Origin of the sequence: Mesorhizobium sp. M0771, assembly GCF_040320155.1 — a bacterium.
Lineage (GTDB): Bacteria > Pseudomonadota > Alphaproteobacteria > Rhizobiales > Rhizobiaceae > Mesorhizobium.
The window spans coordinates 55,871-110,749 of the sequence record NZ_JAMYPC010000020.1; the positions used below are offsets into that span (position 1 = coordinate 55,871).

At 63.4% G+C, this 54,879-nt stretch carries 61 protein-coding genes and 1 tRNA gene (2 of these 62 only partly in view); 23 read left to right on the forward strand and 39 right to left on the reverse strand.

Features of this window, described 5'->3' with window-relative positions; all coding sequences use genetic code 11:
* The 7 genes from phoB to NKI05_RS25665 all read right to left on the reverse strand — a co-directional run.
* Positions 1-573: the 5' portion of a phosphate regulon transcriptional regulator PhoB gene (gene phoB, locus NKI05_RS25635; protein ID WP_023822590.1), read on the reverse strand. Its footprint begins 117 nt before the window's first position; only the first 573 of its 690 coding nucleotides appear in the window; the start codon lies at positions 571-573; its stop codon lies off the left edge, out of view.
* A 16-nt stretch (positions 574-589) separates the two neighbouring features.
* Positions 590-1,294 (reverse strand): phosphate signaling complex protein PhoU, encoded by a 705-nt coding sequence (gene phoU, locus NKI05_RS25640; RefSeq protein WP_023670109.1) that lies wholly within the window; start codon positions 1,292-1,294, stop codon positions 590-592.
* A 41-nt stretch (positions 1,295-1,335) separates the two neighbouring features.
* Positions 1,336-2,160, reverse strand: coding sequence for a phosphate ABC transporter ATP-binding protein PstB (gene pstB / locus NKI05_RS25645; RefSeq protein WP_023683970.1), 825 nt, complete (start codon positions 2,158-2,160; stop codon positions 1,336-1,338).
* Positions 2,161-2,177: 17 nt separating this feature from the next.
* Positions 2,178-3,494, reverse strand: coding sequence for a phosphate ABC transporter permease PstA (gene pstA / locus NKI05_RS25650; RefSeq protein WP_023683971.1), 1,317 nt, complete (start codon positions 3,492-3,494; stop codon positions 2,178-2,180).
* On the reverse strand, positions 3,491-4,951 hold the full coding sequence (gene pstC, locus NKI05_RS25655; protein WP_023706293.1) for a phosphate ABC transporter permease subunit PstC: 1,461 nt from the start codon (positions 4,949-4,951) through the stop codon (positions 3,491-3,493). The genes pstA and pstC overlap by 4 nt, the downstream gene beginning before the upstream one ends.
* 96 nt (positions 4,952-5,047) lie before the next feature.
* The gene (locus NKI05_RS25660) at positions 5,048-6,076 is read right to left on the reverse strand and encodes a substrate-binding domain-containing protein (RefSeq protein WP_023670113.1); all 1,029 of its coding nucleotides are present in this window, start codon (positions 6,074-6,076) and stop codon (positions 5,048-5,050) included.
* A gap of 496 nt (positions 6,077-6,572) precedes the next feature.
* Positions 6,573-11,081, reverse strand: coding sequence for a PAS domain-containing hybrid sensor histidine kinase/response regulator (locus tag NKI05_RS25665; RefSeq protein WP_352793439.1), 4,509 nt, complete (start codon positions 11,079-11,081; stop codon positions 6,573-6,575).
* 241 nt (positions 11,082-11,322) lie between these two features.
* On the opposite strand from NKI05_RS25665, the gene NKI05_RS25670 reads away from it, so the two are divergent.
* The gene (locus NKI05_RS25670; RefSeq protein ID WP_023693676.1) at positions 11,323-11,679 is read left to right on the forward strand and encodes a hypothetical protein; all 357 of its coding nucleotides are present in this window, start codon (positions 11,323-11,325) and stop codon (positions 11,677-11,679) included.
* Positions 11,680-11,797: 118 nt separating this feature from the next.
* On the opposite strand, the gene NKI05_RS25675 is transcribed toward NKI05_RS25670, so the two are convergent.
* A complete protein-coding gene (locus NKI05_RS25675) occupies positions 11,798-12,295 on the reverse strand; it encodes a DUF2865 domain-containing protein (RefSeq protein WP_245261965.1) in 498 nt (165 codons plus the stop codon).
* A gap of 14 nt (positions 12,296-12,309) precedes the next feature.
* Positions 12,310-12,696 carry a hypothetical protein gene (locus tag NKI05_RS25680; protein WP_245261963.1) on the reverse strand — a complete coding sequence of 129 codons (387 nt, stop codon included), beginning with the start codon at positions 12,694-12,696 and terminating at the stop codon, positions 12,310-12,312.
* A gap of 303 nt (positions 12,697-12,999) precedes the next feature.
* On the opposite strand from NKI05_RS25680, the gene NKI05_RS25685 reads away from it, so the two are divergent.
* A complete protein-coding gene (locus NKI05_RS25685) occupies positions 13,000-13,215 on the forward strand; it encodes a hypothetical protein (RefSeq protein WP_023690098.1) in 216 nt (71 codons plus the stop codon).
* Between the two features lie 134 nt (positions 13,216-13,349).
* On the opposite strand, the gene tolA is transcribed toward NKI05_RS25685, so the two are convergent.
* The 6 genes from tolA to NKI05_RS25715 form a co-directional block, all read right to left on the reverse strand.
* Positions 13,350-13,718 carry a cell envelope integrity protein TolA gene (tolA, locus tag NKI05_RS25690; RefSeq protein WP_023701341.1) on the reverse strand — a complete coding sequence of 123 codons (369 nt, stop codon included), beginning with the start codon at positions 13,716-13,718 and terminating at the stop codon, positions 13,350-13,352.
* A gap of 220 nt (positions 13,719-13,938) precedes the next feature.
* Positions 13,939-14,823 (reverse strand): glutathione S-transferase family protein, encoded by an 885-nt coding sequence (locus NKI05_RS25695; protein ID WP_023816417.1) that lies wholly within the window; start codon positions 14,821-14,823, stop codon positions 13,939-13,941.
* A 25-nt stretch (positions 14,824-14,848) separates the two neighbouring features.
* Entirely contained in the window at positions 14,849-15,430 is a 582-nt protein-coding gene (locus NKI05_RS25700) for a VOC family protein (protein WP_023816416.1), read from the reverse strand.
* A gap of 592 nt (positions 15,431-16,022) precedes the next feature.
* Positions 16,023-16,097 (reverse strand) — tRNA-Glu (locus NKI05_RS25705).
* Positions 16,098-16,188: 91 nt separating this feature from the next.
* Positions 16,189-16,596: a VOC family protein gene (locus NKI05_RS25710; protein WP_023735221.1), complete on the reverse strand. Its 408-nt coding sequence runs from the start codon at positions 16,594-16,596 to the stop codon at positions 16,189-16,191.
* 13 nt (positions 16,597-16,609) lie between these two features.
* Entirely contained in the window at positions 16,610-16,990 is a 381-nt protein-coding gene (locus tag NKI05_RS25715; protein ID WP_023735222.1) for a hypothetical protein, read from the reverse strand.
* A 26-nt stretch (positions 16,991-17,016) separates the two neighbouring features.
* Here NKI05_RS25715 and NKI05_RS25720 point away from each other — a divergent pair, with 26 nt between their 5' ends.
* Complete coding sequence (locus NKI05_RS25720) at positions 17,017-18,075, forward strand: RluA family pseudouridine synthase (RefSeq protein WP_023735223.1); 1,059 nt, start codon at positions 17,017-17,019, stop codon at positions 18,073-18,075.
* Between the two features lie 244 nt (positions 18,076-18,319).
* Entirely contained in the window at positions 18,320-19,231 is a 912-nt protein-coding gene (gene rpoH, locus NKI05_RS25725) for an RNA polymerase sigma factor RpoH (RefSeq protein WP_023670124.1), read from the forward strand.
* A gap of 308 nt (positions 19,232-19,539) precedes the next feature.
* On the opposite strand, the gene NKI05_RS25730 is transcribed toward rpoH, so the two are convergent.
* The 4 genes from NKI05_RS25730 to NKI05_RS25745 form a co-directional block, all read right to left on the reverse strand.
* A complete protein-coding gene (locus NKI05_RS25730) occupies positions 19,540-20,412 on the reverse strand; it encodes an MBL fold metallo-hydrolase (RefSeq protein ID WP_031199864.1) in 873 nt (290 codons plus the stop codon).
* A gap of 147 nt (positions 20,413-20,559) precedes the next feature.
* Entirely contained in the window at positions 20,560-21,219 is a 660-nt protein-coding gene (locus NKI05_RS25735) for a peroxiredoxin (protein WP_023727298.1), read from the reverse strand.
* A 190-nt stretch (positions 21,220-21,409) separates the two neighbouring features.
* A complete protein-coding gene (locus NKI05_RS25740; protein WP_352793444.1) occupies positions 21,410-21,775 on the reverse strand; it encodes a cell division protein ZapA in 366 nt (121 codons plus the stop codon).
* Between the two features lie 12 nt (positions 21,776-21,787).
* A complete protein-coding gene (locus NKI05_RS25745) occupies positions 21,788-22,060 on the reverse strand; it encodes a DUF4164 domain-containing protein (protein ID WP_023670128.1) in 273 nt (90 codons plus the stop codon).
* A 273-nt stretch (positions 22,061-22,333) separates the two neighbouring features.
* Between NKI05_RS25745 and tkt the strand changes: the two genes are divergently transcribed.
* The 8 genes from tkt to NKI05_RS25785 all read left to right on the forward strand — a co-directional run bounded on the left by tkt (position 22,334) and on the right by NKI05_RS25785 (position 32,113).
* Positions 22,334-24,325: a transketolase gene (gene tkt / locus NKI05_RS25750; RefSeq protein WP_352793446.1), complete on the forward strand. Its 1,992-nt coding sequence runs from the start codon at positions 22,334-22,336 to the stop codon at positions 24,323-24,325.
* 155 nt (positions 24,326-24,480) lie between these two features.
* Positions 24,481-25,491: a type I glyceraldehyde-3-phosphate dehydrogenase gene (gene gap, locus NKI05_RS25755; RefSeq protein WP_023683984.1), complete on the forward strand. Its 1,011-nt coding sequence runs from the start codon at positions 24,481-24,483 to the stop codon at positions 25,489-25,491.
* A gap of 206 nt (positions 25,492-25,697) precedes the next feature.
* Entirely contained in the window at positions 25,698-27,584 is a 1,887-nt protein-coding gene (locus NKI05_RS25760; RefSeq protein ID WP_023683985.1) for a potassium/proton antiporter, read from the forward strand.
* Positions 27,585-27,729: 145 nt separating this feature from the next.
* On the forward strand, positions 27,730-28,932 hold the full coding sequence (locus NKI05_RS25765) for a phosphoglycerate kinase (protein WP_023670132.1): 1,203 nt from the start codon (positions 27,730-27,732) through the stop codon (positions 28,930-28,932).
* Between the two features lie 120 nt (positions 28,933-29,052).
* Positions 29,053-30,078, forward strand: a complete 1,026-nt coding sequence (locus tag NKI05_RS25770) for a class I fructose-bisphosphate aldolase (protein WP_023816414.1) — start codon at positions 29,053-29,055, stop codon at positions 30,076-30,078.
* A gap of 171 nt (positions 30,079-30,249) precedes the next feature.
* Entirely contained in the window at positions 30,250-30,990 is a 741-nt protein-coding gene (locus NKI05_RS25775; protein WP_352793447.1) for a DUF899 domain-containing protein, read from the forward strand.
* Between the two features lie 63 nt (positions 30,991-31,053).
* Entirely contained in the window at positions 31,054-31,767 is a 714-nt protein-coding gene (locus NKI05_RS25780) for an SGNH/GDSL hydrolase family protein (protein WP_023706280.1), read from the forward strand.
* Between the two features lie 121 nt (positions 31,768-31,888).
* Entirely contained in the window at positions 31,889-32,113 is a 225-nt protein-coding gene (locus NKI05_RS25785) for a hypothetical protein (RefSeq protein ID WP_155929767.1), read from the forward strand.
* A 9-nt stretch (positions 32,114-32,122) separates the two neighbouring features.
* Here the strand turns inward: NKI05_RS25785 and NKI05_RS25790 are convergent, their stop codons facing one another.
* Positions 32,123-32,284, reverse strand: coding sequence for a hypothetical protein (locus NKI05_RS25790; protein ID WP_023683991.1), 162 nt, complete (start codon positions 32,282-32,284; stop codon positions 32,123-32,125).
* A 204-nt stretch (positions 32,285-32,488) separates the two neighbouring features.
* Between NKI05_RS25790 and NKI05_RS25795 the strand changes: the two genes are divergently transcribed.
* The 3 genes from NKI05_RS25795 (at position 32,489) to NKI05_RS25805 (ending at position 34,096) form a co-directional block, all read left to right on the forward strand.
* A complete protein-coding gene (locus NKI05_RS25795; protein ID WP_023670139.1) occupies positions 32,489-32,659 on the forward strand; it encodes a hypothetical protein in 171 nt (56 codons plus the stop codon).
* A 180-nt stretch (positions 32,660-32,839) separates the two neighbouring features.
* Positions 32,840-33,250 carry a hypothetical protein gene (locus tag NKI05_RS25800; RefSeq protein ID WP_031205930.1) on the forward strand — a complete coding sequence of 137 codons (411 nt, stop codon included), beginning with the start codon at positions 32,840-32,842 and terminating at the stop codon, positions 33,248-33,250.
* 126 nt (positions 33,251-33,376) lie between these two features.
* Entirely contained in the window at positions 33,377-34,096 is a 720-nt protein-coding gene (locus NKI05_RS25805; protein ID WP_023683994.1) for a helix-turn-helix transcriptional regulator, read from the forward strand.
* Positions 34,097-34,159: 63 nt separating this feature from the next.
* Here the strand turns inward: NKI05_RS25805 and NKI05_RS25810 are convergent, their stop codons facing one another.
* The 3 genes from NKI05_RS25810 to NKI05_RS25820 form a co-directional block, all read right to left on the reverse strand.
* Positions 34,160-34,852, reverse strand: a complete 693-nt coding sequence (locus tag NKI05_RS25810) for a DUF1013 domain-containing protein (RefSeq protein ID WP_023670142.1) — start codon at positions 34,850-34,852, stop codon at positions 34,160-34,162.
* Positions 34,853-35,177: 325 nt separating this feature from the next.
* Entirely contained in the window at positions 35,178-35,318 is a 141-nt protein-coding gene (locus NKI05_RS25815) for a DUF1127 domain-containing protein (protein WP_023670143.1), read from the reverse strand.
* A 324-nt stretch (positions 35,319-35,642) separates the two neighbouring features.
* The gene (locus tag NKI05_RS25820; protein ID WP_031205929.1) at positions 35,643-36,653 is read right to left on the reverse strand and encodes an NAD(P)H-quinone oxidoreductase; all 1,011 of its coding nucleotides are present in this window, start codon (positions 36,651-36,653) and stop codon (positions 35,643-35,645) included.
* 146 nt (positions 36,654-36,799) lie between these two features.
* On the opposite strand from NKI05_RS25820, the gene NKI05_RS25825 reads away from it, so the two are divergent.
* The 3 genes from NKI05_RS25825 (at position 36,800) to NKI05_RS25835 (ending at position 38,625) form a co-directional block, all read left to right on the forward strand.
* The gene (locus NKI05_RS25825; protein ID WP_023670145.1) at positions 36,800-36,994 is read left to right on the forward strand and encodes a DUF1192 domain-containing protein; all 195 of its coding nucleotides are present in this window, start codon (positions 36,800-36,802) and stop codon (positions 36,992-36,994) included.
* A gap of 96 nt (positions 36,995-37,090) precedes the next feature.
* Positions 37,091-38,329 carry an MFS transporter gene (locus tag NKI05_RS25830; RefSeq protein WP_023670146.1) on the forward strand — a complete coding sequence of 413 codons (1,239 nt, stop codon included), beginning with the start codon at positions 37,091-37,093 and terminating at the stop codon, positions 38,327-38,329.
* Between the two features lie 32 nt (positions 38,330-38,361).
* Positions 38,362-38,625 (forward strand): ArsR/SmtB family transcription factor, encoded by a 264-nt coding sequence (locus tag NKI05_RS25835; protein WP_023690079.1) that lies wholly within the window; start codon positions 38,362-38,364, stop codon positions 38,623-38,625.
* Positions 38,626-38,654: 29 nt separating this feature from the next.
* On the opposite strand, the gene NKI05_RS25840 is transcribed toward NKI05_RS25835, so the two are convergent.
* The 5 genes from NKI05_RS25840 to NKI05_RS25860 all read right to left on the reverse strand — a co-directional run bounded on the left by NKI05_RS25840 (position 38,655) and on the right by NKI05_RS25860 (position 41,472).
* Positions 38,655-39,119 (reverse strand): SRPBCC family protein, encoded by a 465-nt coding sequence (locus NKI05_RS25840; RefSeq protein ID WP_352511913.1) that lies wholly within the window; start codon positions 39,117-39,119, stop codon positions 38,655-38,657.
* A 16-nt stretch (positions 39,120-39,135) separates the two neighbouring features.
* Positions 39,136-39,510 carry a nuclear transport factor 2 family protein gene (locus NKI05_RS25845; RefSeq protein WP_032894652.1) on the reverse strand — a complete coding sequence of 125 codons (375 nt, stop codon included), beginning with the start codon at positions 39,508-39,510 and terminating at the stop codon, positions 39,136-39,138.
* A gap of 23 nt (positions 39,511-39,533) precedes the next feature.
* Complete coding sequence (locus NKI05_RS25850; protein ID WP_023699361.1) at positions 39,534-39,860, reverse strand: ArsR/SmtB family transcription factor; 327 nt, start codon at positions 39,858-39,860, stop codon at positions 39,534-39,536.
* A gap of 5 nt (positions 39,861-39,865) precedes the next feature.
* Positions 39,866-40,522 (reverse strand): glutathione S-transferase family protein, encoded by a 657-nt coding sequence (locus NKI05_RS25855; RefSeq protein WP_023816408.1) that lies wholly within the window; start codon positions 40,520-40,522, stop codon positions 39,866-39,868.
* 116 nt (positions 40,523-40,638) lie between these two features.
* Entirely contained in the window at positions 40,639-41,472 is an 834-nt protein-coding gene (locus NKI05_RS25860; RefSeq protein ID WP_023727309.1) for an alpha/beta fold hydrolase, read from the reverse strand.
* Between the two features lie 115 nt (positions 41,473-41,587).
* Here NKI05_RS25860 and NKI05_RS25865 point away from each other — a divergent pair, with 115 nt between their 5' ends.
* From NKI05_RS25865 to NKI05_RS25875, 3 genes are all read left to right on the forward strand, one after another.
* A complete protein-coding gene (locus NKI05_RS25865; RefSeq protein ID WP_023684001.1) occupies positions 41,588-42,115 on the forward strand; it encodes a winged helix-turn-helix transcriptional regulator in 528 nt (175 codons plus the stop codon).
* A 79-nt stretch (positions 42,116-42,194) separates the two neighbouring features.
* Entirely contained in the window at positions 42,195-42,428 is a 234-nt protein-coding gene (locus NKI05_RS25870; protein WP_023684002.1) for a hypothetical protein, read from the forward strand.
* 175 nt (positions 42,429-42,603) lie between these two features.
* Positions 42,604-43,035, forward strand: a complete 432-nt coding sequence (locus NKI05_RS25875; RefSeq protein WP_023690074.1) for a GlcG/HbpS family heme-binding protein — start codon at positions 42,604-42,606, stop codon at positions 43,033-43,035.
* A gap of 122 nt (positions 43,036-43,157) precedes the next feature.
* On the opposite strand, the gene NKI05_RS25880 is transcribed toward NKI05_RS25875, so the two are convergent.
* The 4 genes from NKI05_RS25880 to NKI05_RS25895 form a co-directional block, all read right to left on the reverse strand.
* The gene (locus NKI05_RS25880) at positions 43,158-43,559 is read right to left on the reverse strand and encodes a hypothetical protein (protein ID WP_023670154.1); all 402 of its coding nucleotides are present in this window, start codon (positions 43,557-43,559) and stop codon (positions 43,158-43,160) included.
* Between the two features lie 193 nt (positions 43,560-43,752).
* Positions 43,753-44,700, reverse strand: coding sequence for an agmatinase (locus NKI05_RS25885; RefSeq protein ID WP_352793452.1), 948 nt, complete (start codon positions 44,698-44,700; stop codon positions 43,753-43,755).
* Between the two features lie 196 nt (positions 44,701-44,896).
* The gene (gene rpmF, locus NKI05_RS25890) at positions 44,897-45,079 is read right to left on the reverse strand and encodes a 50S ribosomal protein L32 (protein ID WP_008834724.1); all 183 of its coding nucleotides are present in this window, start codon (positions 45,077-45,079) and stop codon (positions 44,897-44,899) included.
* Between the two features lie 153 nt (positions 45,080-45,232).
* Complete coding sequence (locus NKI05_RS25895) at positions 45,233-45,940, reverse strand: biosynthetic peptidoglycan transglycosylase (RefSeq protein ID WP_050593969.1); 708 nt, start codon at positions 45,938-45,940, stop codon at positions 45,233-45,235.
* Positions 45,941-46,072: 132 nt separating this feature from the next.
* Here NKI05_RS25895 and NKI05_RS25900 point away from each other — a divergent pair, with 132 nt between their 5' ends.
* Positions 46,073-46,990, forward strand: a complete 918-nt coding sequence (locus NKI05_RS25900; protein ID WP_023816406.1) for a polyprenyl synthetase family protein — start codon at positions 46,073-46,075, stop codon at positions 46,988-46,990.
* A gap of 97 nt (positions 46,991-47,087) precedes the next feature.
* On the opposite strand, the gene NKI05_RS25905 is transcribed toward NKI05_RS25900, so the two are convergent.
* Entirely contained in the window at positions 47,088-48,089 is a 1,002-nt protein-coding gene (locus NKI05_RS25905; RefSeq protein WP_023736995.1) for an NADP-dependent oxidoreductase, read from the reverse strand.
* Between the two features lie 67 nt (positions 48,090-48,156).
* The gene (locus NKI05_RS25910; protein ID WP_023816405.1) at positions 48,157-48,972 is read right to left on the reverse strand and encodes an oxidoreductase; all 816 of its coding nucleotides are present in this window, start codon (positions 48,970-48,972) and stop codon (positions 48,157-48,159) included.
* Between the two features lie 105 nt (positions 48,973-49,077).
* On the opposite strand from NKI05_RS25910, the gene NKI05_RS25915 reads away from it, so the two are divergent.
* On the forward strand, positions 49,078-49,662 hold the full coding sequence (locus tag NKI05_RS25915) for a TetR/AcrR family transcriptional regulator (protein WP_023736996.1): 585 nt from the start codon (positions 49,078-49,080) through the stop codon (positions 49,660-49,662).
* A 113-nt stretch (positions 49,663-49,775) separates the two neighbouring features.
* Here the strand turns inward: NKI05_RS25915 and NKI05_RS25920 are convergent, their stop codons facing one another.
* The 5 genes from NKI05_RS25920 to NKI05_RS25940 all read right to left on the reverse strand — a co-directional run.
* Positions 49,776-50,633, reverse strand: coding sequence for a sigma-70 family RNA polymerase sigma factor (locus NKI05_RS25920; protein ID WP_023736997.1), 858 nt, complete (start codon positions 50,631-50,633; stop codon positions 49,776-49,778).
* A complete protein-coding gene (locus tag NKI05_RS25925; RefSeq protein ID WP_023736998.1) occupies positions 50,633-51,106 on the reverse strand; it encodes a carboxymuconolactone decarboxylase family protein in 474 nt (157 codons plus the stop codon). The genes NKI05_RS25920 and NKI05_RS25925 overlap by 1 nt, the downstream gene beginning before the upstream one ends.
* A gap of 98 nt (positions 51,107-51,204) precedes the next feature.
* Positions 51,205-52,305 carry an ABC transporter ATP-binding protein gene (locus NKI05_RS25930; RefSeq protein ID WP_023698487.1) on the reverse strand — a complete coding sequence of 367 codons (1,101 nt, stop codon included), beginning with the start codon at positions 52,303-52,305 and terminating at the stop codon, positions 51,205-51,207.
* A gap of 14 nt (positions 52,306-52,319) precedes the next feature.
* Positions 52,320-54,524, reverse strand: a complete 2,205-nt coding sequence (locus tag NKI05_RS25935) for an ABC transporter permease (RefSeq protein ID WP_023698486.1) — start codon at positions 54,522-54,524, stop codon at positions 52,320-52,322.
* A 91-nt stretch (positions 54,525-54,615) separates the two neighbouring features.
* Positions 54,616-54,879, reverse strand: the end of a protein-coding gene (locus NKI05_RS25940; protein ID WP_023706271.1) for an ABC transporter substrate-binding protein. The gene runs 762 nt beyond the window's last position; only the last 264 of its 1,026 coding nucleotides appear in the window; its start codon lies beyond the right edge, outside the window; the stop codon is at positions 54,616-54,618.

A 54,879-nucleotide genomic window follows, 5' to 3' on the forward strand; every position in this document is an offset into this window, starting at 1 on the left:
TATATAGATCGTCTCGCCCCAGACATTGTCGAGCAGTTGGCTGCGCGAGAACACGCGGCCGGGATGGCGCATCATGAATTCGAGCAGCCGGAACTCGGTCGGTCCGAGCCTGATCTCGCTCTTCTTGCGGTAGACCCGGTGCGATTCTCGATCGAGCACGATGTCGCCGACCTTGAGCACGCTCGACAGCACTTCCGGCTTGGCGCGGCGCAGCAGCGCTTTCACGCGCGCCATGAACTCCGGCGTCGAGAATGGCTTGACCAGATAGTCGTCGGCACCGGTGGACAGGCCGCGCACGCGGTCGCTTTCCTCACCGCGCGCGGTCAGCATGATGATCGGCAGCCGCTCGGTTTCGGGCCGCACTCTAAGCCGCCGGCAGAGCTCGATGCCGGAAACAGCCGGCACCATCCAGTCGAGCACCAGGAGATCGGGCACGTTTTCCTGCAGGCGGATCTCGGCCTCGTCGCCGCGTGTCACCACCTCGACCTGATAGCCTTCGGATTCGAGGTTGTAGCGGAGGAGCACGCCTAGTGGCTCCTCGTCCTCCACGACCATGATGCGTGGCGCGATCATATGCAGTTCACCCTCATCAGGCCGGCGTGGCCATCGCCGTCTCGTCCTGCTTCGGACGATTGGCGGGCAATTGCTGGCCGGTCAGCACATAATACGCATTTTCGGCGATGTTGGTGACATGATCGCCGATGCGCTCAAGATTCTTGGCGCAGAACAAGAGATGCGTGCAGGCGGTGATGTTGCGAGGGTCTTCCATCATGTAGGTCAAGAGCTCACGAAACACGGACGTGTATTTGACGTCGATGCGCTCGTCGTCATTCCTGAGTTTTGCAAGCGCTGCCGCATCGGTGGCGGCATATTCCTCGACGACGCCTTGCACCTGGATCAGCACCAGTTGCGCCATGGCGTCGATGGAGTGCGAGAGGTCGCGCGGCGTGACGCTCAAGCCCACGGTGCCGACGCGTTTGGCGATGTTCTTGGCGAGGTCGCCGATGCGCTCGAGGTCGCCCGCCATGCGGATCGAGCCGACCACGGCGCGCAGATCGTTGGCCATCGGCTGGCGCTTGGCGATCAGCGTGATGGCGCGGTCGTCCAGTTCGCGCTGGCGCGCATCCATGATGGCGTCGTCGGAAACGACACGCTGTGCCAGCGCATTGTCCGAATTGAGCAGCGCCCTGGTCGAGCCGCTGACCATCGAGCCTGCCAGATCGCCCATGTCGCGGATCAGCTTGCTGATCTGCCCGAGCTCTTCATCGAAGGAGGCGACGGTATGTTCACCCATGATCTTGGTCCTCGTGCCTGAAAATTCACCCGCCGGACGGCTCAGCCGAAGCGGCCGGTAATGTAGTCCTGGGTGCGCTTGTCGTCGGGGTTGGTGAACATCTTGTCGGTGGCGCCCTCCTCGACGAGATAGCCGAGATGGAACATCGCCGTGCGCTGCGACACGCGCGCCGCCTGCTGCATCGAGTGGGTGACGATGACGATCGTGTAGTTCTGGCGCAGTTCGTCGATCAGCTCCTCGACACGGGCGGTGGCGATCGGATCGAGCGCCGAGCAGGGCTCGTCCATCAGGATCACCTCCGGCGACACGGCGATGGCGCGCGCGATGCACAGGCGCTGCTGCTGGCCGCCGGACAGGCCGGTGCCGGGCTCCTGCAGGCGGTCCTTGACCTCGTTCCAGATCGCCGCCTTCTTCAGGCTCTGCTCGACGATCTGGTCCATGTCGGACTTGCGCTTGGCCAGCCCATGGATGCGCGGGCCGTAGGCGACGTTCTCGTAGATCGACTTCGGGAACGGGTTGGGTTTCTGGAACACCATGCCGACGCGGGCGCGCAGTTCGACGACATCGATGTTCTTGTCGTAGATGTCGTCTTCATCGAGCGTGATCTTGCCGGTCACCCGCGCCAAATCGATGGTGTCGTTCATGCGGTTGAGGCAGCGCAGGAAGGTCGACTTGCCGCAGCCGGACGGGCCGATCAGCGCCGTCACCTGGTTCTGACGCACGTCGAGATTGACGTCGAACAACGCCTGCTTCTCGCCGTAGAAGACGCCGACCTTGTCGCCGCGCATCTTGATGACTTCGTTCGACTTGGCGTTCATTTTGTCGCCCACTGCATTCTCAAGGGACTGTTCGGTCATGATGTTCATACCAAATTGCCTTTTTTCTACCAGCGCCGCTCGAAGCGGCGCCGGAGCACGATCGCGGTGATGTTCATGGCCATGAGGAAGACGAGCAGGATGATGATGGCGCCGGACATGCGCTCGACAAAAGCGCGCTCAGCCTCGTTTGCCCACATATAGATCTGAACCGGCAGCGCGGTCGCCGGATCGAAAGGCGTCGTCGGATAATCGGCGACGAAAGCGACCATGCCGATCAAGAGCAGCGGTGCTGTCTCGCCGAGCGCACGCGCCAGGCCGATGATGGTGCCGGTAAGGATGCCTGGGGCGGCAAGCGGCAGGATGTGATGGAACACCATCTGCATCTTGGAGGCGCCGAGACCTAGGGCCGCCGAGCGGATCGACGGCGGCACCGCGGCGAGGGCGGCGCGCGTGGCGATGATTATGGTCGGCAATGTCATCAAGGTCAGCACCAGGCCGCCGACGAAGGAAGCCGAGCGCGGCATGCCGAGGAAGTTGATGAACACGGCAAGGCCAAGCAGACCGAAGACGATCGACGGCACCGCCGCGAGATTGTTGATGTTGACTTCGATCAGGTCCGTAAAGCGGTTCTTCTTGGCGAACTCCTCCAGATAGATGGAGGCGGCGACGCCGATCGGCAGCGCCAGCAACAGCACGATCACCATCATGTAGAACGAGCCGATGATCGCCACGCCCATGCCCGACGTTTCGGGCCGGCTGGAGGCGCCATAGGTGAACAGGCCGGTGTTGAAATGCTCGGCCATCACGCCGTCGGCTTTAAGCTTGTTCATCCAGTCGATCTGCTGGTTGGACACCTTGCGGCGCGCTTCATCGACGCCGAGGTCGATCTGGCCCTTGAAGGCCGAGTCGAGGTTCGCGGCAGCCAGGATGTCGACGTCACGCGTCCTGCCGATCACCGACGGATCGGCGGAGACGATGTCGCGCAGCTGGACGCGGGCGCCTTCCGACAGGAAGCCCTTGAGCTTCAGCATCATCGGCTTGTTGGCCGGATCGATGCCGAGCTTGGCCACCAGCGCGTTTTCGGCGAGCTTGGGATAGTTCGCCTTGATCAGCACGGTAGGGTCGGTCGCGCGCTTGCCGGAGGGATCGATCACCTTCTCGTCGAAGGTGACCGGCAGCGTCACCGTCGTCTGCCAGAAGGCGGTGTAGCCTTTCGAGACGATGGTGATCAGCATGATGGCCAGGAACGCCAGGCCCACCGAGATCGCAATCACGCCATAGATGCGGAACCGGCGTTCGGCGGCATAGCGCGCCTTCAGCCCGATGTCGCGGCGCGGTCGCGCGACGGCGCCCGCCATCGTGTCCAGGGGGATGTCGGTCATTCGTACTGCTCCCGGTACTTGCGCACGATGTAGAGGGCGACGATGTTCATCACCAGCGTCAGCGCGAACAGCGTCAGGCCGAGCGCGAAGGCGACCAGCGTCTGCGGCGAGTTGAACTCGAGGTCGCCGGTCAGCTGGTTGACGATCTTGACGGTGATGGTCGTCATCGCCTCGAACGGATTGGCCGTCAGATTGGCGGCGACGCCCGCCGCCAGCACGACGATCATCGTCTCGCCGATGGCGCGCGACGCCGTCAACAGGATGGCGCCGACGATGCCGGGCAGTGCCGCCGGCAGGATCACCCGCTTGATCGTCTCGGAGCGGGTGGCGCCGAGGCCGAGCGAGCCGTCACGCATTGCGCGCGGCACCGCGGTGATGATGTCGTCGGACAAAGAGGACACGACCGGGATCAGCATGACGCCCATCACCAGACCGGCGGTGAAGATGCTCTGGCCCTGGATGAAGGGCGAGCCGCCGGTGAGTGCCGCCGACAGGTCGCGCAAGAACGGTCCGAGCGTGACAACGGCGAAGATGCCGTAGACGATGGTCGGAATGCCGGCCAGCAGTTCCAACGCCGGCTTGACCACCGAGCGCACACCGCGCGAGGCATATTCGGACATGTAGACCGCCGACATCAGCCCGACCGGCACTGCGACCAGAAGCGCGACGGCGGCGATGTAGAGCGTGCCGGCGAGTAGCGGGATCAGGCCGAACTGACCCTGGCTGCCGCCGGAACCGGCGGCGGCGAAACGCGGATCCCACACCGTGCCGAAGAAGAAGCTCATCGGCGATACGCTCTCGAAGAAGGTGATCGTCTGGAACAGCATCGACAGCACGATGCCGACCGTGGTCAGGATGGCGATGGTCGAGGCCGCAAGCAGCCCCCACAGCATCAGCTTCTCGACATTGTTGCGCGCCCTGGCGCGCGGCGCGATCTGCCTCAGCGCATAGAAGGCGCCGGCGACCGACAGCGCGAAGGTCAGCACGGCGCCGAACAGGCCGAGCCGGTCCTGGACCTGGTTCGCCTCGACCGCGATCGGGATCATATAGTCCTGTGTGTCGCTGGCCAGTGCCACGCCCTTGGCGGCGAGCAGCGGCTGCAATTCGGCGAAAGTAGCGGGAAGTGCGGTATCGCCATCGAGCCGGCGCAGGCCCTTGGCCAGGCTCTTCACCAGGCTGGCGTCGAGCGCTTCGCTGGCCACCTTTGTGTCGGCGGTGCGCTCGGGCAAAGCGGCATGGATGTGCCGGTCGAGATAGAAGGAAGAGCCGATATCCCAGACGGCGAGCAGCAGGACGGCAGGCAGGACCGCGAGCAGAAAGGCCCACCAGCCATGATAATGCGCGCGCGAATGCGGCTTGACCTTGCCGGTATCCTGCGCCGCTGCGCGCTGGCGGCCGATCACAAAAGCGACCACGCCTATGGCGATGACTATGGCGAGTACGAGCAAGGACGACATCACCCACCCCAGGGAAAATTCAGATCGCCGCCACCGTTGCGGCAAGCGGCGAAATCAGGGCGCGGATTTGGTCCGCGCCCTGATCCGGTCGGTTGATTACATCGTCTTTCCGGCGGCGAAGGCGTCGCGCTGGCCCTGACGTTCGGCGTCGGGAGCGGAAACCAGGCCGTACTGGGCGAGCGGGCTTTCCGGGCCGATCATCTGGTCATCAAGGAAGAACTCGACATATTCCTTGAGGCCGGGAACGACGCCCAGATGCGCCTTCTTGACGTAGAAGAACAACGGCCGCGACACGGGGTACGTGCCATCGGCGATGGTCTGCGTCGAAGGCACGATGCCTTCCACGGTAGCGACCTTCAGCTTGTCGGCATTGTTCTCGTAGAAGGCGAGGCCGAACACGCCAACGCCGGTCTTGTTGGAGTCGATGCGGGCCAGCGTCTCGGTGTAGTCGCCATCGATGTCGACAGCCTTGCCGTCCTTGCGGATGGCGATGCAGGTCTTGCCGATTTCCTTGTCGTCGGCGATGCCGGCAGCCTTCAAAGCGGCCTTGTCGCAGCCGGCGTCGAGCAGCTTGGTCTCGAACACTTCACGGGTGCCGTGCTTCTCACCCGGGATATAGGCGGCGATATCCCAGTCGGGCAGCTTCGGATTGACCTGGTTCCACTTGGTGTTCGGGTTGTCGACCAGCTTGCCGTCGACCACCAGCTTGGCGGCGAGCGCCTTGTAGATGTCGGCGGGAACCAGCGCCCAGTCCGGACCCTTGATGTCGGTGGCAAAGACGATGCCGTCATAGCCGATGCGGACTTCCTGGACGTCCTTGACGCCGGCGTCGGCGCAGGACTTCAGCTCGTCCTTCTTGATCGGGCGCGAGGAGTTGGCGATATCGATCGTGTCTTCGCCGACGCCCTTGCAGAACTCCTTGATGCCGGCGCCGCTGCCGCCGGACTCGACCACCGGGGTCTTGAAGTTGGTGAAGGTTTCGCCGAACTGCTCGGCGACGATCTTGGCGTAAGGCAGCACGGTCGACGAACCGGCGACCTGGATCTGGTCACGCGCAGCGGCGACACCGGACGATGCGGCGAACGCTACCGCCACGGCCGATGCCGTAACGAGGAATTTCTTCATGTGGCCTGCTCCTGTTCGGAAGATGGTCTCTTGGCGCCCTCTTCAAACCGGCGCCCGCTGAGGCCAATAGCCTTCGATTATTACAGTCGCATGACAGTTTCGTGTCAGCCCGGTAACGTCGCACAGACGTCTTGTGGGCCGCACCCTTTAAGCCGGTTGGTGGGAATGGAAGTTGCCGCTGGAATCAGACGCTTGCGCAATTCGTGCTGGCATCAAGTCCCGGCACACCGCAGGCCGCGATGCCGAGAAAGAAAAACCGGACGGGAGCGCGTTGCCCGTGGCCAGAGCGAATCTTGGCCGAGCCATCGCCAAAAACAGGTCCGTTGGGGTAGATTCGACGCTGTTTCTTGTCGGCGGTCGCTTGCTCCCGCCCGTAACTGAATGAGCGGTTTCGTTGCGACCATTGTCCTGACTGGGCGCTAGCTTTGATATGGTGCGATCGCACCATATCCTTGGCTGTTGCGGCGCGGCCGAATCCCGGCGGCGCCGCAGGTTGCTATCCAGCGTCTCGTTGGGCTTCGCCTGATATGCCGACCCAGCGCTCGACCTTTTCGAGCAGCGCCCTGGGGCTGATCGGCTTGGGCAAATAGTCATCCATGCCGGCTTCCAGGCAGCGCTCACGGTCGCCCTTCAAGGCATGCGCGGTGACGCCGACGATCGGGATATGCATACCCGTATGTTCTTCAAGCCGGCGAATTGCGGCGGTGGCCTCGAGCCCGTTCATCTCCGGCATCGAGACGTCCATCAGGATCATGCGCGGATTAAGCCGGCCGAAGGCATCGAGCGCCTTGCGCCCGTTGCCGACGATTTCGAAACTGTAGCCGGTTTCGCCGATTATCTGGGTGAACACCATCTGGTTTACTTCATTGTCCTCCGCAACGAGGATGTCGAGCCGGCGTTCATCCCCGGCGGCCCGGGCGCGGGCACGAACCGGCGGCGGTTGCAGTAGGGCCCGTTCCGAGGCAGCGAGCGGCGGCTTTGCCGGCGACGGTTCGTTCCTGCCGCCGCCGGAACCGCTGCTTGGCGCCGGCAGCACACGGCCGCCCGTGATATTGTGATGGTGGCGCTGGATGGTGGCGACCAGCGTTTCCAGAAGCACGGAGGAGCGCGCCGGCTTGATCAGCTGGGCGTCGATGCCGAGATCGCGATAGCTGGTGTTGGCGAGCGACTGGTCGACCGAAGTCAGCATGATGATCGGCGTGTCGGCCAGCCCTGCGGTGCTGCGCACGACGCGCGCCATTTCGGCGCCGCTCATCCCCGGCATCTGATAATCGAGCACGACGCAATCGACCGGCACGCCACAGGCAGCCGCGGCAACCAGCACCTTGAGCCCTTCGGGTCCGCTTTCGGCGGCGCAGGAATCGAAGGTCCATGAGGCCATCTGCTCGCTCAGGATCGATCGGTTGACGGCATTGTCGTCGACGATCAGCACCCGTGAGCCGGTCACGTCGACCGGCATGATCCGCCGTCCGGTCTGTTCCTCGGCCCTGGGCAATGTCACGGTGAACCAGAAGGTCGAGCCCTTGCCTTCGGCGCTCTCGACACCGATCTCGCCGCCCATCAACTCGACCAGCCGCGAGGTGATGGCGAGCCCGAGCCCTGTGCCTTCGTGGCGTCTGGTCGACGAGGTGTCGGCCTGACTGAATTTTTCGAAGACGAGGTTTAATTTCTGCTGCGGAATGCCGATGCCGGTGTCGGTGACCGAAACGGTAAGCTTTGTCCCCGTCGGCCCCCTTTGTCCGGTCACGTCGACCAGCACGTGGCCTTCGTCGGTAAACTTCACCGCGTTGCCGACCAGATTGGTGACGATCTGCCTGACGCGACCGACATCGCCGACGAACAGGCTTTCCAGGCCCGGCTCGACGCGCACGATGAGCTCGAGGTCCTTCTCCTTGGCGCGCGTCGATATCAGCGTCGCCACATCCTCGATCGCTTCGGGCAGGTTGAAGGGCGCAGGGTCGAGCACCAGCTGTCCGGCATCGATCTTGGAGAAGTCCAGTATGTCGTTGATGATGGTCAAGAGCGCGTTACCCGACTTGACGATGATATCGGTGAACGTCTTCTGCTTGGGATCGAGGTCGGATTTGGCCAGCAACTCGGCCATGCCGAGTACGCCGTTCATCGGCGTGCGGATCTCGTGGCTCATATTGGCCAGGAATTCCGACTTGGCGCGGTCGGCCAGCACGGCGCGCTGGCGCGCCTCGCGCAGTTCGGCCTCGCGCAGCTTCAGTTCGGTGATGTCGGTGGTCGACCCAATCAGATAGAGCGAACCGTCGGACGCGATCATCGCGCCCTTGCGGGCGAACTGGTGGCGCACGCTGCCGTCGGCAAGCGTCACCGTTTCCTCGATCTCCTGTGTATCGCCTGTGCGCAGCACGGCGAGATCGCTGTTGACGAAGGCTTCGCCGTCTTCGCCGAAAATCTCGATGTCCGTCTTGCCGATCGCGTCTTCCCTGCGGAGGCCGGTGAGGTCGCACCAGCCCTTGTTGACGTAGAACTGCCTGAGGTCGGAGCGCTTGGCGTAGATCGACACCGGCACGTTGTCGATGAGATTGCGGAACACCTCGTTCTCGCGCATGCTCTCTTCCAGCGCCTGCTCGCGCGCCTTGACGTCGGTGATGTCGGTGCTGGAGCCGACAAGGTGCACCGACCCATCGAGCGCCACCAGCCGGCTCTTGCGCGTCATCAATTGCCGCACCGTGCCGTCGCGATGGGTAACGGGCTCCTCGATCTCGCGGCCGCGGCCGGTGACGACGACCTCGGTGTCGTCATGGGTGTAGGTTTCGGCGTCGTCGATGCCGAAAAGCTGGAGATCGGTCCGGCCGATGACTTCCTCCTTGGGGATGCCGGTCAGCGCGCACCAGGCCTTGTTGACGAATTCCATGCTCAGATCCTGCGCCTTGATGAAGGCGGCGACCGGCAGTTCGTCCATGACGTGGCGGAACAGGTCGATCTGGCGCATGCTTTCCTGCAGCGCCTTTTCGCGGCTCTTGATCTCCGAGATGTCGACGCGCACGCCGATGAAGGTGCCGTCCTCGGTGCGCATATCGTAGACCTGATACCAGCGGCCGTCCGCATTGAGGCGCTCATAGGACGAGTTGGGCAGGCGATAGCGGGCGAGGATGGCATTGAGCCAGACATCGGGGTCGCCTTCATAGAGCCTATCGATTTCTCGATCGCCGCTCGATCGGAAATAGCCGACCGAACGTCCGAGTTCCAGGGCCTCGCGGAAGCTGCGGCCGGGCTGCCATGCCGGTTTCAGCTCCGGCAGCGTGTCCTGCAGCTTGCGGTTTGCAAAGACGAACTTGTCGTCGCGGTCATAGATGATGACGGCCGCCGGCAGCGACTCCAGCACCGTGGTGAGGTTCTTGCGGGCGTCCTCGGCTTCGGTCTCGCGGCGCTTCATGTCGGAGATGTCGAACAGGAAACCGGCGACATAGTTGCGGCCGCTGGGCATGCCGACGCGGTTCTTGCGCACGATGCGCGAGCGGCTGGCGCCCTCGGCGTCGAAAGTCTCCTCGACCTCGTAGGGCGTGCCGGTCGCCAGCACGGCGCGTTCGCTGTCTTCGAATTGCGCGGCGTCCTTTTGCTTGAGGAAGTCGCCGCCGGGCCTGCCCAGCATCGCTTGCGGGCTCTGTCCGAACAGTGCCGAAAACGCCTCATTGACGAAGACGAAACGCAGATTGTCGTCCTTGACGAAGATCGGGTCCTTGACGCCGTTGATCACCGCCTCGGCCAGCCGCGATTTCTCCAGCGCTTGGGCGAGTTCAGCCTCGCGATCCTTCATGTTGGTGACGTCGACATAGGAGATCAGCCTTTTGCCGCCGGCGAGCGGCGCCAGCGAGGCAATCAGCGTACGGCCGTCATTGCGCGGCAGTTGCCTGGAGCCCACCAGGCCGGCCGAGATTTCTGCTTCGCGCTCGGCGATGTGGCCCTGCCATTCGGCATCGTCAGCACCGTAAGGGTCCATATCGCGGCTGGCCTGCATCAGTTCGCGGAAGCCGCAGCCGATGCCGGCGCGTCGGGGATCGATTTCCCAGAAATCATAGAAGGCGCGGTTGATCACCTCCGCGCGCATCTCCGCATCGAGGACGAGCACGCCGATCGGCATCTGGTCGACCATCGTGCGAAGATTGGCGAAGGTCTCCGTAATTTTGGCGTTGGCACTCTCGATCTCGGCGTCGCGACGCTTGAGCTCGGAGACGTCGTAGTAGGTCAACAGCCGCTTGCCGCCGGACAACGCCGTCACGGAGAACATCATCGTCCTGCCATTGGCATGGAGAAATTCGCGTGGCGCAACCGAGCCGGCGCTGATCTCCTCGATGCGTGTGGCTAGGTAGTGCTGCCACTGCTGTTCATCGAGATCGCCGTAGATGCCGTTGCGGCGGTTGAGTTCCATCAACAGACTGAACGGCGCGCCGACAGTGACGGCGCCATCGGGAATCCTGGAGAGCTCGCGATAGGCCTTGTTGACGATGAGTGTGCCGAGCTTTTCGTCAAGCAGCACGACGCCCATATGCATGGCATCCATCGTCCGCTCGAGATCGGCGAGGTGCTGCGTGGCCTCGCCGGCCGGCGGATCGCTCTCCTCCTCCCGCAGTTCGTCCAGCGCACCGGCCAGTGCCGTGACGTTGCGGCCGATGCCGCGATAGCCGATGAATTCGCCTTCGCCGTCGAACCGCGGGGAACCGGTGATCGAAACCCAGCGGCAGCCGGGACGGCCGCCCTTCAACTCATAAACAAAGTCGCGAAACGGCCGATGCGCCTGCAGATCCTCCAGATGCGCGGCGGCGTGTCGATTGCCGTGCACCATCTGCTTGAGGAAATCGAAGCGGAAACGGCCAAGAATGCTGGCCGGATCGATGCCGGTGGCGGCCTGGTAGTTCTCCGAAAGCCAGGAAAAGCGCAGCTCGGCGTCGGTCTCCCAGACCCAGTCGGCGCCGGCCCCGACCAGTTCGCGCAGCGCTTCGGGCGAAACCCCGACGGACGTATCCTGGCCGTTCACCACCCCTTTTCGGGAACCGCGTCCGCCGCGTGTTCCAACAGTCCCGTCAGCCATCCCGTTCCCACCCCGAAAGCCAAGGCCGAACCCCCTCAGCGGTTCGCCGGCGGAATGTGCCCGAGAAGCATTAATGATCCGCTAACCATAACCATCCAGACTGCGGCCAGAGCCACATTGCCCTGCGGTATTCCGCCGGTTGTCGGCGGAACCCCGGCCGGGCTATAAGTCGGCGGGGGTGTTGCTGATGACCGGTTGGATCGTGCCTTGTTTCCTGTGCCTGGCGCTGCTTGCGGGCAGCGGCTGCGCACGCAGCTATGACGGCACGGTGGTGATCCCGAAGCCGCTCGATATCAGGCGGGTCTGGGATCGCGATCCGTCGCAGACTGAGGCCAGCCGGATGCAGGCGGCAGCCGGTGTGTTTCCGACGCCGCCGCCGCAGGAGCCCTACCGGCCCGCGGCACGCAGGCACACAACACAAATAGCTGCGCCAAGGCGGCACGTCAGGTCCAGCCCTCCCAGCATGGCTTCCGAACCGGCCAATCCGCTCACCTGCAAGAATGTCAGCGAACCCGGCAAACGCTACAGGATGGTTTGCGAATAGCTGGTACTAGAGCAATTCCAGGAAAAGTGTGAAACGGTTTTCCGTCCGGAATTGCGTAAAACAAAGACATAGAGCGGTTCGCCGTTTCGGTGAAACGGTGAAACGCTCTAGGCGCAGGTTACTCCGCCGGGAAGAAAGCCGGCCCGACCACCCTGACCGGCCGCGAGCCGGCCAATGGCTCGGCCGACTGTCGCTGGGCGGCGCCCCTGGCCTCTGCAGCGTCTGCGCCAGGCTGGGGAATTTGCGCCACGGTGCCAAGATCCGGCTTCGCTGACGGCAAAGGAATGATCGCGTTGGCCATATTGGCTGGCGTCACCGTGCGCGCTCTCAGCTCGGCAACGCGCCGGTGATAGCGCTTGAGGTCGCAGGCCCTGAAGTTCGCATCACCGCGATATTTGAAGGCCGTCGGCAGGTCCTTGTAGGACGTGCGCGTATTGAGCGCGACCATCTCTTCGGTTTCAAGGCTTGGATCACTGAGCGTGTACAGGTCGACGCCGGCATCGTCGCAGATGTAGCGGCACTGATCGACCATCTCCTTGACATCGCCGCCTTGCACGAACTGCGATTTCGGCGCCGGGAAGAAATAGCCGTCCGAGAGACGAACGCAAAACAGCATCGAATTGCTGCCGATCAGGGCGCCAGCCGGACGCTGTCTTTGTTGCCCGGCGGCGGGCGTGCAGCCGAGCGCGACGAGCCTGGCCTGCAGTCCGGACGCATCCCGGCGCGAAATCGCGGCGCCGCGATCTGGCGTTGCACCTGTGTGCGGCTTTTGGCGAGGTCGGCGCAAGCATTGAAGAAGCCCCCCACCGCACTTTGCGCCGTGCACCGACGTTGCCTCTCCAGCCCCTGGATCGCCGCAAGCTGGCGACGCAGCTGCGCAAGCTCGGGGCTGATCCCGCCGCTGCGGCCGGACGGTGCCAGCTGGCTCCTGAGCGCGGCGCATGGATCGGCAAGGGAAGCCGAAATGCCGAGGACGCTTGCCGCTACCGACACCAGTGCAAAGGTCACGACTGCCACAAACGCATCATCGGCGACACCTGGTGCCTTGTACCCCTGTGGAGCCGATCGCCGCTCCAGCCGATTGAGCCTCAATGCGGGAGGTAAGTCTAATTCAAGAGACGCCAGCAACCGCCAGGTATTTTATGCCGAGTGTATTATGCCGGTTCCTGTAAATTCGCTATTACACTTTTGTTTCAAGATTGAGACGTAGCCAGGCTTGGGCGAGCCCAGGCCGCCGCAATCATCGATCCCGCGTTGTCGGCCCTTGCGGATGAAACCTTTCTCCGGTGTCTCGCGTTGTGTCGGGCAAAGGAGACGAAGATGTCTATTCACTTCACTGTCTCTGGCCTGACCAGGAACCTGTTCCACTCGCTGGGGCTGGACCATGAGCGGGCGCCGAGAGCGCTCGATCCCGAACAGAGCCTGTTGCTGGAATGCTATCTGGCCGGACAGATTCCGGAATCCGCCTGGGCCGACTACGTCTTCGAGACGCCGGAACTGCAACGGCATGTCGATATCAGACGCCCGCACAACTGATCAGAGCAACTTCAGCAAAAGTGTGAGTCGTTTTTCCGGGAAAAGCGCGTAGCGCTTTCCCCTGGGAATTGCGTCAAGACAACGAGAGAGGGGGTCGCCGTTTCTGTGAAACGGTGAAACGCTCGCCCGCTCGCCTACTGCTTGGGCGAAGCGAATTGCACGGTGAAGACATTGCCCGCGACGCCTTGCGCCAGCGTCGGCGAGAAGCTCAACGGCAGGCACTTTTGCAGGGCAGTGGTTGCGGCGTCGACGAACGACTTCCTAGTATCCGCATCGCCATCGACCTTGATCGCCGTCGGCCGCGGCGGACCGATCAGCGTGCCGTCGCGCTTGAAGCTGAAGCTCAAGGTGACGCTGGCATTTCCAGCACCCGCCGGCGGCGTCCAGCACGCCTGGATGGCATCGCCGACCTCCGCCATCGTGTCGAGCGGCGCGGCATTGCACGGGTAGCCCCCGACCAACACAACACCGGCAATCGCAAACACTCTCGCTACGCCCTTCATCGCAAAGCTCCTCGTGTGTCGTCCGCCGACCATGATGGTAGGGTCGAAGCAGACTGTGGCAATATGCCTGATGTCAGACTTTACGGCATGAGACGGGCCCGATGGCGCATCGGCGAAAAGCAAAAGGCCGGCATTGCGCCGACCTTTCCCTTCACCCTTGCGCCAGTACATCCGTGGTCGCGCGGTGCCTTCAATAGACAGCGTTCTGGTTAATGAATCCTTAGCGTTGCGCGCTGGCCTGCGACTTCACATAGGCGATGTAGCCGCGCACGTCGCCGGCCGGCTCGGCATAGGCCTGGCCGAGTTTCTTCTCCATCGCCGTGACATACTCCTTGGCCCATTTTGGCAGCGCATAGTCGATGACGGCCAGGAACTCCAGCGTCGATGCCAGGCGTATGTCGGCGATCGACGGGTGCTTGCCGCCGATGAACGGCTTGCCGTCCCTGAAGAAGGAGTGAAACACCTCCAGCGGCTCGGCAATGGCGGCCATGGCGGCCTTCTGCGCCTCGGACTTCTTCTCCGGATGAGCGTCGCTATGGCCGACCTCGCCGGCGTAATGCGGAAAACCCAGCGCCGGATAGGTGGCGCGCGCCACATACGGGTAGAGCGTGCCGATCAGGTAGAACATGGCGCTGTCGACCATCGCCCGCTTGGCCGGCGCCTTGGGATAGAATTTCTCCAGCCCGTGCTTGTTGGCGAGATACTGCATGATGGCACAGCTCTCCCAGAGCACGCCGCGCGGCAGCCCCTTGTCCTCGATCATCGGCGTCAGATGCGCCGGATTGCGCGCCATATATTCGGGCGAGCGCGTGTGGCCCCAAGCGTCGGTCTCGGCGGCGTCGAACCCAGCCGCACGGGCAAACACCCGGACGGTCATGTTGTTGACGCTCGGCTTCAGCATCGAGAGCTTCAGCGCCGGTTTTTTCGCCGCCTTGGCCTTCGGCCCCGACATCTTAGTAGCCGGCTTTGTCGCGGCTTTCGCGGCCGGCTTTGCGGCTGCCTTCGGCGCGGCCTTTACGGCCATTTTTGCCGCCGGCTTCGCGGCGGCTTTTGCTGCTGGCTTGGCCGCTGATTTGCCAGCGCTCTTGGTCACTGTTTTTGCCATTATGGTCCTCCCCTTTTGCTGGCCGTCAGTATGGATTCTTCGGCGTCCGCTCGTCCGACAAGGTCGCGCGCGACCACTCGACCAACGTCTGGATCGCGTCGGCAAGGTGCACTTCGGCGATGTTGTAGTCGCCGCGCGCCACGCGCAGCTTGTGCGCCTGCATCAAGACGTCGGCATGGGTGAAGCCGGCCGGCGGCTCGAAGCGGTAGGACGCCAGCTCGATCAAGAGGCCGAGCGGATCCTCGAAATAGATCGAATCCATGAAGCCGCGATCCTTGACGCCGCTGTGCTTGATGGCGCGCTCGTCGAGCCGGGCGACCGCCTGCAGGAAGGTCACGCGCGACACCGAGAACGCAATATGATGGACGCAGCCCGGTTCGGTGGGCGTGCGCCGCTTGACCGGCGTGCGGCTCTCGTCGGTGAAGACGGTGATCAGCCTGCCGTCGCCGGGATCGAAATAAAGATGGCTTTCGCTTGGCTTGTCGAGGTTGGGCTGCTCGAAAATGAACGGCATGCCGAGCACGCCTTCCCAGAAATCGATCGAGGTTCGGCGGCCGGCGCCGACGAGCGTGATGTGATGGACGCCCTGCGACTGCAGTTTCTGCATCGGTCCTCCTCGCCGACCCTCGCCTATGTTCCCCGGCGTCTTGGGCGCCGCAAAGAGCCCTTTGGCTAGGCTTCGTACATGATGCTAGTGCAATTGGCAGCGCCGCGCCAGAAGCTCGCGGAAACTGCCGGCGCTGGATGGTGAAAGAGGCCTAAGGTTGCATGACCTGAGGCTATGCAACGGCTCTGAGCTCGGCTTCCGCCAGCGTGCCCAGGCCCGCGCATTCGGCACATGCCATCGTCTGCCCTGGACAGCCGGCCCGATGCGTGCCTTGCGGGCAGCAATGCCCTTTCGACTCACGCCATTTCAAGCAATCGAAAACCTGCCCGCTGCCGTGACAGCACGGGCATATCATTTTTGCCGAATTCATGCCTGCTATGCCAAACCAAATCCGCGTTGCCGCAGATGCTATCCCCGCACCGCAAGTAACAGAGATCGCTACGCTTTCAAGCGTCGCGGCCTGACTTAAATTGGGTGTATTCGGGTGCGCGGACTTGCCGAATTTCGCTGATGCCGCCGACCCTCGCGGTCACACGCGATCCGCGCGGCTGCTGCCCGAAATTTTCGATGATGCGGAAGGAAAGTCGTTGCTTGGTACGCCCAAGGGGAATCGAACCCCTGTTCCCGCCGTGAGAGGGCGGTGTCCTGACCGCTAGACGATGGGCGCGTTCAAGAACCGGCGATATAGGCTGACGGTTTGGAAAAAGCAACTGGCTTCGAACGGCCGGACCGCTTCTGTGCAATGTCGGTTCGTGGACCTAGCGTTTCGGCTCGATCAGGTCCCACAGATTGCCATAGAGGTCGGCGAAAACCGCCACGGTGCCGTAAGGCTCATGGCGTGGCGTTTCGTGGAACTCGACGCCGTTTTCCAGCATCGTCGCATGGTCCCTGGCAAAATCATCGGTTTCGAGAAACAAAACCACGCGGCCTCCGGTCTGGTCGCCGACGCGGCTCTTCTGCACATCGTCCAACGCTTCCGCCAGAAGCAGCCGGGGCCCTTGCCCGACCGCCGGCGTTACCGTCACCCAGCGCTTGCCGTCGCCGAGCTCGATGTCGTCGCAGAGGACAAAGCCAAGCTTGCCGACATACCAGGCGATCGCCTCGTCATAGTCGGCGACGACGAGCGTGATGGTTGCGATGCGGCGATGGTCGGCAAACCCGGTCATTGTTTCGGCCCGCTCATTTGTTGCGGATGGCGAAGCGGCCGATGATACGGCGCTCGGCGATGTCGTAGACGAAGATGGTGCGGCTGCCGTCGCTGATCTCGGCGTCGATCGAAATGCGATTGCCCGACAGAGCCTGGCTGATCACCTTGGCTCCGACCGGGAGCACTATGTCGGCCACGAGCGGCTCGCCGGGCGGAACTGGAATGTCGTTGGCGAGCGGCGGGTTCGCGGGCGGCGCTTTGCGCGATTTGTAGACAATGGCCGCGATCACCACCATAAGGGCCAGCAAAAGCAGGCCGAGATTGATGGCCATGAAACGGATGAGCCTGCCGCGCACCTTTTCGATCTCGGGATCGAGCGGCTTTTCTTCTTCATCGGCAACGGGCCGGGCCATGGCAGAACTTTCCGGAACTTTTTTCGATGAGCGCTCATAGCGAAGAGACCCCTGAATTGATAGAGGCTGGACAATTCATAGAGGCGGCGCCGACCGTGCTCGAAGCCGGCGCGGAAGCGGCCGGCCAGCGCCTCGACCAGTGGCTGGCGAGCGCCCTCGGGCCTGACATGTCGCGCAGCCGGGTGCAGATGCTGATCCGGCAAGGTGCCGTTTCGATCGACGGCAAGCCGGTCGACGAGACCAAGCGCAAAATGAGTGCCGGCGAGCGCGTATCGGTCGTCATGCCCAAGCCCGAACCGGCCGAACCGCAAGGCGAGCCCATCGCGCTCGACGTGCTTTATGAGGACGACGAGCTGATCGTCATCAACAAGCCGGCCGGCCTCGTCGTCCATCCCGGCGCCGGCAACTGGACCGGCACGCTGGTCAATGCCCTGATCCACCACTGCGGCGACAGTCTTTCAGGCATTGGCGGCGTCAGGCGGCCGGGCATCGTCCATCGGCTGGACAAGGAAACCAGCGGCGTCATGGTGGTGGCTAAGACCGACCGCGCCCACAAGGCGCTGTCGGAGGCCTTTGCCGACCACGGCCGCACCGGCGACCTCGAACGTGCTTATTTGGCGCTGGTTTGGGGCATCCCTCCACGGCCGACCGGAACGGTCGACGCGCCGCTTGGCCGTGCTGCCGACCGCGTGCGCCGCGCCGTCGTGCCGGAAGGCCGTGACGATGCCCGCCGCGCCGTGACCCATTTCACCGTCAAGGAGCGTTTCGGCGAGGGCCAGCAGGCGTTCGCCACCGCCAGCCTGGTCGAATGCCGGCTGGAAACCGGCCGCACCCACCAGATCCGCGTTCACATGGCTCATATCGGCCATCCCGTCATCGGTGACCCCGATTACGGCCAGGCCTTCCGCACCAAGGCCAACCGGCTGCCCGAACTGCTGAAGGGTCAGGTCAAGGCATTTTCCAGGCAAGCTTTGCATGCCTGGCTTCTTGCATTTCGGCACCCGGCTACCCATTTATCGATGAGGTTCGAGGCGCCGATACCGGGGGACATGGAGGAACTCGTCGGCGGCTTCCGCAAGCTCTGAACCCGAGCAATTCCAGGAAAAGTGTGAAACGGTTTTCCGTCCGGAATTGCGTCTAAACAAGCCAGCTAAAACCTGAGCGGCATTGTTCACTTCAGCGTGACACACTGTTTCGTGTTGAACAAATGCCTGTCTTTTCTGGTTTTGTTCCTATATAAATCAGTTGCCGCGGGCGAGCCTTTTGGTGCTCGCGTCACATGCCCGCCGCGTTTCGGGGGCATCACTCCAATAGAGAGGGGGCGCAATCATGGCCCAGTCACTACCCAGTATTGTTTCCGGCGAAGGCGGCCTCAGCCGCTACCTGGAAGAAATCCGCCGCTTTCCCATGCTTCAGCCGCAGGAAGAGTACATGCTCGCCAAGCGCTACGCCGAGCATGAAGACACCAGCGCTGCGCACAAGCTCGTCACCAGCCACCTTCGGCTCGTTGCCAAGATCGCCATGGGCTATCGCGGCTACGGCCTGCCGATCGGCGAAGTGATCTCGGAAGGCAATGTCGGCCTGATGCAGGCCGTCAAGAAATTCGAACCCGAGCGTGGCTTCCGCCTCGCGACCTACGCCATGTGGTGGATCAAGGCCTCGATCCAGGAGTACATCCTGCGCTCGTGGAGCCTGGTCAAGATGGGCACGACCGCCAATCAGAAGCGCCTGTTCTTCAACCTGCGCAAGGTGAAGGGCAAGATCCAGGCGCTGGACGATGGCGACCTCAAGCCCGACCAGATCACCGAGATCGCCACCCGGCTGAACGTGTCGGAAGCCGAAGTCGTGTCGATGAACCGCCGCCTGTCGGGCGACGCGTCGCTGAACGCGCCGATCCGCGCCAGCGAAGGTGAATCCGGCGAATGGCAGGACTGGCTGGTCGATGACCACGAAAGCCAGGAAGACATGCTGATCGAACAGGACGAGCTGGAAAACCGCCGCGGCATGCTGTCGGGTGCTTTGGCCGTGCTGAACGATCGTGAGCGGCGCATCTTCGAGGCACGCCGCCTCGCCGAGGAGCCACTGACGCTGGAAGAGCTGTCGTCCGAGTTCGACATCAGCCGCGAGCGCGTGCGCCAGATCGAGGTGCGCGCCTTCGAGAAGGTGCAGGACGCGGTCAAGGCCGCCGCCAAGCGCCAGATGCAGGCGCTGCGCACGATCGAGGCGCAGCCCGCGGCGTAAAGCCGGGTTCGGCTAAGGAACAGAAGGCGGCGTCGGGAAACCGGCGCCGCCTTTTTTGTTTTGTCGTCCGTCGGCGGTTAGCGAAAGTCGGGCAACAGCTGATCTCCCCCCTTGAGGGGGAGATATCCGGCAGGACAGAGGGGGGCGTGACGGATCGCAGCTTGCGATTTTAACTATCCCCAACCTGGAATTGTTCGAGCACACAGCAAAGGTCGGCGGGACAGCACCCCCCTCTGCCCTGCCGGGCATCTCCCCCTCAAGTGGGGAGGTTGGCAGCTTCGGCGACGGCGCCAACAGCATGAACCGATCTACAGCCCATCCAGCGGAAACTTGAGATACCTTCGGCCGTTGGCCTCCGGTTCCGGCAGCCGTCCACCATTCATGTTGACCTGCAGCGCATGCAGGATCAGCCGCGGCATCGGCAGTGTCTTGTCGCGCGCTTCGCGCAAGTCGACGAACTCGGCTTCGCTGCGCGCCGCAACGAGGTGGATATTCTTTGCCCTCTGCTCGGCGACCGTGCTCTCCCAGTACGGCTCGCGCCCGCCGGCCTGATAGTCGTGGCCGACGAACACGCGCGTATCGTCCGGCAGCGCCAGAATGCCCTCAATCGAATGCCACAGCCGCGCGGCACTGCCGCCGGGAAAGTCCGTCCTTGCCGAGCCGCTGTCGGGCATGAACAGCGTGTCGTGGACGAAGGCTGCGTCGCCGATGACATAGGTGATCGAGGCCAGCGTGTGGCCGGGCGAGAACAGCACCTTGACCGGCAGGTTGCCGATCATGAACGTTTCGCCTTCCCCAAACAGCCGGTCCCACTGCGAGCCGTCTGCGGGGAAATCCGGCCAGTTGTAGATCGCCTTCCACAGCGCCTGGACTTCGATGATCCTGTCGCCGATCGCCGTCGGCGCGCCGGTCTTTTCCCGGAGATAGTGCGCCGCCGAGAAATGATCGGCATGCGGATGGGTGTCCAGGATCCACTCGAGCTCCAGCCCGTTTTCGCGGATAAAATCCAGCAAGGCGTCGGCATTCTTCGTCGCCGTCGCGCCGGATTTTTCGTCGAAGTCGAGGATCGGGTCGATGACGGCGCAGCGTCTCGTCACCGGGTCGGTGACGACATACTGGATCGCGCCGGTCGGCTTGTCGTAGAAGCCGGCGACCTCAGGTTTGGCCGAAGCGATGTCCAATGTCCGGCTCCCCTGCCCCTTGCCCGACAGGAACCGTTTTCTCCGTCGGGACTGAACAAGAGCATGGTCATCTGGCAAAGCGCGCCGGTCAAGCACGCCTTGCCACAAATAGGACTGAAGCCCGAAATAGCTCCGACGGAGCAAAACCTAGGCTGACGGCTGCTTGGTCTTCCTGAGATAGGGCAGGATCGTCTCGAAAGCGCCAAAACGCTTGACCGCATCTTCGTTCGAAACCGCGGCGGTGATGATCACATCCTCGCCCTGCTTCCAGTTGGCCGGCGTCGCCACCTGGTGCTTGGCGGTCAGCTGCATGGAATCGACCGCGCGCAGGATCTCGTCGAAGTTGCGGCCCGTCGTCATTGGGTAAGTCAGCACCAGCTTGATCTTCTTGTCCGGCCCGACGACATAGACCGAGCGCACCGTGGCGTTGTCGGCCGGCGTGCGGCCTTCCGACGTCTCGCCGGCGCCCGCCGGCAGCATGTCATAAAGCTTGGCCACCTTGAGATCCTTGTCGCCGATCAGCGGGTAGTTCACCGTCTGGCCGGTCGCCGTCTTGATGTCGGCCTGCCACTTGTCGTGGCTCGCAACGGGATCGACGGAAATGCCGATGACCTTGACGTTGCGCTTCTTGAACTCGCCTTCGAGCCCCGCCATCGTGCCCAGCTCGGTGGTGCAGACCGGGGTGAAATTCTTCGGATGGCTGAACAGGATCGCCCAGCCGTCGCCGATCCAGTCATGAAACTTGATCGGCCCTTGCGTGGTCTCGGCGGTGAAGTCAGGCGCGATGTCGTTGATACGAAGGCTCATGGCATTATTTCCCCAGCAACAGATTTCGTCAGGAGCGGCCGTGGACGGCGTCAACGCTCCGGCATTGCCGCATCTTAGCGCAAAAATCGCGGCTGCAGGACAATAGGAAACTATTATTGGCGACGGAACGAGCACTTTCGTTCCACGGACCGACGTTGGGCCGACAATCTTTCGTTTGTGCGGGAAAGGCTCAGGCCTTGTTGACCGCCAGCGACGTGGCCAGGTCTTCCATGCGCTGGGCGAGCGCGCCGAGCGCGCTGGTCAGCACGGTGTCGTTCTTGTCGGCCTTGGTCAGCGCTTCGTCGCGCGTCTTGCGCAGCGTCTGCACTTCGGCCTCCATGCCCTTGACCCGCTTCTGCAGCTCCGAAAGCTCGTCCATCACCATGATGCCGGCCATCACCGTCAGCCGCTGGTCGCCGATCTCGCCGAACGAAACCTTCAGATGCGAGACATAACGGTCGAACCGCTCGGCGAGGTCGATCAGGTGCTCTTCCTGACCCTCGTCGCAAGCCATGCGATACTGCTTGCCGTCGATGGAAACCGTGACCTGTGCCATGGCCTGCAGCTCCTACCTGTCCAGCACCGCGCGGATGGTTTCCATGGCGGTCACCAAGCGGCGCGAAACTTCCTTGTTGGCATCTTCCAGCCGTTCGGCGCGGGCTTCGGAATTGTCGAGTTCCTGCGCCAGCCGTGAACGGTCGGCGTTCATGCGCTGCACCTCAGCCTCGGCTTCGGAATAGTCGCGCTCGTGCTCGAGCTTGGCCGCGACGGCGTTTTCCAGCCCCTCGATGGCCTTGCCCAGCCTGTGGATGACTTCCTTGAGTGTGGTTTCGCCGGTCATGGCCTTCGTCCTGTGCCCTGCCCATCACCGAATCGCTTCGCGTTCAGAACGCGTTAACAAGGAAACATTAGGCACCGGGTGAAGGCAACGTCAACAAAGCTCTCGCGACTGTCCCCCGCTAACGCTAATGTAGGTCGCCCCATAAGGTCTCAAAGCCATCACAAGACCGGCAAATGTGCAGCCGATTTGTTGACTAAAAGCCCGTGGCTGCTATGTGTCGCGCACTCTTTCCTGGGCTCTGCCAAGCCCACAAATCCCCACCCCGGAGGTACCATGACGTCGCGTGAACAACATGACCGGATGGCCAATGCGATCCGTTTTCTCTCCATGGACGCCGTCGAGAAGTCCCAGTCCGGCCATCCCGGCCTGCCCATGGGCTGCGCCGACATCGCCACAGTGCTGTTCACCCGCTTTCTGAAATATGATCCGAAGAACCCCCATTGGCCGGACCGCGACCGCTTCATCCTGTCGGCCGGCCATGGTTCGATGCTGCTCTACTCGCTGCTGCATCTGACCGGTTACGAGGACATGACCCTCGACCAGATCAAGCATTTCCGCCAGCTGGGTTCCAAGACTGCCGGCCATCCCGAATACGGCCATGCCACCGGCATCGAGACGACGACCGGCCCGCTCGGCCAGGGCCTCGCCAATTCGGTCGGCTTCGCGCTCGGCGAGCGCATCATGAACGCCGCCTTCGGCAACGACCTCGTCGACCACCACACCTATGTGCTGGCCGGCGACGGCTGCCTGATGGAAGGTGTTTCCCAGGAAGCCATCGCGCTGGCCGGCCACCTCAAGCTCAACAAGCTGATCGTCTTCTGGGACAACAACAACATCTCGATCGACGGTCCGGTTTCGCTTGCAGACAACACCGACCAGGTCGCCCGCTTCCAGGCCTCGGGCTGGAATGCCAGCCACATTGACGGCACCGACCCCGAGGCGATCGCCTACGCCATCGAAGCCGCCCGCCATTCCGACAAGCCGACGATGATCGCCTGCAAGACGACCATCGGCTTCGGCGCCCCGACCAAGGCCGGCACCAACAAGGCGCACGGTTCGCCGCTCGGCGCCGACGAGATCGCAGGCGCGCGGAAATTCTTCAACTGGGACTCGCCGCCCTTCGAAATTCCGGCCGACATTCTCGACGCCTGGCGCACCGCCGGCAAGGCCGGCGTCAAGCCGCGCACCGACTGGGAAGGCCGGCTCGCCAAGGCCAAGCCCGAGCTGAAGGCCGAGTTCGAGCGCCGCCTCGCCGGCAAGCTGCCGTCGAATTTCGATGCCGTCATTGCCGACTACAGGAAGAAGCTGTCGGCCGACAAGCCGAAGGTCGCCACCCGCAAATCGTCGGAAATGGCGCTGGAAGTCATCAACGGCGCGGTGCCGGAAACCATCGGCGGCTCTGCCGACCTGACGGGCTCCAACAACACCAAGACCAGCCAGACCAAGAACATCACGCCGGACGATTACGGCCAGCGCTATGTCCACTACGGCATCCGCGAGCATGGCATGGCGGCCGCCCTCAACGGCCTGACGCTGCATGGCGGCCTCATCGCCTACGGTGGCACCTTCATGTGCTTCTCTGACTACGCCCGTCCGTCGATGCGGCTGGCGTCGCTGATGGGCATCCGCTCGATCTTCGTTATGACCCATGATTCGATCGGTTTGGGCGAAGACGGCCCGACCCACCAGCCGGTCGAGCACCTGGCGGCGCTCCGCGCCATCCCCAACCACAATGTCTTCCGTCCGGCCGACGCGGTGGAAACCGCCGAATGCTGGCAGATTGCCATTGAATCGGAAAAGACCCCGTCCACCCTGGCGCTGACCCGCCAGAACCTGCCGACGGTGCGCACCGAGCACTCGGCCAGGAACCTCTCGAGCCAGGGCGCCTATGAACTGGCCGCGGCGAGCGGCGAAGCGGCGGTGACGATCTTCGCGACCGGCTCCGAGGTCGAGATCGCGCTCGGCGCCCGTGATTTGCTTGAAAAGCATGGGCACCCGACCCGCGTGGTCTCGGTGCCTTGCTTCGAACTGTTCGACCAGCAGAGCGACGCCTACCGCAAGGAGACGATCGGCAACGCGCCGATCAAGATGGCGATCGAGGCCGGCATCCGCCAGGGCTGGGATCACCTGATCGGCTCCGACGGCATCTTCATCGGCATGACCGGCTTCGGCGCTTCCGGCACCATCGAGCAGCTCTACCCGCATTTCGGCATCACCGCCGAAGCCGCGGCCAAGGCGGCGGAAGCCCGCCTGCACGGCAAGTAAGATTAGGGTCAGTCCCGCGCACCTCCAAGGCGGATTCGCGGGGCTGGACCAACCTAATCGATTTAAATTCGGCCTTCTGCGGCTGGATTCTTGTGCCATCCGCCGCTATGAAGCTGCGGACCCATCTGCCGCCTCCAGCTCCCAGGGAGAGTAAAATGACCGTCAGAGTTGCCATCAACGGATTTGGCCGCATCGGCCGCAACATCCTGCGCGCCATCCATGAATCCGGCCGCAAGGACATCGACGTCGTCGCCGTCAACGACCTCGGCCCGGTCGAGACCAACGCGCATCTGCTGCGCTATGACAGCGTGCACGGCCGCTTCCCGCACGAAGTGTCGGTCTCGGGCGACCAGATCACCGTCGGCAAGGAGACCTTCAAGGTCACCGCGATCAAGGACCCGGCGCAGCTGCCGTGGAAGGAGCTCGGCATCGACATCGCGCTCGAATGCACCGGCATCTTCACCGCCCGCGACAAGGCTGCCGCGCATTTGACCGCCGGCGCCAAGCGCGTCGTCGTCTCCGCGCCTGCCGAAGGTGCTGACCTCACCGTCGTCTACGGCATCAACCACGACAAGCTGACCAAGGACCACATCGTCATTTCGAATGCGTCCTGCACCACCAACTGCCTGGCGCCGCTCGCCGCAGTGCTGCACGAGACCGTCGGCATCGAAAAGGGCATGATGACGACGATCCACTCCTACACCGGCGACCAGCCGACGCTGGACACCATGCACAAGGATCTCTACCGCGGCCGCGCGGCTGCCCTGTCGCAGATCCCGACCTCGACCGGTGCGGCCAAGGCGATCGGCCTGGTGCTGCCCGACCTCAAGGGCAAGCTCGACGGCATCTCGATCCGCGTGCCGACCCCCAACGTCTCGGTCGTCGACTTCAAGTTCATCGCCAAGCGCGCCACCACCGTGCAGGAGATAAACGAAGCGGTGATCGCCGCCTCCAACGGCAAGCTGAAGGGCATTCTCGGCGTCACCCATCATCCGAATGTGTCGATCGACTTCAACCACGATCCGCGCTCGTCGATCCTGGCGCTCGACCAGACCAAGGTCATGGACGGCAACTTCGTTTCGGTGCTGTCCTGGTACGACAATGAGTGGGGCTTCTCCAACCGCATGGCCGACACCTCGGTCGCCTTCGGCAAGACCATCGCCTGATCTGAAGGCATCGTCTCGCAGCTTCGAACGCCCGGCTGTGCCCGGGCGTTTTTCGTCAGCGCGCCGGGCAAGGCGCGCCGAGCCGCCAAACGCCGGAAAATCAGCGGCATAAGGCAAAAAGCCATCCTTGCGCCTTGCACCGGCCATGCCTTCGCCCCACTCTCCCGTGAATCGGTAGAAAGAGGAATTCGAGGGGCAAATCACGGATGGAGCATGCGATCTATCTCGTCACGCTGGTCGGCACAGCGCTAGTCGTCGCCGCAGCGTTCTCGAGCCTGATCGCCTTCCGCTTCGGCGCCCCTTTGCTGCTGCTCTTCCTCTGCATCGGCCTCGCCAGCGGCGTCGATGGTCTCGGTATCGAATTCGACAATGCGCGCGTGGCATATTTTGCCGGCTCACTGGCGCTGGCGGTCATCCTGTTCGATTCCGGTTTCGGCACGCCGCTCAACGCGCTGCGCCAGGCGGCCGGACCGGCGGTGTCGCTGGCGACCTTCGGCGTAATCCTGACCACTGGCCTGTTCGGCGCCGCCGCCTATTACCTGCTCGACCTCAGCTGGCTGGAATCCTTCCTGCTCGGCGCCGCGGTCGCCTCGACCGATGCGGCGGCCGTCTTCTTCCTGCTACGCGCCGGCGAGATCAATCTGCGCGAACGCGTGCGCGCGACACTGGAAGTCGAATCCGGCACCAACGACCCGATCGCCATCTTCCTGACCATCACGCTGGTCGAGATCATCGCCGCCCACGCCAATCCCGAGACCCATGTGCTGGTCACCGACCTGATCCTCGGCTTCCTGCTCAATATGGGGCTCGGCGCCGTCGTCGGCGTGCTTGGCGGGCTCGGCATCGTGCGCCTCGTCGACCGGCTCAACCTTGACCATGGCTTGCTGCCGATCTTCGTGCTGACCCTGTCACTGATGGTGTTCGCCGCGGCCGGCGCCATTGGCGGCTCGGGCTTCCTGGCGGTCTATCTCGCCGGGCTCATTGCCGGCAACTCCGACATCCGCGCCGTCACCATCCTGAAGCGCTTCCAGGACGGCATGTCGTGGCTGGCACAGATCATCATGTTCCTGATCCTCGGCCTGTTCGCGACACCCTCGCAGTTTCCGGCGATCATGGTGCCGGCGGTGCTGCTCGGCCTATTCCTGATGTTTGTCGCGCGCCCTGTCGCCGTCTGGCTCTGCCTGATCCCGTTCCGCCTGCCGCGTCCCGAGATCGCGTTCGTCTCCTGGGTCGGCCTGCGCGGCGCCGTGTCCATCCTGCTTGCCATCACCCCGCTGCTCGGCGGACTGGAGAACGGCCGCACCATCTTCAACGTCGCCTTCATCATCGTGCTGGTATCGCTGGTGGTGCAGGGCTGGTCGGTCGGTCCGCTGGCGCGCCGGCTCGGCCTGATCGTGCCGGCGAGGCTCGGGCCGCTCGACAAGGTCGAACTCGAACTGCCGGGCTCCGCCCATCACGAACTGCTCGCCTACCGCGTGGCGCCCGGCAGCCCGGTGGCGCGCGGCGAGCGTATCCCGCGCTGGGCACGGCCCTCGTTGGTGCTGCGCGACGGCCGCTCGATGCGTTTCCAGGACATGGGCCGGCTCGCGGCCGGCGACCAGGTTTATATCTTCGTGCCCGACCGCTATCCGCGCCTGCTTGACAAGCTGTTTGCCAGCCGCGCCGTAGTCGACCCCGAGGATGCCGACTTCTTCGGCGCCTTCGCCGTCGATCCCGCCCGCTCGGCCGCAGAGCTCGAGGCCGCATACACACCGGGATTGAGCGAAGCCGAGCAGAAGCTCACCGTCGGCGCGCTGGTGACGGCGCGGCTCGGCGGCCATGCCGAATATGCCGACCGGGTGCTGATCGGCCCGATCGAATTGATCGTCCGCGACGTCGACGACAAGGGCAAGATCACCGGTCTCGGCCTCTCCTTCGAGCCGACCGCGCCGGTGGCGCGGGTTCCGGTGTTCCTGAGCGCCGGCGAGATCGGCGATCGGGTCTCCGCCTTCATCCGCAACTGGCGCAAGCCGACCGAGACGCAGACTGCAGAGGCGACAGCCAATGAGAAGGCCCTTGAGCCGACGGCGGAAAAGATAACGACCGAAGGCTGACAAGCGATCGGTTCACGCTGACGTCCCGCATCATCACGACAGCCTTCGCCTTGATCTCAAAATTTAGCTCGCACCCCGGCTCAAGCCTTGCATCGTCATCGATGCGAGGTATGGTCCCGGCGATTTTTCACGGAAAGGTATCAGCATGGCCGCCTTCAAGACACTCGACGATATCGGCAATATCAGCGGCAAGCGCGTGCTGGTGCGCGTCGACCTCAACGTTCCCGTCGCCGACGGCAAGGTCACCGACGCCACCCGAATCGAACGCATCGCACCGACCATCGCCGAACTGTCCGGCAAGGGCGCCAAGGTCATCCTGCTCGCGCATTTCGGCCGCCCGAAGGATGGTCCCTCGCCCGAATTCTCGCTGGAGCCGATCGCCAAGGCTGCCGCGGAGGTGCTTGGCCGCCCCGTCGGCTTTGCCGGCGACTGCGTCGGCGACACGGCGGGCAGTGCGGTCGCCGCCATGAACAAGGGCGATGTGCTGCTGCTGGAAAACACCCGCTTCCACAAGACCGAGGAGAAGAACGACCCGGCCTTCACAGAGCGGCTCGCCGCCAATGGCGATATCTTCGTCAACGACGCCTTTTCCGCCGCCCACCGGGCACACTCCTCGACCGAAGGCCTGGCGCGGCTGTTGCCGTCCTATGCCGGCCGCACCATGCAGGCCGAGCTCGAGGCGCTGGAGAAGGGGCTCGGCAATCCGGTCCGCCCTGTCGTCGCCATTGTCGGCGGCGCCAAGGTGTCGACCAAGATCGACCTGTTGATGAACCTGGTGAAGAAGGTCGACGCGCTGGTGATCGGCGGCGGCATGGCCAACACTTTTCTCGCCGCGCGTGGCACCGCTGTCGGCAAGTCGCTGTGCGAGCATGACCTTGCCGCGACCGCCAAGCAGATCATGATCGAGGCCGCCGAGGCCGGCTGCGCCATCATCCTGCCTGTCGACGGTGTCGTCGCCAAGGAATTCAAGGCGGGTGCGGCCAGCGAGACCGTTGCCATTTCGGATGTCCCGGCTGACGGCATGATCCTCGATGTCGGCGAAAAGACCGTGAAGACGATCGGTGAATGGATCGACCGCGCCGCGACGCTGGTCTGGAACGGCCCGCTCGGCGCCTTCGAGATCGAGCCTTTCGACCACGCCACGGTGGCGGCGGCCAGGCACGCGGCGGCCCGCACCAGGGCCGGCAAGCTGGTCTCGGTCGCCGGTGGCGGCGATACGGTGGCCGCCCTCAACCATGCCGGCGTCGCCGACGACTTCACCTATGTCTCGACCGCCGGCGGCGCTTTCCTCGAATGGATGGAAGGCAAGCCGCTGCCCGGCGTCGACGTGCTGAAGAAACAAGCCTGACCGGATCGGGGGCGCAAAAACGGACGCCAGGAACTTTCAATCGATTCGAGCTTTCCGATCCCATTCCTTTGGCGGTAGACTTCCGTTACGCGCGGAACGTACCCCCTTAGGAGAAGAAAAATGAGCGAACGTCTCGAAGACATTGCCGCCGCGATGGTGGCCGGCGGCAAGGGCCTGCTGGCCGCCGATGAGAGCTCCGGCACCATCAAGAAGCGCTTCGACGTTATCGGCGTCGAATCGACCGCCGATAGCCGCCGCGACTACCGCGAGATGATGTTCCGCGCCAAGGACGCAATGACGAAGTACATCTCCGGCGTCATTCTCTACGACGAGACCATCCGTCAGAAGGCTGCCGACGGCACGCCTCTGGTCGACATCATCAAGGCGGCGGGCGCCATTCCCGGCATCAAGGTCGATGCCGGCGCCAAGCCACTCGCCGGCTTTCCCGGCGATACCGTTACCGAAGGCCTCGACGGCTTGCGCGAGCGGCTCGCAGATTATTACAAGCTCGGCGCCCGCTTTGCCAAATGGCGCGCGGTGATCGACATCGACACCGGCAAGGGCGTGCCCTCGGCCAATTCGATTGCCTCCAATGCCCATGCGCTGGCCCGCTATGCCGCACTTTGCCAAGAGGCCGGCATCGTGCCGATCGTCGAACCGGAAGTGCTGATGGACGGCGCGCACGACATTGACACCTGCTACGACATCTCGAAGGCAACGCTGATCAAGCTCTATGACGAGCTGCATGCGGCGCGCGTTGTGCTGGAAGGCACCATCCTGAAGCCGAACATGGTGCTGGCCGGCAGGAAGTCGGGCAAGGTGAGCAGCCCCGAAGAGGTCGCGGAAAAGACCATAAAACTGTTCCGCGAAACCGTACCGGCAGCGGTGCCGGGCATCGCCTTCCTTTCGGGCGGGCAGTCGGACGAGGAGGCTACCGCCAACCTCAACGCCATCAACGCCATCGGCCCGCATCCGTGGAAGCTGACCTTCTCCTATGGCCGCGCCTTGCAGGCCGCCCCGCAAAAGGCCTGGAGCGGCAAGGCATCGAACGTCGCCGCCGGCCAGGCCGCCTTCACCCATCGTGCCCACATGAACCATCTGGCGGCGCTGGGACAATGGACGGCGAGCCTCGAACAGGCCGCCTGAGCGCAGTCCTCCCGTTGTCATACAACCCGGGCCGATGCGCCCGGGTTTGTTTATGCAAAGCCCGGCTTGGACGGAGTTCGTCCATCCTTATCTCCTTTCGGCAAAAGCTGACGGCGATGTCGGTTTCTGCCCACCCCAAACGTCCTTGGGTGAACAGACAGGGAGAACTTCATGACTCGCAGCAAGGTGGTTTCGCGTGAAGACTGGTTTGAGGCGCACAAGGCGCATCTGGCGCGCGAGAAGGAATTGACACGGTTGCGTGAGCGCATCGCCGCCGAGCGGCGTGAACTGCCCTGGATGAAAATCCGCAAGGACTATGTCTTCGAGACCGAGCAGGGTCCGAAGAACCTGGCCGGACTGTTCGGCGCCAACAGCCAACTGATCGTCTACCACTTCATGATGACGCCAGGATCGAACCACCGCTGCGAAGGATGCTCCTTCCTTGCCGACCATATAGACGGCGCCGATCAGCATCTCAGGCACCACGACGTGTCGCTGGTGGTGGTTGCGCGCGCGCCGCTGGCGGAACTGCTGCCTTACAAGCAGCGTATGGGCTGGAAATTCGACTGGGTGTCGTCCTACGCCTCGGATTTCAACTTCGACATGCAGGTCTCCTTCACCGACAAGCAGATCGCGGCCGGCGACACCACCTACAATTTCGAGACGCGTCCGCGCACGTCAAAGGACCTTCCCGGCACCAGTGTTTTCTACAAGGAAGAGAACGGCGACATATTCCTTGCCTTTATGTCGCGCGCCCGCGGCGGCGAGGCCCAGATCGGCACTTACGACTATCTCGACATGACACCGAAGGGCCGCGGCGAAAATGGCCCTTATCATAGCCTGATGGACTGGGTGCGGCTGCATGACGAATATCAGGACAAGCAGGCGGACAAGCCGAACTGCTGCGACTAGAAGCTCGTTCACCTCAGGCGAAACTTGCGCTAAGGCTGCCGCTGATCTCTAAACGGTATCGCCATGCGCTTCCCGGCCCTTCTTACCTGGCTCGCCTACCCCGTTTATGTCTGGCAGGGCCTCGGCGTGCGCCGCCGCACCACCCGCATGCTGCCGGCACAAGGGCCGGTCATGCACGAAATATCGGGCAAGGCGCCGGCCATCTCGCTGCTGGTGCTGGGCGATTCCTCGGCCGCTTCCGTCGGCATCGGCAATTCCGAGAACGGGCTTGCCGCGCAGCTTGCAATGCTGGTCGCAAAACGAACCGGCCTTGCCGTGCGCTGGCGCGCCGCCGGGTTCAACTCGGCAACGTCGGGCCAGATCCGCGACCATGTGCTGCCCAATCTGTCGGCCGATCGGTGGACGCATATAGTGCTGGCCATCGGCACCAACGACACCAAGAATTTCCACTCGGTGCCGCGCTTCAAGAAAGAGTTCGGCGGCCTGCTTTACGCGCTGCGCGCCAAATGGCCGGAGGCCCGCGTCGTCTGGTCGCCGGTGCTGGAATTCACCCGTGCGCCGGCCATGCCGCCGCTGCTCGGCAAGATACTCGAAATCCGCGCTACCGCAATGAACCGCATGGGCGAGCGCCTCTGTTTCGAGCGCGGCGCCGTGCCGGCGCCACGGCTGCCGATCACCAACCCTGAGGCCGGCTTTGCCTCCGATGGCTTTCATGCCTCGGAAGCCGGTTACCGCGCCTGGGCCGAACATCTGGTCGGATGGGTGCTCGCCGATTGACCTGAGGGGGCACAAGCTCGGACTGGTGGGCTTCAGAGAACTGACGCGAGTATTTCCAAATACTGTTGATTGCAGCCTGCTTCCAATGGATCTGAGCCAGAATATAATCCAGCAGCAATGGATGAGCTACGGCCTGGATTCCGAAACCGGCAACGACACCTGCACGCTGACCGGCAACCGCGCCGAATCGAGCAAGCATGTCATTCCGGCCGGCCCGGCCAACGGCACGCCTTTTATTGCGGCGAACCTGCCGGAATTCATGACGACGCGCGGTGGCGATTACTTCTTCGTGCCCAGCCTCAACGCCATCCGGATGATTGCCATGGGAACGGTGGACCCGACCTGACCCTCAAGGCTATGCCCAGTGCCCCAGCGCACCCGCCAGCGCGATGGCCGCCATGGCGATCAGGGCCAGCTTCCAGAAATCGCCGCGCCGCTTCAGGCCCGGCCAGCCGAGCGGCTTGATCAGCTGAATGGCCATCATGCCGATGATGACGAGCGCGAGGAGTTTCGACATGCCCGCCTTTGAGCAGCATCGCGACAGGCTGTCAAAGCGGTTCTTGCATGGTCTCGGTCGACTTGGCCATTCCTGACAAAAGGCTCGTTTCCGAACCGACCGCCAAGCACCTCGCAGCTTTCTTCAACGACCTGACATGCTCCTGACAGACTGCTGTCAGGAGGGGTATGCAATAGTGTCTCCATCAGAGAAGAGGAGATGGTCATGAACAGCTTTGGTATTTTGAACAGCGTACAGCACTATGTCGGCAAGATCCGCACGATGCGCAATGAAGTTCGTACCCAGCGCTTCCTGAACTCCTTGCCCGCGGACATCCGCAAGGACATTGGCTGGCCGGATATGTATGAGGGTCACAGCCGCATTCGCGAGATCTGAGGCGTTTTACATGACAATGCTTGGATGCGAACCCGCAACGCCCGGATCATTGACATGGCCCCCCGGGCGGCGACCCCTCGGGCTGGCGCAAAAACTTTGGCGCCTGCTACGGACAATGCTGAAGGCTCCTGACAGAATGCTGTCAGGAGCACCATGCCATAAACGTGTCAGGAGACATGAATGGTGAAAAGCTGGAACGACAGGCTGAACACGCCGGGCGTCAACGGCGTGAAGCCGACGCCACGCACAATGGGCGACGTCGTCGAGGGCCAGCCGATGCTGGTGCCGACGCCCCGTCAGGTCGATGATTTCATCCGCACGATCCCCAACGGCCTCGAGATGGATGTACGCGCCTTGCGCACCGCGCTCGCCATCGAGCATGGGGCGCAAGTGACATGTCCGGTCACCATCGGTTATCATCTGCGAACCGTCGCCGAAGCCGCCAATGAGGATCTCGAACGCGGCATGACGCTGAACGATATCACGCCGTACTGGCGTGTGCTCGACGTGAACACGCCGACAACGAAGAAGTTGTCCTTCGGCGCGGAATTCGTCGCCGTGCAGCGCAGGCGCGAAGGACTTAAACCATAATGCGTGTCGCCCAAAAGTGCGCAGCGGTTTTTGGGAGAACGACAAGCATAAAACAGGACATGGATGTCACCCGGAACCGGTTTTGGGACCATGACATTCATAGACAAGCAGTCGAGGGACCATACGATGCGACGTGCCGACAGGCTCTTTCAGATCGTGCAGCACCTGCGTGGCGGCCGGCTGGTCACCGCCCAGAAGCTCGGCACATGGCTCGAGGTTTCCGAGCGGACCATCTACCGCGATATCGCCGATTTGCAGTCGACCGGAGTGCCAATCGACGGCGAGGCCGGCGTCGGCTACATGATGAGGGAGGGTTTCGACCTTCCGCCGCTGATGTTCACGCGTGACGAAATCGTCGCGCTGGTCGCCGGCGCCCGCATGGTGCGGGCCTTTGGCGGCGCGGCCATGGCGCGTGCGGCCGACGAGGCGCTGGTCAAGATCGGCGCCGTCCTGCCCGACGCCGAGAAGGACCGCATCGCCCGCACCGAGATCCACACGCCGATGTGGGTGGTGAGCGACGCCGCGCGTGAGGCGATCGACGTGATCGAGCGCGCTGTCGAGAAGCGACAGGTGCTGACCATCGACTACCGCGACGAGGCCGGCCGCGGCACCGGGCGTGACATCCGTCCGCTCGGTCTGTGGTTCTGGGGCAAGGTATGGACGCTGGTTGCCTGGTGCGAGATGCGCGACGATTTCCGCGCCTTCCGCATCGACCGCATCGCCTCGGTGGTCATCGCCGGCCGCATCTTCAAGCCGGAGCGCGGCAAGCAGCTTGCCGACTTCTACCGCGCCGTCGAACGCTCGGAGGACTATGGCATGACGCCGGACCGGGCGGCGCGCAGCTGAGACTTCGATAATCAATGAAAAAGCCCGCTCGAAGCGGGCTTTTTTGATGAACTGTCGCAAACCTTACTCGTCGTCCGCATCTTCCTTCTTGGACTTGAGCGCCGAGAGCTTGGCGAACACGGCGTTTGCGTCGAGCTCGGCATCCTCGTCCTTCGGCTTCTCCGGCGCCGGCACCAGGCGCTCGGTCACGGCAGCCGGCAGCAGCGTGTCGCCGACAGGCTGCGCCTGCTCGCGGCCGCGCGAGGCGCGGTTGACTTCCATGTCGAGGTCGATCTGCGAAGCGAGACCCAGCGTCACCGGGTCCATCGGCTGCAGATTGGCCGAATTCCAGTGCTTGCGCTCGCGGATCTGTTCGATCGTCGACTTGGTCGTGCCGACCAGGCGCGAAATCTGCGCGTCCTTCAATTCCGGATGGTTGCGGACCAGCCACAGGATGGCGTTGGGCCGGTCCTGGCGCTTCGACAGCGGTGTGTAGCGGGGACCCTTGCGCTTGGATTCCGGCACCCGCACCTTGGGGTCGGACAGTTTCAGGCGCTGGTTCGGATCCTTCTCGGCGCGCGCGATCTCGTCGCGGGTCAGCTGTCCGGTCATGATCGGATCCATGCCCTTGATGCCCTGCGCCGATTCGCCGTCGGCGATCGCCTTGACCTCGAGCGGATGCAACCCGCAGAACTGCGCGATCTGCTCGAAGGAAAGCGCGGTGTTGTCGACCAGCCAGACGGCGGTCGCCTTGGGCATCAGCAGCGTATTGGCCATTTCAAAAATCCTTCTCGTTCGCCCGCGTTCCCGCGCGGGCGGTGGTTTAGAGCCACCAAAATGGGAAATTCGCGGCCTGTATAACCGCTCCGTAGCCGTTTCGCAATGTTTTTGGCGCAGGGCGCAGCCGTCGGACACCGGACAGCGGGGGAGGCCAGGAGGACCTCGGCTCCGGCGATCATTGATGCCGAGTTGTAACAGGGGTCCAAAACGACAAAACCCGCCGGACAGGGTCCAGCGGGCTCGGAACCGGCGACGGGATACCGTCTGCGGCGGCTCTTGCTTCTGCCGCGTGGTCAGGCCTCACTGGCCGACCATGCTCGAATTAGATGGCCTTGCGAGCAATCCTCTCGATGTCGCCGCGGCTGATGCCGAGGTCGCTGAGCTGACGGGCATTGAGCTTGTTCAGCTCGCGCACGGTTTCGTTGTACATACGCCAGTTACGGAAAGCGCGGATCGGGTTCATGGTTGTCCTCCAGTTGTTGGATCATATCGTTTCGATGACGCTTAGATAGGCAGGGCTGCCCACGAATTGAACAGACGTCTTTGCATAGCCGCAATGCAAATGCTGCATTGCAGCATTAAGCTTCTGTTCATCTTGCCGACAGGCTGAGCGCGGAGGATGAGCGAGATTCAGGTCAGGCGGAGCCGAGAATGGCGGCTCCCGAGAACCGGCCTACGCCGGCCGTAGCCTTAACTGCCGCAACCCCTCATGGGGGCTTCGGCCGGCGGAGGCGGGAAGCGCAGGGAGCCGCCATTCGCAGGCCGGCCTCACCTGACTCTCGCCCATCTACCCGACGTCGAGAACGATCTTGCCTATATGCTCGCCCTCTTCCATGCGCTCATGCGCCCGCCATGCGTCGGTCAGCGGGAAGATCATGTCCATCACCGGCGCTACCTTGCGGGTGCCGAGCAGCGGCCACACCTGTGCTTCCAGTGCGGCGGCGAGCGCCGCCTTGAACTCGACCGTGCGAGGCCGCAGCGTCGAGCCGGTGTGGGTCAGCCGCTTGACCATGATTTTCGAGAAATCGGCGCTCGCCATCGCGCCGGCCTGGACGGCGATCTGGACGATCCTGCCCTCGACCGCGGCGGCCTCGTAGTTGCGCGCGATATAGTCGCCACCGACCATGTCGAGTATGACGTCTGCCCCGTTGCCGCCGGTCGCATCCTCGACCGCCGCGACGAAATCCTCCTCGCGGTAGTTGATCGCCCGGTCGGCGCCGAGCTTCAGGCAGGCGTCGCATTTCTCCTTCGAGCCGGCGGTGGTGACGACATACGCGCCGAAGGCCGACGCCAGCTGGATCGCCGTGGTGCCGATGCCCGATGAGCCGCCATGGACCAGCAGCGTCTCACCCTTTTTCAAGCCGCCGCGCTCGAACACATTGTGCCAGACGGTGAAATAGTTTTCCGGAACCGCGGCCGCCTCCGTGTGGGTGAAGCCGGCGGGCAGCGGCAGCACGCTGCCGGCATGAACCTTGACATATTCGGCATAACCGCCCCCCGGCGTCAGCGCGCAGACCCGGTCGCCGATGCGCCAGCGCGATATGTCGTCGCCAAGGGCGGCCACTTCGCCCGATGCCTCGAGACCGGGCAGGTCGGAAGCGCCGGGCGGCGCCGGATAGGCGCCCTTGCGCTGCTGCACGTCGGGGCGGTTGACGCCGGCCGCACGCACCCGGATCAGGATTTCGCCGGGACCAGGCACCGGCACGTCGCGCGTTTCCGGTTTCAGCACCCGCGGCCCGCCCGGTTGCGAGATTGCGATGGCCGTCATCGTGGCTGGAATTTTATGTCCGCTCGCCATGAAATTTCCCGTCTCGGTCCGCCGGTCTGTCGCCGGCTGCCAGCTTCTTGCCGGCTGTTTGCATCTGCGCCCCTGCCCTATGTATGCTGATTGCCGGATCAGGCAAATGGCCAAATCAGCCCAATACTGAATAGGGAGGAGCGACGATGGCGATCTTCGACGACGAACCCAAAAAGAAAGCCCGCCCGCATGAGATCGGACAGGATCTGTCGCTGCTTTCGGTCGGTGACCTTACCGAACGGATCAGCATCCTGCGCGAGGAGATTGCCCGGCTCGAAGCCGAGCTCCAGACCAAGGGCAGCACCAAATCGGCGGCCGAAGCCCTGTTTCGCCGCGGCTAGTTTTCGCGTTAGTTTCGGCGTTGAGCATCCGCCGCCGAAAAGCCCGAATGCGCCTGTCTTCAGACCCCGCCACCGAATCTCCAGACGGATCAAACAATGTTTGCAAGCTACAGGCCGATCCTCTCGCTGCTTCGCGGCACCGCTTTCCTGCTTGCGGCTTCGGGATTGCACGGCCTGTTGTTGCCGTTGCGCGGCCAGATCGAAGGGTTTTCGACCGCATCGCTCGGTCTGATGGGCACGGCCTGGGCCGGTGGCTTCGTCACCGGCTGCTTCTTCGCACCGCGCCTGGTGCGCCGCGCCGGCCACGTCCGGGCGTTCGGCGCCTTTGCCGCTTCGGGCGCCATCGTGGCGTTGCTTACCGGCCTGATCATCGACGAATATGTCTGGATCCTGCTGCGCGCCTTCACCGGCTTCACCATGGCCGGAGCCTTCATGGTCATCGAAAGCTGGCTGAACGAGAAGGCCACCAACGAGAACCGCGGCACCGTCTTCGGCCTCTACATGATGGTCACCTATGCCTCGATCATGGGCGGCCAGATGATCGTTGCGGGCGGCGACGTCAGATCGGCGTCGCTGTTCATGATCACCGGCATATTGTTCTGCCTGTCGCTGATCCCGACCGCGGTGTCGTCGGCTTCGTCTCCCAAGCCTTTGCAGGACGTCAAGCTCGATGTCAAAGGTCTCTACGCCAACTCGCCGGTGTCGGCGATCGCCTGCCTGTTGGTCGGCATCGCCAATGGCGCCTGGGGCACGCTTGGCGCCGTCTACGGCGCCCGTATCGGCATCTCCACCGCCCAGATCGCACTGATGATGAGCCTTGTCGTTATTGCCGGCGCGGCCATGCAGCTTCCGGCCGGACGCCTCTCCGACAAGACCGACCGCCGTTTCGTGCTGGCGGGCGCGGCTTTCGGCGCCGCACTGTTCGCCATCCTGATCTTCCTGTTCGAACCGCGTTCCGCCGTCCTCGTCATTGTCTTCGCCGCCGCCTACGGCGCCTTTGCCTACACGCTCTATTCGATCGCCGTGGCGCATGCCAACGACCACGCCCGATCGGAGGATTTCGTCAAGGTCTCGGGCGGCCTGCTGCTTCTGTATGGCTTCGGAACCATGATCGGGCCCTTGCTGGCTGCCGCCCTGATGGGCTGGCTCCGCCCCGAAGGCCTGTTCCTGGCCACCGCGCTGGCGCATCTCAGCCTCGCCGCCTACACGCTGCTGCGCATCAGCCGCCGCGCGCCGGTGCCGATCGAAGACCGCGATGCCTTCAAGACCCAGCCGGCCGATCGCTCGGTCACCCCTGAAGCACTGCGGCTCAGAAAAGCGGAAGCCGACGGTTGAGATTTGAAAAGCTTTGCCCCACAAGTATAGGCATGATCTTTTCTGACGCCTTCATGGCGATTGCCGACCCCAACCGGCGCTATCTTCTGGAAGAGCTCCGGCGTGGCCCGAAAACCGTCAACGAGCTGGCTTCGGGCCTTCCAGTCTCCCGCCCGGCCGTGTCCCAGCATTTGAAAGTGCTGCTGGACGCCGGTCTGGTTCAGGCCAGGGCCGAGGGCACGAGGCGGGTCTATACAGTCAGCAGTGCCGGCTTCCTCAAGCTCAATATTTGGCTTGATCAGTTCTGGGAAGCATAGGCCGAGATTCCAGCTCGCCTCCCTGGCTTTCAAGTGTCCGTTGCCAGCGCCTTGCCCAGCGCATCGAGCAGGAATCCGGTACCATGCTCGCGCGATGACGGTGTGTCGTGCCCATCGAGAAACGCGCCCTGCTCGGTGAGCACCAGACGCGTGCCCGTGCCTTCCGGGCGAAGCTCAATTGTCGCCAGCGAAACCGAGATTCTGACATCACCGAACAGCATGTCGTAGCTGTAGACGATGCGCTGGTTGGGCACGATGTCCTGATAGGTGGCGGTATAGGTGTGGATCGGCCCGTCCTTCGGCCCGCCGGCATTGACCTCCTGGCCGCCGACGCGAAAATCCATTTCGTGCCTGTGGGTCATCGGGTTGTCGGGGTCGGCGAACCAGCGCCGCTTGGCGGCCGGATCGCTGAGCGCGAAATAGACTTTCGCCGGTGCAACTGTATAGAGGCGCTCGAGGACGAAGGTGGAGTGGACGACGGATCGTTCGGCCATGGTCAGGTCCTCTTGGTCAGCTTGATGGTTTCTGCGCGACGAAGACGCCGTCGCGATAGGACGCGCCGAAATAGACTTCGACGGCGCGCAACCTGTCGTCATGGAACAGATGCAGTTCGGTGTTGCGGAAGGTCTTTCCGTCCGCCGTCTCGCAGCGATAGAGGACAAAGGCGGCGTCCTCGTCCTCGCATATCCGCTCGATGACGATCGAGCTGAAGGCCGGGCTGTCCGGCCAGCAGCGCTCGAAATAGGTCGCACGGTTGATGGCGTCGTCATAGGGGCTGGTGAAGGTGAAATCGTCGGCGAGCACCGCCGCGACGGCAGCCTTGTTATTCGCCTGGTAGGCGGAAAAATAGCCGCGGATCAACTCCGCTCTGCTTTTGCCGGGCATGGTCATTTCTCCTCTGCTTCAGGTCATTCGGTCCCGGCGAGAAAATCGCCGAGCCGGTCGAGCCGACGCTCCCATGTCAGCCGCCGTTCGTTGATCCAGTGTTCTGCGCTGCGCAGCGCCTGCGGCGCGATCTGGCAGGTGCGCACGCGGCCGAGCTTTTCCGAGCGCACCAGCCCGCTTGCTTCGAGCACGTTGAGATGCTGGACGACGGCCGACAGCGACATCGCCAGCGGTTCGGCCAACTGGCTGACCGAGGCCGGCCCACGCGACAGCCGTTCGACCATGCTGCGCCTGGCCGGGTCTGCGAGCGCCTGGAACATCAGGTCGAGCTGGGCGGGATCGTGCAGCATCGCGATCAGCCGTTATTGTAGGGAAAGAACTTGAAGTAGGGCTGCGCCTCCTCGACCACCCGGGCGAAGGACGGCCGCTTGAGCAGGCGGTCGTGGTAGTGTTTCAGGGCCGGATAGCTGTCGCCGAATGGCTCGACCTTGTTGGCGTAGAACAGCGCCGGCGAGGCCGCGCAGTCGGCCATGGTGAAGGTAGGCCCGGCCGCCCAGAGTTTCGAGCGCATCTCCTCCTCGATGATCGCATAGGCGTTGCGCAGTTGCGCGCGCGCCTCATCGACCCCGAACGGATCGGTCTTGTCCTGCGGGCGCAACCTGTCGCCGACGATCTTCTGCATCGGCGCCTGCACGTAGAAATCGTAGAAACGGTCGGCCTGGCGGACCTGGAGAGCAAGGTCGGCCTCGGCCGGGATGAGCTCGACCGGCCCGGGATAATGCGCGGCCAGATATTCGATGACGATGGTCGATTCCAGCACCGTGCGATTGCGTGCATCGTCACGCAGCGCCGGCATCTTGCCGGTCGGCGACACCTTCAGGAACGCTGCCCGCGACTGCTCGTCGCCGAGGTCGACGATAACCGGCGTGAAGGGCGTATCGTTCTCGTAAAACGCAATCAGCGGTTTCCAGCAGAACGATGCCAGCGGATGGAAATGGAAGGTCAGGGACATTTTTTGCTCGTCTGTTTGCGGTTCGTCGATACTGGAGCGGTGCCAGCCAGCGCCAACACTGAAGCATTTACTTAACTATTTCCGTGAGGCGAATGTGTCAAGGTTCGAGACTGCCTTCAGGGCTTGGTATGCGTGACGATGGCGGCAACGATCGTGCCCCAGTCGTCGGGATGCAGTTCGTGGCCACCGCCTTCGACGCGGACAAGCCGCCCGCCGGCAACAGCGTCGGCAAGGGCTGCGCCATGCTCGACCGGAAAGATCGGATCGGATGTCCCGTGAATGACGAGCAGCGGAACCTTGATCTCGCGCAGGCGTCCTTTCAGATCCTCGCAGCTCTTCAGCATGAAATGGTTAGTCGCGCTCAGGAAGCCGCCGGATCGGTCGTAGTCCCGTTCGACGAACGCCCGCATCGCCTTCTCGTCGAAGGGATGCGCGGTGCTGGCGATCGCACGCGCATCCTTGACGACGAAGCCGACCACCTGGTCGCGGTTCGACCAGTCGACTCTGGCGCCATCGGCCGAGTGCTCCATATAGGCTTCGGTCGTTCCCGGCAGCTGCGATGTGTCGATCCCCACCGGCGAACTGCTGATTACGGTCAGCGAGATGACACGCAAGGGATGTTTCAACACCAGTCGTTGCGCGATCATGCCGCCCATCGACATCCCGATCACATGCGCCTTGCCGATGCCGCAACTGTCGAGGACGCGCACCGCATCGTCCGCCATGTCGTCGAACGTATACGGCGGCTCGCCCGGCGTATATTTGGTCGACAGGCCGGTGTCACGATTGTCGTAGCGGATCACGAAGTGGCCTTCGCCGGCGAGCTTTTTGCAGAGCGCCTCCGGCCACCAGAGCATCGAGGCCATGGCGCCCATGATCAGCAGAATGGCTGGATCTCCGGGATCGCCAAACGTCTGGGAGACGATTTCGGGTGCTGCGGCCCTTGTCATGGGACTCTCCTCCTATCGGCCAATCAAAGGCCAATCAAACTGGTTGCATTTTGCAATCGGTTGCACGATAATAAAACTGATACGATAATGCAACCGGTTTTTTGAGGAGAGTCGGATGAAAACCGAACACCGCTCGGGATGCCCTATCAATCTGTCGCTGGAAGTGTTCGGCGATCGCTGGAGCCTGATCATCCTGCGCGACATGATTTTTGGCGGCAAACGCCACTTTCGCGAACTGCTCAACGGCTCGATCGAGGGCATCGCTTCCAATATCCTGGCCGACCGGATGAAGCGGCTGATGGAACTCGGCATGCTGACCAAGGCCGACGACCCCTCGCACAAGCAGAAGGCGATCTACAGCCTGACCGAGATGGCCATCACGCTGGTGCCGATCATGGCGCATCTCGGCGCTTGGGGCCGCGTCTGGCTGCCGGTGAGCGAGGAGCTTTCGATCCGCGCCGAGCTGCTGGAGAAAGGCGGGCCGCCAATGTGGGAGCAGTTCATGGACGAGTTGCGCCACGACCATCTGGGCACGCCTGTCGCCACACCCGCGCAGCCTTCCGTCCGCGCTACATTGCAGGCCGGATATGAGGCGGTGGTAGCCCGCAAGGCGTCGAGCGGCATCGAGGCCCCGGCCGCTTGACCAACTTATTTCCCCATTATCAGGCCGGCTCTGCTATCAAGGGGCTGAAAAACATAATTTACGGGATTGGATAACGCTCTTGGTCGAGAACTCTAAGGATACTGCCCGCGCCAGGGCAGATATGCGTTTCAAGAAGCAGGAAGAGGCAGCCACGGTGCGGCAAAAGGCGATGGCGGAGTATGTCGCCGAGGCCGACGCCCGCCAGGCCAAGACCAACAAGCTCCGGGCATTGCGCCTTGCCAAGGAAGCGGAAGACCTCGCCAACGCCCCTGCCGTTCCGGTCAAGAAAGCGCCCCGAGCCAAGAAAAAATAGCGCGGCCTTCTTCATCGACGCCCGATCTGGATGCCGGCGGATCGTATCGGCCATGTGCCACGATCAGCAATGCCCGCCATTTCCGCTTTCCCACGCGAAGCAATTTCAACCGCAACCGGGATTTCGCATCCCGCATGTCAGGCGATGATTGACGCGTTTTGATCAGGAGACAGCCATGACCGCACTGACCCTCGAAAAAGCCAAGCACATCATCGACGCCGCCTTCGCCAAGGGCGCCGAGCTGAAGCTCAAGCCGCTCGGCGTTTCCGTGCTGGATGCCGGCGCGCATCTCGTCGCCTTCCAGCGTCAGGACGGCGCCTCGTTCCTGCGCCCGCAAATGTCGGCCGGCAAGGCCTATGGGGCGCTGGCCATCGGCATGGGCTCGCGCCGTGTCGAGGCTTTCGCCAAGGAGCGGCCGCATCTCGTCGCCGGCATTTCGGACGTTTCGGGTGGACGCGTATTGCCGGTCGTCGGCGGCGTGTTGATCCGCGACAAGGCAGGCGCCGTCATCGGCGCCGTCGGAATTTCGGGCGATACGTCGGACAATGACGAGGCCGCCGCCATCGCCGGCATCGAAGCGGCGGGCTTCACCGCCGATCCGGGCTGAGGGGGAGCTTCGTCATCCCAGGGCGAAGCAGGAGCGAAACTCCGTCGCGAAGACCCTGGGATGACGACCAGAAAGAGCAGCCACGCCAATCGCGAACGGATGCGACCATCCAACGAAGGCGGCTAGTTCAAATTTATGTCTCTACTCGCCGACCGCATCGACACCGAAAACCCGGCCAGCACATCGAACAGGGCGATCACCATCAGCGTGAAGAAGACGGAGTGCGCCGCGCCCTTCACCAGCAGGAACTCGACCAGGAACGCCACGAAGACCAGCGTCGACAACAGATGGTCCATGATCGAAGCGTTCGTGGTGCGCACCGACTTCACCATTTCGAGGAACAGGAAGATCAGCCCGATCACGACCATCAAGTCGCCGAGCGTCATCGAAAACACTCCGCCCGACATCATGCTGAACGAGAAGATCTCGGTCGCCCACGGATCGTCGCCGCTGCCGAATATTCCGAGGAGTCCGAGATTGTAGGCCACGAAGGGCACGATCAGCAGCGGGATGGCACCGAACATCAGGCGTCTCCTCTAGCAATTCCAGGAAAGCGGTTTCCCAAGGAATTGCCTAAACAATGGGGGCACCTTCTGTAGAATGCCCCGCAGGCACGCCGTCAAGATTTTTCGCTAGCGCCCGCAAACACGGAAAAAGACCGCGCGAAACAACCCTGTCAGCCACAGTTGCCCCGGCTGACCACCGACACGCCGGGATTCAGCGCTTGAACTGGCCTGTCCGCACGGCGGCGCCGATAGCGTTGAGGATGAAAAGGCCGGCGGTCATCGAGGTGATCTCGTTGACGTCGCGCGCCGGCGCGATCTCGACGATGTCGATGCCGACGACACGTCCCTTGGCGAACAGGCCCTTGATCAGTTCGATCGTCTGCCGGTAGCTGATGCCGCCAGGCGCCGGCCCTTCGACCGCCGGCATGACAGCGGGATCGAGACCGTCGGCATCGATGGTCAGGTAATAGCGGCCACGGTCCGGGATGCCCTTGAGCAGCGCCGCCGTACCGATATCCTGCCATTCATTGGCGGTGACGATGTTGGAGCCGTAGGCGCGGGCCGCCTCGACCTCCTCGAGCCGGGCGCTGCCCTGGCCGCGGATGCCGAGCTGGAAAATCCCGGCTATATGCGCCATCTCCGAAGCGCGGCGGATGGGGCTGGAATAGCCTTCCCTGACCCCGTTGACATTGTCGCGCCAGTCGAGATGGGCATCGATCTGAACCAGGGTGATCGTCCCTTCGCCGTCAAGCGCCCGCAGGATCGGGATCGGAACGCCGTGATCGCCGCCAATGGTGATCGGCAAGGCGCCGGCGACGCGGATCTTTCGGATCGCCGCTTCGGCCAACCTGTAGTGGCCGCCGGCGGCATCGCCGGGGACATCGCCGACATCGACCACCTTGACGTCCTGCCCGTCGAACAGGGTTCCGCCAATGTCGAAATCATAGCGGTCGAGCCCGAGGCTGATGCGCTGCGAGGCGCGCCGCACCGCCGTCGGCGCGTTGGTCTGGTCGTTGACCAACTCGTCGATCGTGTAGGGACTGCCGTAAGGCATGCCGATGATGGCGACATCCGCCTTCAGCGCATCGAGGTCCTCGACCAGCGGGAAGTTCATGAAGGTCTGGAAGATATCGCGCGGTGCTGTGGTGAGCTTGGTCATGCGGTCCCTCTGAAGCCGGCCGATCATCGCGCGGAAGCGCCGCGACAAGGCATCACTCAATACAGCACCGCCGCCGCAGCTTGTATCGCCACGGACGCCCGGTCTTTGGCATAGTTGGCGGCGCGACGCGCACCAAACGCAAAAAAACCGGCCAATGGCCGGTTCTTTTGGCATTCAAACCCTTCGAAAGCTGGTCTCAGCTTTCCTTGGGCGTCAGCACCTGGCGACCGCGATACATGCCGGTCTTCAGGTCGATATGGTGCGGGCGGCGCATTTCGCCGGAATTCTTGTCCTCGACATAGGTCGGGGCCTTGAGAGCGTCGGCCGAGCGGCGCATGCCGCGCTTGGACGGAGAGGTTTTTCGTTTCGGAACGGCCATGGATATGCTCCACTACATGGTCAAAATGCCCCGATAGCCCTCGTGAAAGGGCCGCGTCAGGGCCATAATCTGAGAAAGTCGGGTGCCTATACACGCCCTGCGCCGTTTTGGCCAGCACCGTGGCGATTTTTTTTGAACTGGCAGCGGTTCTACCTAATCAAGACAACCGACATACGCGCCCGAACGGCCGGCGCGGCGTTCGATCAGCGACGCCAGCCGCCGCAGACCCGGACCGGGCTTGGCCGGATTGCGGGCGATCGGATTGGGCAGCGAGACGGCCAGCAATGCCGCCTGCCGCCGCGACAGCTGTTTGGCCGAAACGCCGAAATGATGCTGGGCCGCCGCCTCGATGCCGTAAACGCCCGGCCCCCATTCGGCGATGTTGAGGTAGATCTCCATGATCCGCCGTTTCGACATCACCGCGTCGAAATAGACGGCAAGCGGCAGTTCGACCACCTTGCGCACCGAGCCCAGCGGCCGCGACCACAGGAAAAGGTTCTTCACCGTCTGCATGGTGATGGTCGAGGCGCCGCGCGTCGCCTCGCCGGCCAGCGCATCGTCGACGACGCCGCGCAATTCGCCGAGATCGATGCCGCGATGGAAGCAGAACTGACCGTCCTCCGACATGATCACCGAATTGGCCAGCACCGGCGACACATCGTCGATCGACACCCAGCGCCGGTCGTAGCCGGAAAAGGTCGCGAGGTCTTTGACCATCAAGGTCGATATCGGATGCACGAAGGACGGCAAATAAAGGAAGGTCAGCACAACGGGTATCGCCGCCAGCACGACGGCGACGACCAGGCCGCGCCGTGCCAGGCGCTTCAGACCGGCGCGGTTCACGCGCCTTGGTCGCGCCATCTCAAACCCTTCGGTTTCATGATCGACGATCGGTTCCGTCAAGCCGCCCCCACCCGCGCCACTCTCCCGCCTCCGGCATAATGGCGCGAGGCTTCTTGCGCAACGTCTGAGTGTCGGCTACCGCTCCCGGCCATGACGAAAGACGAGCAATTGGCCTTTGAGGCCGCACTTCCGAGGCGGGCGGCGGCGATCGAGACCGAACTCAGGCTGCTGCTCGAAGGCCGCACGCTTGCCGGCGAGATCGCCCGGCCGGAGCGCTTGATGGCTGCCATGCGCCATGGCGTGCTGAACGGCGGCAAGCGACTGCGCCCCTTCCTGGTCATGGAAAGTGCCGCCCTTTTTGGCGCCGATGGCGAGGCGTCGCTTCGCGTGGCGACAGCGCTCGAATGCGTGCATTGCTATTCGCTGATCCATGACGATCTGCCTGCTATGGACGACGACGATCTGCGCCGCGGCCAGCCGACCGTGCACAAGGCCTTCGATGAAGCCACCGCCATCCTTGCCGGCGACGCGCTTCTGACGCTTGCCTTCGATGTCCTCGCCGATGAGGCGACGGCGCTGCCGGCGGAGCGCAGGGCGGCGCTGGTGCTGGCGCTGGCGCGCGCCGCCGGCACGGGGGGCATGGTCGGCGGGCAGACGCTCGATCTCGAAGCCGAGCGCAACAGGCCGGACGAGGCCGGCATCGTCCGGCTGCAGGCGATGAAAACCGGCGCGCTGATCCGCTACGCCTGCGAAGCCGGCGCGATCATTGCCGGCGCCGCACCGCAGGACCGCGACCGGCTGGCCGAATTCGGCTCGGCGGTCGGGCTTGCCTTCCAGCTTGCCGACGACCTGCTCGACCTGACCGCCGATGCCAGCCAGATGGGCAAGGCGACCGGCAAGGACGCAGCCGCCGGCAAGGCGACGCTGGTGGCGCTGCATGGCGCGAACTGGGCGCGCAGCCATCTCCATGGGCTGGTCAAGCAGGCCCATGAATTGCTTGAGCCTTACGGTGAACAGGCAGCCTTGCTGAAGGCAGCGGCAAGCTTCGTGGCAATCCGCAACAACTGAGGTTTGGGCGATCGGATGCCGAACCGTTTTCGGAATTTGTCGGCCTTGCGCTGCCTTGCTTTGGTGTCTCTCAAATGCCCCAAAGCAACTGGGCGCGCTATCTGACCTTGACGACGACCTTGCCCTTGGCGCGTCCTGTTTCGACGTAAGCCAGCGCCTCATTGGTCGCTTCAAAAGGAAAGACCCTGTCGACGACCGGGCGAATCGCCCCATCTTCGATGAGGGACGTGATTTTGCTCAGTTGCTCACCTTGCGCCGACATGAACAGGAACGAAAATCCCACGCCCCGGCGCTTGGCTTTGGTCCTGATACCACGGCTCAGCAGCCGCAGCAGCAGCCTTAGCACCACGTTCAGTCCCTGTTTCCTGGCAAATTCGGGATCCGGAGGACCGGAAATCGAGATGAGCTTCCCACCCGGTTTCAGCACAGTCAGGGATTTCTCAAGCGTCTTGGCGTCCTGGCTGTTCAGGACGACGTCGTAGCCCGACAGGATTTTCTCGAAGTCGTCCTTCCTGTAGTCGACGACCACATCGGCACCGAGATCCCTGACCAGATCGTTGCTTGCCGCGCCCGCTGTTGTCGCAACGATCGCGCCGAGATGCTTTGCCAACTGGATGGCGAATGTCCCCACGCCGCCGGAGCCAGCCTGGATGAAGATCTTCTGGCCTGTCTTCAGACCCGCCCTCTCGATGAGAGCCTGCCAGGCGGTCAGACCGACCAGCGGGATCGAGGCCGCCTCTTCCATGCTGAGGTTCGCCGGCTTCAGCGCCACGTCGGCTTCATCGATTGCGATGAATTCGGCGAATGTCCCGATCCGGCCGTCGCGCGGCCGCGCATAGACGGCGTCGCCGGGTTTGAATTTGCGGACTTTCGAGCCCACCCTGACAACCCTTCCAGCCACGTCGTGACCGAGAATGAAGGGCCGGCGATAGGGAAGGATGAGTTTGAATTCACCGGTTCTGATTTTGGAATCCAGCAGGTTCACTCCTGCGGCATGGACCTCGACCAGGACGTCATTGTCCAGCAGTTCCGGCTCCGGCATCTCGGCCAGCCGCAAAATGCCTTTCTTGTTATATTTGTCGACAACGAATGCCTTCATGGCAGTGACTTTCTGAAGTGCCTGTTGGTGTGCCGTTTGTGCGTGAAATTCTCCGTCCCGCCGTTGTTCAGACCGGCAAGCGGAACTGCTTGCGCAAGGTCTTGTCGAACATCCCCGCGGGGGCGAAGCGGCGCAGCAGGCTGACCTGGCGCGCTGCCTTCCCTGCGGTATAGCGCCGTCGCGGACGGGCGTCGGTCGCTGCCTTGATGACCACATCCGCCACCACTTCCGGCCGATCGGCTTTGGGCATCACATCGGCAAGCAGCGCCTTGAGACCGGCGCGCGCCTGATCGTAGTCCTTCAACAGGGAATCCGGCTCGATGCCGTTCTGGTCGAAGACGGTGCGCACGAATGCCGGCTCGATGACCGAGACGCGAATGTTGAAGGCGCGAACCTCATGATCGAGCGACTCCGAATAGCCCTCCAGCGCGTGCTTGACCGCCGAGTAGTGCGCTGAGTATGGCGCGGGCACCAATCCTAGAATCGAGCCGATGTTGACGATGCGCCCTTGGCCGCGGCGCCGCATCGACGGCAACACCGCATTGGTCATGCGCATGACGCCGAACAGATTGACGTCGAACAGAACCTGCACCTGTGCGACCGAAGATTCCTCGGCGCCGCCAAGCAGGCCGACACCGGCATTGTTGACCAAGAGGTCGATGCGGCCGGTCTGGGCCAGCACGGTTGCAACGAGGGCGCTGACGGACTCCCCGTCGGTCACGTCGCAGGTCAGCATGGACACCTTAGCCGGGCCGTTGCCGGCCTTGCTGCGGCTTGTCCCGAAGACGGTATACCCCGCCCGCGCCAAGGCCTCGGCACTGGCGCGGCCGATGCCCGAAGAGGCTCCGGTCACGACTGCGGTCTTTCCAGAGTTCGCATTCATTTTTTATGCTCCAAAGCCACTGGGGCTAGCTTTCGTTCGCTGGTTGAATTATGATCATAATATCAAATTACAACCGTAATGCAATAGCAGAAAGGAATAGCAGCCATGCGCTACGAAAAGGGCCGAAAGGACGCCTCCCGCGATCGCATCGTGGAGGTCGCAGCCCAGCGTTTTCGCGGTGACGGCATCGCCGCGTCCGGACTGGCAGCCATTATGGGCGACGCCGGACTGACGAACGGAGCCTTCTATCCGCATTTCCAGTCCAAGGCGGAGCTCGTGCGTGAAAGCCTTGTAGCGGCACTGGAGAGCCAGGTGCAGCAACTGCAGGAGGTATTGGCCGCCGGTGGTCCGGAGATGGGCATAGCGGCGTATCTGTCAGCTGCGCACCGGGACAACCCGGGAACGGGCTGCGCCAACGCCGCGCTGCTCCCGGAACTCGCGCGTCAGCCGCCCGAAACGCGCCAAGTCTATACCGAACGCTTGCTGGTTCTGGTGCGTCAGCTGTCTGCAGCGCTTCCGCAGGCCAGGGATCCGGAAGGCGTTGCCATGGGCGTCTTTGCGACCCTCATCGGCGCGCTTCAACTGGCCCGCGCGGTGGCAGGGACCGAATTGTCGGATCGCTTCCTTGCGGCAGGAGCAGATGCCGCGCGCAGGCTGATCCAGCCACGTGACGGCGAGAAGGCATCCTAGAGGCCGGTGGCGGCAGCGGCAAAGGGCCCTGACATCGTCCTGCGGGTCGCACACAGGAAGGGCCGGCTTTTGGAGGCGGGCCGAACCGGTATTTCGCTCCGATTCAATCGGGTCTAACGCAGATGCCTGAGCTTGTCGGGATTGCGCATGACATAGACGGCCGCGATCTTCCCGTCCTCGATGTCAAGCGCGGTCGTCTGCAGTTCGCCATCGGCCTCCTGGGTGACGAACCCCGGCAGTCCATTGACGAAGCCGATGCGCACCAGCGTCGAGCGATTGTCGCGCAGCCAGGCCGCGACTTGCGCGTATTGCTTCATGACGGCGTCGAAGCCCAGCACCGGCGCCAAAGCCGCCGGACGCTTGCCGCCGCCATCGGCATGAGCGCTGACATCTGCCGTCAGCAGCGCGCCGAGCGCCTGCATGTCGCCGCTGCGCGATGCCGCGAAAAAGGCTTCGGCGATCTCCAGGCCACGCTGCTTCTCCACCTTGAAGCGGGGCCGCGCCTCGCGGACATGGCCCCGTGCGCGAGCGGCAAGCTGGCGGCAGGCGGCTGAATCGCGCTCGATGGCGGTCGCGACCTCCTCGAATTCCAGCCCGAACACATCGTGCAGCAGAAAGGCCGCCCGCTCGAGCGGCGAAAGCCGCTCCAGCGCCAACATCAGCGGCAAGGTGACATCTTCAAGATCGCCCTCTTCGACGATCGGCTCGGGCAGCCAAGGGCCGATATAAGTCTCGCGCTGGCGCCGCGTGGATTTGAGCTGGTCAAGGCAAAGCCGCGTCACCGTGCGGCGCAGGAACGCTTCTGGCTCGCGAACCTGCGAGTGGTCGGTCCCCATCCAGCGGATGAAGGCATCCTGCACGACATCCTCGGCGTCGCTCACCGAGCCCAGCATGCGATAGGCGACCCGCATCAGCTTCGGACCCAGCGGGCCGAAGCCCGCTGCCGCGTCGTCGGGTGCCGTCGCCGTCATCAGGCCGCCTTGGCGCTGGCGCGTATCGTTGCTGCGTCGGTGTAGAGCCCGAAGCCAACGGCGATGCGGTTCCAGCCATTGATGATGTTGATCAAAACGGTGAGCTTCACCTGCTCCTCCTCGGTGAAATGCGCCTTAAGATCATCATAGGCGCTTTCGCGGTCCTGTCCTTCCGAGAGGCGCGTCAGCGCATCGGTCCAGCCGAGCGCGGCACGCTCGCGGTCGCTGTAGCAGGGCGCTTCGCGCCAGGCCGGCAGCAGATAGATGCGCTGCTCGGTCTCGCCATTCTCGCGCGCTTCGGTGGCATGCAGGTTGATGCACTTGGCGCAGCCATTGATCTGCGACGCCCGAAGCTTCACCAGCTCGTTGAGGCTGTGCTCGAGCCCGGCGGCGACGGAGAGTTCGGTCGATGCGCGCTGCCACTGCTTGATCAGCGCAGGGGCGGCGGCGAAGAGGTCGATTTTGGCGGTCATGATTGCAGTCCTTGTGTTGGGTACGCCATCATGACGAGGCAGGTCCGGCCGGTGTGACATTCAGGCTGGATTTTTTCGAAGGTGCTTTCCCGGCGCGTTCAATCGTCTTTGATCAGCACGATCTTCGCCGGATCGAAATCGATCCCGACCATCGTCCCTTCCGCCACAGCGGGTGTGACATCAGGCGATGTCGCGAACAGTTCGACCGCCGGATCGCTGATCGCGATCCGGTATTCCATGTGGTCGCCGAGATACGAGCTCTTGACCACCTGGCCCTTCATGGTGCCCGCTGGCTGGCCGGGCAAGATGCGCACGGCATTCGGGCGCACAGCGAGGATCGCCGGCCCCGGAGCGTTACCGCGACCCGGCATGTCGAGCAGCAAGGGTCCGACCTTGACCCTTGCACTGGTCGCATTGCTGGAAAGCACCTCGACGTCGAGCAGATTGGCGTCGCCCATGAAGTCGGCGATGAAGCGGTTGGTCGGCTCGTTGTAGAGGTCGCGCGGCGTGCCGTCCTGGGCGACGCGAGCGGCGTTCATGACGATGATGCGGTCGGAGACGGCGAGCGCCTCTTCCTGGTCATGCGTGACATAGACCATGGTCAGCGCCAGATCTTGCTGGAGACCCCGGATTTCGTCGCGCACGCGCCGGCGCAGCTTGGCGTCGAGGTTGGACAGCGGCTCGTCGAACAGCAGCACCTTCGGCTCCAGTACGATGGCTCGCGCCACCGCGACGCGCTGCTGCTGGCCGCCGGACAATTCGCTCGGCTGGCGCTTCTCGTAGCCGGACAGGCCGACAAGCGACAGCTTTTCGGCGGCGCGCTCGGCTGCCTGCGCCTTGCCAAGCCCCATAGCCCGCAAGCCGTAGCTGACATTCTCCATCACGTTCATGTGCGGGAACAGCGCATAGGACTGGAACACCATGGAGACATCTCGCTCGGCGGCGGACAGCAAGGTGACGTCCTTGTCGTCGATCAGGATGCGCCCGGTGCTGGTCTGTTCCAGCCCGGCGATCAGCCTGAGCGTCGTCGTCTTGCCGCAACCCGAGGGCCCGAGCAGCGTCACCAGGCTGGCCGGCGCGATGTCGAAGCTGACATTGTCGACGGCGATCACCGCGCCGTATTTCTTGGTGACGCCCTCGAACCGCACGGCCGGCCTGTCCGTGACAACCGGGACAGCATTCTTCGCCGTCTGATCCACGCCGCTTCTCCCCATCAGATTGCTGCCACCACGGCTTCCGCCCCAGGCCGGCGCCGGCCGAGCCGGCGTTCGCCGACCAGCAGCTGGATGCCGATGAGGATGACCATCATGACAACGATCATCACCGCCGAATAGACAATCGCGATGCCGTATTCGCCGACATCTGCGCGCCCGACAATGTAGACCGTGGCGAGATTGAACCGGCCGCTCGCCAGGAAGATGACGGCGCTGACCGCCGTCACCGCGCGCACGAAACTGTAGATCATCGCGGTCACGATCGCCGGCTTCAGGATCGGCAGGATCACCCGCAGCAAGGTAGCAAAAGACCGCGCCCCAAGCGTCAGCGATGCCTCGTCCAGGCTCTTGTCGATCTGGCCCAGATTGGCGAGCCCGGCACGGATCGCCACCGGCATGTTGCGGAAGATGAAGGAGATGACGATGATCAGCCCGGTGCCGGTCAATTGCACCGGCGGCACGTTGAAGGCAAGGATATAGCTGACGCCGATCACCGTGCCGGGAATGGCAAAGCTCATCATGGCCAGGAATTCGAACATGGTGCGCCCGGCGAAACGCTGCCGGTCGAGCAGATAGGCCGTCAGGATGCCGAGCGCCGCGGTGAACGGCATGGCCACCAGCGCCAGGCCGATGGTCATCAGCAGCGACGGCCAGGCCGAGCCGCTGAAAAACCAGCCATTGACGCCTTTCTCGATCGAAAAGGCGGTGAGGAAATATTCGAGCGTCGGCGTGTTGTCGCGCCCGATCGATTGCACGAAACCGCCGCCCAGGATGATGCCGTAGACCACGATGGTCAGAACCAGCCACGGAACGACGGCGGCGTAGCAGCCGATCCGCAAGGCCTTGGGCAGCGTCGCCGGTACGCCGCCATCGCCCTTGCCTGCGACGGTGACGTAGCTGCGGCTGCCGATCCAGCGACGCTGGATGACGAAGGCTGCCAGCGTGAACATCAACAGCACGATCGCCAGCACCGCCGCGCGGCCCTGGTCGTGCGCCGCACCGACCACTGCAAAGAAGATGTCGGTCGACAGCACGTTGAAGTTTCCGCCCAGCACCAGCGGATTGGCGAAATCGGCCATGCTCTCGATAAACGAAATCAGGAAGGCGCTGGCCAGCCCCGGCCGGATCAACGGCCAGGTGACGGTGCGAAACGTGCGCCAGCGGCTGGCGCGCAGGGTTTGTGATGCTTCCTCCATGCTTGGGCTGACCCCTTGCAGCACGCCGACCAGAACCAGGAACGCGATCGGCGTGAAGGCCAGCACCTGCGCGATGGTGATGCCGGCCATGCCATAGATCCAGCGGCTGCGCGGAATGCCGAGATGCACCGACATGAGGTTGGTGACGATGCCGGCGCGGCCGAACAGCAGGATCAGCGCCAGGCCGATGACGAAGGGCGGCGTGATGATCGGCAGGATGGACAGGCCGCGCAGCAGCCATTTGGCCGGCAGCTTGGTGCGAAGCGCAATCAGCGCCAGAGCCAGCCCAAGCGCCGTGCAGAAAAAGCCGACGAGGACTGCGATCGCCACCGTGTTCCACGCCACGCCGCAGGAGCCCTCGCCATAGAGGCAGCGCAGGCTCCATATGTTGGCGCTGAAGATCTTTTCGACGAACAGCGCCGGCACGACATTGCCGTCATTGTCCTTGATGGCCGAGGTGAGGATCGACAGCAGCGGATAGGCGACGAACAGGATCAGCGAAGCAATCACGATTGAGAGCGAGCCGACGACGAAACGGTCGCCCTTGCACCATCCCCGCGCGGCGAGCGCCTCGGCGATGAACATCAGCATCGCCACGGCATAGAGCGCCGCGCCCCAGCCAAGCCCCGGCTGCATCGGTCCCGGCGTGCCGGCGATCCGGGTAAGCAAGCCAAATCCCCAGCCCGAATGGATGATGGAAAAGCCTTCGATGGCCAGCCACAGCAGGCCCGCCGCGCCTGCAACCGCAAGGCTCTTGGGGTTATTGCGCGCCACCAGCCTGCTCGCCAGCAGAAGCGGCAGGACAAGCGGCAACAGCCAGGGCCGGCCACCGAGCGCCAGGATGATGGCCGGTGTCGCATCCGCCGGCTGTGCCAGCCAGTCGAACGACAGGAAGCCGCCTTCGACCTTGTACCAAGGCAAGAGCACGAAGCTCGCCCACGCGGCCATTACCCAGGCGAGCGCGCTGCGTCCAGGAGCGGAACTGACCATGGAACCGGCCGCGGCCATTCAATGTCTTTCTGTTGCCAAAGGATGGTGCGCCGGCTGCCGCGAAGGGCAGCCGGCGATCAGATGCTAGAGTGAGCGCAAAAGAACGCGCTCAGCCGCCATTGCGGACCTCGTCGGTGAACTTCTTCAACAGTCGCTTGCGTTCGGCCGACGAGCCGTATTTGGCGAAGTCGTAGTCGATCAGCTTGATCTTCGAGAGGTCCGGCGCCTCGGGCGGCACCGGCGTGGCGGTGTTCGACGGGATCTGGAAGCTGCCGTTCGGCGCCGCGAGCTTCTGCGCATCCGGGCTCAGCGCCCAGTCGTAGAATTTCTGCGCCTCTTCGACATGCTTGGCGCCCGTCACGATGCTCATCGA

Bases quoted from the DNA above. Each gene is read 5' to 3' on its own strand.
- rpoH (WP_023670124.1), top strand. From the start codon at position 18,320: ATGGCCCAGTCACTACCCAGTATTGTTTCCGGCGAAGGCGGCCTCAGC.
- pstB (WP_023683970.1), bottom strand. From the start codon at position 2,160: ATGAACATCATGACCGAACAGTCCCTTGAGAATGCAGTGGGCGACAAA.
- NKI05_RS25685 (WP_023690098.1), top strand. From the start codon at position 13,000: ATGTCTATTCACTTCACTGTCTCTGGCCTGACCAGGAACCTGTTCCAC.
- tkt (WP_352793446.1), top strand. From the start codon at position 22,334: ATGACGTCGCGTGAACAACATGACCGGATGGCCAATGCGATCCGTTTT.
- NKI05_RS25885 (WP_352793452.1), bottom strand. From the start codon at position 44,700: ATGACCAAGCTCACCACAGCACCGCGCGATATCTTCCAGACCTTCATG.
- NKI05_RS25775 (WP_352793447.1), top strand. From the start codon at position 30,250: ATGACTCGCAGCAAGGTGGTTTCGCGTGAAGACTGGTTTGAGGCGCAC.
- NKI05_RS25670 (WP_023693676.1), top strand. From the start codon at position 11,323: ATGACCGGTTGGATCGTGCCTTGTTTCCTGTGCCTGGCGCTGCTTGCG.
- NKI05_RS25735 (WP_023727298.1), bottom strand. From the start codon at position 21,219: ATGAGCCTTCGTATCAACGACATCGCGCCTGACTTCACCGCCGAGACC.
- NKI05_RS25780 (WP_023706280.1), top strand. From the start codon at position 31,054: ATGCGCTTCCCGGCCCTTCTTACCTGGCTCGCCTACCCCGTTTATGTC.
- NKI05_RS25800 (WP_031205930.1), top strand. From the start codon at position 32,840: ATGGTGAAAAGCTGGAACGACAGGCTGAACACGCCGGGCGTCAACGGC.
- phoU (WP_023670109.1), bottom strand. From the start codon at position 1,294: ATGGGTGAACATACCGTCGCCTCCTTCGATGAAGAGCTCGGGCAGATC.
- NKI05_RS25880 (WP_023670154.1), bottom strand. From the start codon at position 43,559: ATGTTCGGTGCCATCCCGCTGCTGATCGTGCCCTTCGTGGCCTACAAT.
- rpmF (WP_008834724.1), bottom strand. From the start codon at position 45,079: ATGGCCGTTCCGAAACGAAAAACCTCTCCGTCCAAGCGCGGCATGCGC.
- NKI05_RS25805 (WP_023683994.1), top strand. From the start codon at position 33,377: ATGCGACGTGCCGACAGGCTCTTTCAGATCGTGCAGCACCTGCGTGGC.
- NKI05_RS25740 (WP_352793444.1), bottom strand. From the start codon at position 21,775: ATGGCACAGGTCACGGTTTCCATCGACGGCAAGCAGTATCGCATGGCT.
- NKI05_RS25865 (WP_023684001.1), top strand. From the start codon at position 41,588: ATGAAAACCGAACACCGCTCGGGATGCCCTATCAATCTGTCGCTGGAA.
- NKI05_RS25790 (WP_023683991.1), bottom strand. From the start codon at position 32,284: ATGTCGAAACTCCTCGCGCTCGTCATCATCGGCATGATGGCCATTCAG.
- pstA (WP_023683971.1), bottom strand. From the start codon at position 3,494: ATGACCGACATCCCCCTGGACACGATGGCGGGCGCCGTCGCGCGACCG.
- pstC (WP_023706293.1), bottom strand. From the start codon at position 4,951: ATGTCGTCCTTGCTCGTACTCGCCATAGTCATCGCCATAGGCGTGGTC.
- NKI05_RS25795 (WP_023670139.1), top strand. From the start codon at position 32,489: ATGAACAGCTTTGGTATTTTGAACAGCGTACAGCACTATGTCGGCAAG.
- NKI05_RS25745 (WP_023670128.1), bottom strand. From the start codon at position 22,060: ATGACCGGCGAAACCACACTCAAGGAAGTCATCCACAGGCTGGGCAAG.
- NKI05_RS25900 (WP_023816406.1), top strand. From the start codon at position 46,073: ATGACGAAAGACGAGCAATTGGCCTTTGAGGCCGCACTTCCGAGGCGG.
- gap (WP_023683984.1), top strand. From the start codon at position 24,481: ATGACCGTCAGAGTTGCCATCAACGGATTTGGCCGCATCGGCCGCAAC.
- NKI05_RS25820 (WP_031205929.1), bottom strand. From the start codon at position 36,653: ATGGCGAGCGGACATAAAATTCCAGCCACGATGACGGCCATCGCAATC.
- NKI05_RS25875 (WP_023690074.1), top strand. From the start codon at position 42,604: ATGACCGCACTGACCCTCGAAAAAGCCAAGCACATCATCGACGCCGCC.
- NKI05_RS25830 (WP_023670146.1), top strand. From the start codon at position 37,091: ATGTTTGCAAGCTACAGGCCGATCCTCTCGCTGCTTCGCGGCACCGCT.
- NKI05_RS25935 (WP_023698486.1), bottom strand. From the start codon at position 54,524: ATGGCCGCGGCCGGTTCCATGGTCAGTTCCGCTCCTGGACGCAGCGCG.
- NKI05_RS25715 (WP_023735222.1), bottom strand. From the start codon at position 16,990: ATGGCCCGGCCCGTTGCCGATGAAGAAGAAAAGCCGCTCGATCCCGAG.
- tolA (WP_023701341.1), bottom strand. From the start codon at position 13,718: ATGAAGGGCGTAGCGAGAGTGTTTGCGATTGCCGGTGTTGTGTTGGTC.
- NKI05_RS25810 (WP_023670142.1), bottom strand. From the start codon at position 34,852: ATGGCCAATACGCTGCTGATGCCCAAGGCGACCGCCGTCTGGCTGGTC.
- NKI05_RS25855 (WP_023816408.1), bottom strand. From the start codon at position 40,522: ATGTCCCTGACCTTCCATTTCCATCCGCTGGCATCGTTCTGCTGGAAA.
- NKI05_RS25700 (WP_023816416.1), bottom strand. From the start codon at position 15,430: ATGCAGAAACTGCAGTCGCAGGGCGTCCATCACATCACGCTCGTCGGC.
- NKI05_RS25675 (WP_245261965.1), bottom strand. From the start codon at position 12,295: ATGCTGTTTTGCGTTCGTCTCTCGGACGGCTATTTCTTCCCGGCGCCG.
- NKI05_RS25905 (WP_023736995.1), bottom strand. From the start codon at position 48,089: ATGAAGGCATTCGTTGTCGACAAATATAACAAGAAAGGCATTTTGCGG.
- NKI05_RS25840 (WP_352511913.1), bottom strand. From the start codon at position 39,119: ATGGCCGAACGATCCGTCGTCCACTCCACCTTCGTCCTCGAGCGCCTC.
- NKI05_RS25850 (WP_023699361.1), bottom strand. From the start codon at position 39,860: ATGCTGCACGATCCCGCCCAGCTCGACCTGATGTTCCAGGCGCTCGCA.
- NKI05_RS25925 (WP_023736998.1), bottom strand. From the start codon at position 51,106: ATGACCGCCAAAATCGACCTCTTCGCCGCCGCCCCTGCGCTGATCAAG.
- NKI05_RS25770 (WP_023816414.1), top strand. From the start codon at position 29,053: ATGAGCGAACGTCTCGAAGACATTGCCGCCGCGATGGTGGCCGGCGGC.
- NKI05_RS25915 (WP_023736996.1), top strand. From the start codon at position 49,078: ATGCGCTACGAAAAGGGCCGAAAGGACGCCTCCCGCGATCGCATCGTG.
- NKI05_RS25720 (WP_023735223.1), top strand. From the start codon at position 17,017: ATGAGCGCTCATAGCGAAGAGACCCCTGAATTGATAGAGGCTGGACAA.
- NKI05_RS25845 (WP_032894652.1), bottom strand. From the start codon at position 39,510: ATGCCCGGCAAAAGCAGAGCGGAGTTGATCCGCGGCTATTTTTCCGCC.
- NKI05_RS25695 (WP_023816417.1), bottom strand. From the start codon at position 14,823: ATGGCAAAAACAGTGACCAAGAGCGCTGGCAAATCAGCGGCCAAGCCA.
- NKI05_RS25910 (WP_023816405.1), bottom strand. From the start codon at position 48,972: ATGAATGCGAACTCTGGAAAGACCGCAGTCGTGACCGGAGCCTCTTCG.
- NKI05_RS25785 (WP_155929767.1), top strand. From the start codon at position 31,889: ATGAGCTACGGCCTGGATTCCGAAACCGGCAACGACACCTGCACGCTG.
- NKI05_RS25895 (WP_050593969.1), bottom strand. From the start codon at position 45,940: ATGGCGCGACCAAGGCGCGTGAACCGCGCCGGTCTGAAGCGCCTGGCA.
- NKI05_RS25760 (WP_023683985.1), top strand. From the start codon at position 25,698: ATGGAGCATGCGATCTATCTCGTCACGCTGGTCGGCACAGCGCTAGTC.
- NKI05_RS25660 (WP_023670113.1), bottom strand. From the start codon at position 6,076: ATGAAGAAATTCCTCGTTACGGCATCGGCCGTGGCGGTAGCGTTCGCC.
- NKI05_RS25860 (WP_023727309.1), bottom strand. From the start codon at position 41,472: ATGACAAGGGCCGCAGCACCCGAAATCGTCTCCCAGACGTTTGGCGAT.
- NKI05_RS25815 (WP_023670143.1), bottom strand. From the start codon at position 35,318: ATGAACCCGATCCGCGCTTTCCGTAACTGGCGTATGTACAACGAAACC.
- NKI05_RS25765 (WP_023670132.1), top strand. From the start codon at position 27,730: ATGGCCGCCTTCAAGACACTCGACGATATCGGCAATATCAGCGGCAAG.
- NKI05_RS25710 (WP_023735221.1), bottom strand. From the start codon at position 16,596: ATGACCGGGTTTGCCGACCATCGCCGCATCGCAACCATCACGCTCGTC.
- NKI05_RS25825 (WP_023670145.1), top strand. From the start codon at position 36,800: ATGGCGATCTTCGACGACGAACCCAAAAAGAAAGCCCGCCCGCATGAG.
- NKI05_RS25835 (WP_023690079.1), top strand. From the start codon at position 38,362: ATGATCTTTTCTGACGCCTTCATGGCGATTGCCGACCCCAACCGGCGC.
- NKI05_RS25920 (WP_023736997.1), bottom strand. From the start codon at position 50,633: ATGACGGCGACGGCACCCGACGACGCGGCAGCGGGCTTCGGCCCGCTG.